The following is a 55,002-nucleotide window of genomic DNA, read 5'->3' on the forward strand; positions in this document are numbered from 1 at the left end:
TTCACCGACGGGCTGCTGCCGCCGTTGCCGCACCTGCCGGCGCTGCCGCCGATTCCCGGCCTGCCGCACATCGACTTCGGCTCCTCGCCCAGCAACACCGCTTTTGTGGTCGTCGACCGTCCACTCGCGACTGGATCGGCCGCCGACTCCGCCGCCGAGGAGGCGGCCAAGGGGCTGGCCGACCACATCTCCAGCACCTTCGCCGAGGCCGAGGGCACCGCCGTCGGCGACCCGCGCATCCAGGCCGGCGTCAAGGTGACCGTGGCCCACGTGCCCAAGCAGTTCGCCGGCAGCTGGACCGTGACCAACGCCAAGCACGTCTTCGATCCGGCGGAAAACGGCTACCACACGAGGTTCTACGTCAGCGGGCGGCAGGACCGGTCGCTGCTCAAGCTCGCTTCCGGTGGCGCGCAACAGCACCCCGGGTTGTCGGGCCTGGTCTGCGGCGTGGTCACCAACTCCAACGACCCGGACAGCAAGGGCAAGGTCAAGGTCGCGCTGCCGTGGCTGTCGCCGGACTACGAGTCGGACTGGGCCCGGGTCGTGCAGCTCGGCGCGGGTCGGCGCAGCGGCTTGGTGTTCCTGCCCGAGGTCGGCGACGAAGTGTTGCTGGGCTTCGAGTTCGGCGACCCGCGCCGGCCGTACGTGATCGGCGGGCTGGTCAACGACAACTCGTCCTACGAGCCGCTGAGCTCCGCGGTCAACGGCTCGGGCTCGGTGGTCAAGCGCGGCATCACTTCCCCGGCCGGCAACGGTTTGCTGCTGGAGGACGACCTGCCGCCCGGGCCGCCCGGGGCCGCGCCGCCGACCACGTCGTCGATCACGCTCGGCACCGGCGACGGCAACATGGGCCTGGCCATCGATCAGGTCGGCGGCACGATGGTGGTGAGCTGCAAGCCGGCCCCGCCGGCCAGCCGCACCCCGGCCGGCACCCTGACCATCGACTGCTCGGGCGCGGGAAAGATCGAGATCAAGGCCGGCGCCGGCGGGCTCAAGCTCACCAGCGACGGGCAGTTGGAGCTGTCCGGCCAGGCCGGCGTGAAGATCTCCAGCCCGGCCCTGGTCGAGGTGTCCGGCCAGATGATCAAGCTGAACTGAGAAGAGGCAGTGGTGTCACAGGACTTCGTCGGCGCCGGGTGGGCGTTCCCGCTGGGCGTGTCGCCGCGGGGCGGCATCGAGCTGGTCCGCCGCGAGGTGGAGCTGGAGCAGGCCATGCGGCTGATCCTGGCCACCTATCCGGGGGAGCGGCCCATGCGGCCGGCCTTCGGCAGCCGACTGCGGGACTTCGTGTTCCGGCCGGCCGACGCCGCCACCGCGGCCGAGCTGGCCGAGGAGGTCCGCAACGCGCTGCTGCGCTGGGAGGCCCGGGTCGACGTGGAACTGGTCGACGTGCGGCCCGATCCCGAGGACCGCAGCGTGCTCTACATCGACATCAGCTACCGGATCAAGCACACCAACGACCGCCGCAACCTGGTGTTCCCGTTCTACACCATCCCCGAGGACGGGAGTGACTACTGATGGCCCTGCCCGTGCCCAACCTCGACGACCGCCGGTTCCAGGACCTGGTGGACGACGCCAAGCGGATGGTGATGCGCCGCTGTCCGGAGTGGACGGACCACAACGTGTCCGATCCGGGCGTGACGCTCATCGAGACCTTCGCCTACATGACCGACCAACTGCTGTTCCGGCTCAACCAGGTCCCGGACCGCATGTACGTGAAGTTCCTCGACATGATCGGCTTACGGCTGATCCCCGCCACCCCGGCCGAGGCGCCGGTCACCTTCTGGCTGTCCGCGCCGGCGATCACCTCCGTCGGTGTCGCCGCCGGCACCAGCGTCGCCACGCCGCGCACCGACCTGGAGGAGTCGATCCTGTTCAGCACCAGGCGTGATCTCCAGATCGTGCCGTGCGCGCTGAGCCGGGTCGCGACCGTGGTGGACGACTTCGCCGTCGAGCGGACGGAGGAACTCAAGCTGGGACGCTCCTTCCCGGCTTTCAGCCCGGTCCCGCAGGTCGGGGATCTGCTCCTGGTCGGCCTGACCGACCCGGTGCCGAGTTGTGTCGTGCGCCTGGATTTCGACTGCCACGTCGAGGGTGTCGGCGTTCATCCCGAGCAGCCGCCGCTGGTGTGGGAGGCGTTTACCGGCTCGGGGTGGACCGAGTGCCTGGTCAGCCGGGACGACACCGGGGCCCTGAACAAGGCCGGCGGCGTCCTGGTGCACGTTCCCGACAACCATGAGGCGTCTGTCCTGGTTGGACAGCGGGCCGGCTGGTTACGCGCCCGTGTGGTCGAGGTTCCCGACGGCTTCCCGACCTACAGTGACTCCCCGGTCGTCATGGGCCTGTCGGCCTCGACGGTCGGCGGCACCGCACCCGCCATCCACGCCGAGATCGTCGACGTCGAGCTGCTGGGCATGTCCGAAGGTGTTGCCGGGCAACAGTTCCGCCTGGGTCGCGCGCCATTGCTCGGCGGCATCGCCTCGCCTGTCGTCGAGGTCAGCTCCGCCGATGGCTGGCAGGAATGGAGTCAGGTCAGCGGTTTCGCCTGGAGCGGGCCCGCCGATCGGCACTACCTGCTCGACGAGGTCGCCGGCACCATCACCTTCGGCCCGGTCGTCCGTGACGCCGATGGCGGCATTCGTCAGCACGGGGCCGTGCCCGAGGCCGGCGAGTCGATTCGGATTCGCCGCTACGCCACCGGTGGCGGCCGGCACGGCAACGTTGGCAAGGGCGCCATCCGCACCCTCAAGTCGTCCATTCCGTTTGTGGACCGGGTGGAGAACCTGGAGTTCGCCAAGGGTGGCGTCGACGCCGAGACCATCGAGGAGGCCAAGGCGCGCGGGCCCATCCTGCTGCGCACCCGTAGCCGGGCCGTCACCGCCGAGGACTACGAGGCGATCGTCTCGGAGATCGCCCCTGAGCTCGCCCGCGTCCGCTGCGTCACCGCCGGCGAGGACGACGTCCAGGCCGGTTCCGTTCGGGTGCTGGTCGTTCCCGCCGCCTCGGAGGCGTCCGGGATCAAGCTCGGCGAGCTCGTGCCCGACGAGGACATGTTGCGCCGCATCGCTTCTCACCTCGACCAGGTCCGCCTCATCGGCACGCGGGTGCTGGTCGAGCCGCCTCGCTACCGTGGCGTCACCGTGGTCGCCCGCTTGGTCGCTCGCCCGCGCGTCGACACCGCCCGCGTCCGGACCGACGCCCTCGCCGCCTTGTACGCGTACCTGAATCCCATCAGCGGCGGTCCCGACGGCACCGGCTGGCCCTTCGGCCGGCCCGTTCCCGCCGGCGAGATCTTCGGCCTCCTGCAACGTATTCGCGGCGTGGACATGGTTGAGGACGTCCGCCTGTTCGGAGCCAATCCCGTCACCGGCGTTCGCGAGTCCGAGAGCCCTCGCATCGAGCTCGATCCGTGCAGCCTCGTCTTCTCGTTCGAGCACCAGGTCAGAGTGGAGCAGCACTGATGCGCGGCGCCGTCACCGGGCTTCCCACCGCGGTCCCCCTGTCCGGGATGCTGCCCGGCATCTACCAGGAGGACCCGTTCACCGTCCGCTTCGTCTCCGGCTTCGACGACGTCCTCGCACCGATTCTGTCCACTTTGGACTGCCTGCCGTCCTATTTCGACCCGGCCCTGGCGCCGGAGGACTTCCTCGGCTGGCTGGCGGGGTGGGTCGGTCTGGAGCTGGACGAGTCGTGGCCCGTCTCCCGGCAGCGGGCGGCGATCGCCCATGCCGCGCAGATGTATCGCATGCGGGGCACCGTTTCCGGTCTCCGCGACAATCTCGAGGTCCTCACCGGGGGCAGGGTGCAGGTCGCCGACAGCGGCGGCGTCGCCTGGTCCGTCACCCCCGGCGCCGAGCTCCCCGGCCAGGATCACCCGCGCCTGGCCGTCCGTGTTTCCGTGGCCGACCCCTCGGCCGTGTCCGTCAGTGCCGTCGACGCCGTCGTGTCCGCCGCCAAGCCGGCCCACGTCGTGCACCGGGTGGAGGTGGTTGCCCCGTGATCGTCTGCCGCAGTTGCGGTTTCCACAACCGTGACGCGGATTCCTTCTGTGGCTCGTGCGGCGAGTTCCTGGAGTGGACCGGCGAGAAGATCGCCCCCAAGCCGCCGCCCGTCGCCGAGCCCGAGCCCGAGGAACCCGCCCCCGCCAAGCGCACCCTGCTGGAGCGCATCCAGTCCCTGGTCTACCTCGACGTCGGCGAGCGGGATCCGCTGCCGGCCCAGAGCGGCCCTCCCGGCTTCGGCCGCCCACCGGGCCCGCCGGGGGTCGGCGGCCCGCCTCGCCCACCCGGTCCTCCCGGCCCGCCCGGAGTCGGCGGCCCGCCCCGCCCACCGGGCCCTCCCGGCCCGCCCGGAGCCGGTGCTCCTCCGGGTCCGCCTGGAGCTGGTGCTCCTCCCGGTCCGCCTCGTCCCCCGGGGCCGCCCGGTCCTCCCAACGCCGGTGCCGCGCCGGGTCCCGCCGGGGTTTCCGGTCCTCCCGGTCCTCCTGGTGTCGGTGGCCCTCCTCGTCCTCCAGGCCCGCCCAGCACTGGCAGTCCTGTCGGCCCGGCCGCAGCCGGTGGTCCTCCTGGTCCGCCCGGAGTCGGTGGTCCTCCTCGGCCACCGGGTCCTCCCGGCCCACCCGGCGCTGCTGCCCCGCCCCGCCCGCCCGCCCCTCCCGTCACCGCGGCTCCCCCACGTCATGAAGGGCCCCTTCCTGACGTTCAACGTGAGGATCGGTCCCTTGATCTTCCGGTGGCTGCTCCGCAGCCGCCGGTGGAGGCCGCGCTTGTCGTGCCCCTCGGCGAATCCACCCCGACTCCACCCAAGCCCGACCCGCTTTCCGTGCTGCCCGAACGTGAGCAGAAGCGGCCCACCGCCGTCGTCAAGAAGCCGCCGACGCGCCGGTTGCGGCCGGGGGACCTGATCTGCGGCGACTGCGGCGAGGGTAACGCCGACACGCGGAAGTTCTGTAGTCGGTGCGGGGCCACGCTGCTCACCGCCGAGGTCGTGAAGACGCCGTGGTGGCGGAAGATCCTGCCCAAGCGGCGGGTGAAGGTGCGCAAGGCCCTGGAGCGCACGGCCAAGGACCGCAAGGCGAAGAGCTCGGCCACCGGCGCGGCCTTCCGGGCGGCGTTCAAGACCATCAGGGCGCTGGTGGCGATCGTGCTGGTGCTGGGCGGCATCGCCTACGGCTCGCTGCCGGCCGTCCGGACCTGGGTGAACGACAAGGTCGCGTCGTGGCAGCAGGACGCGCAGTCGGCGCTGGACCTGACGTACGCCCCGGTCCATCCGACCAAGGTCACCGCCACCTTCGAGGAGCCCACCCACCCCGCCGACCTGGTGGCCGACAGCGTCAGCAACACCTTCTGGGCCGCCCCCACCACCAAGGGCGAGGCCACCCTGGTCTTCACCTTCGACCGCGCCGTCAACATCGACAAGGCCATCATCCAGAACGGCGACAACGACAAGTTCGACCAGACCTTCCGGGTGGAGCGCCTGCACCTGGTCTACTCCACCGGCAAGACCGAGGACCTTCAGCTGAAGGACCAGCCCGACCCCCAGGAGCTCACCCTCCAGAACGGCCACAACGTGACCAGCATCGAGTTGCACGTGACCGCGACCTACCAGTCCCTGCACGGCACCGACCTGGCCATCAGCGAGATCGAGCTGTTCCAGCGCAGCTGATCCTCGCCTGTCAGCGGCTGACCCACCCGGTGCGGTGGATCAGCCGCTGACGCATGTCGCGGATCGGGCGCGTCCCCCCGCGACGCCACCCCACCGGCACCCCCGCGAGTCGTTGGTCGTGTGCGACACCCTCCCGCCCGGTCGTGCCCCGCCCGGCGCGGCTCCCTCCCCCACCAAGATCAAGGGACCTCTCCTCACGTTCAACGTCAGGAAGGGCCCCTTCATGACGTTCAACGTCAGTATGGGGCCCTTCATGACGTTCAAATGCAGAGAACCGCCGCGGTGACGCGGCGGTTCTCTGGGGAAAGCGGCAGTGCTCAGTGGCGGGTTTCGTAGCCGGGGGCGACGAGGCTGCCGGGGGAGACCAGCAGGTCGACGGTGGCGGCGACGGCGGGGGTGGCCCCGTTGACGGAGGCCTGGATGGTGCGGGGTCCGAGTTCGCTCAGGGGGAAGACGAGCAGCGGCGCGGAGAAGTTGCCGTTGGCGTCGGAGGTGGCGGTGGTGGACTCGGGGAAGCCGTTGCGGTAGGTGACGGAGATGGGGCTGGCGGCGGCGAAGCCGGTGCCGGTCACGGTGATCACGGAGCCGGGCGGGCCGACATCGGGGCTGATCTTGAGGGTGGGAATGGTGACGGCGCCGCTGAGGGCGACCAGGTGGGGCGAGCCGGCGGCGTTGTCGTCGAACTTGAGGACGGCGGTGCGCTGGTCAGGGGTGGTGGCGGCAGCGGCGCGGCCGGTAGGGCTGTATTTGACGGTGACCTGGCACGACTGTCCGGGTTGGACGGTGGTGCAGCCGTTGGCGCCGACGGAGAAGTCGCCGGCCTGCTGCCCGGCGGTGATGGAGACTCCGCTGACGACAAGCGGGGAGGCGCCGCCGTTGACCACCGTCACGGTCTTCTGGACGTTCTTGGCCAACGGGAGCTGCTGGCCGAAGTCGAGCGGATCGGGCGAGCCGGCGAACTGCGGCGGCTTCTGCACGGCCTGGGCCCCGATGCCGCGCAGCTCCACCGGGAAGGTCTTGCCGCTGACCTTGGCCCGCAGCGTGAGGACGCCGGTCTTCGCGACGGTGTCGGCAGGAGTGAACTTGACGGTCACGAGGCAGGTGTCGGTGCCGTTGATGGGAGCGTTGGTGCAGGTCTGGCCGCCGACCGTGAAACCAGTGCCGGCAACGGAAACCTGGTCGAAGCCGAGGGGGCCGAAGCCGGTGTGGTGGATGGTGGCGGTCCGCTCGGCGGTCTGCCCGACGGTCACGGCGCCGAAGTCGACCGGGTCGGCCAGCAGGCCAGGCTGGAAGGTCCGCACGAACGAGTCGGTGCTCTTGTTGGTGTCAGCGGCAATCAGGTCGTCGGCGGCGGAGTCGAAGGCCACGGAGCCGCCGTCGCCGGACAGCACGGGGAACAGGCTGTCATCGTCGCCGGGGGCGGACTTCGTGTTGCCGGAAGCGAGTTCGGGGTGCTGCGAGGTCAGCAGGTTGACGACGACGACCTGGCACGGCTGGTAGGTCGGGCCCGGCGCGGCCGACGAGGACTGGGCGGCGAAGGCGGACTTGGCGCGCAGTTCCAGCGGCTGCGGGTGGAAGCAGTTGTAAGGACCCTGAATCCCGTTGCCCTCGGTGATGTCCGGGCTGTCGGTGACAAACGCCAGGTAGTGCCCGTCGGCGGACAGCGCCGGGTACTTGCCGGTGTGCTCCTTGCCGGCGAAGTCCTTGGACACCACGGAAGTCTTCGCGACCGCGCCCGGACCGGAGGCCCGGTCGACGAGCCGGACCCTGGCGGTGTCGTCGGCGTCGGTGAGGCTGGTGAACGCGACGTGCTGGCCGTTGGCGCTGACGGTGGGCTCGAAGTACTGGGCCCGGGAGTCCAGCGGATCGCCGTCGGTGTCGACGTCCAGGCGCGTGACCTTGTTGCCGCGCAAGTCAACGCTGACGATGGCGTAGTAGTCGCCGTCGGTCTCGGTGGACATGTACCGGACGGAGGCGACGAGCTGGTTGCCGTCGGCCGACAGGGCCGGGTCGCAGAAGTCCTCGGTGCGGGAGTCCGGCAACGGCATGGTCTGGTTCACCGAGTCGGCGGCCGAAGGGGCGACCAGCGCGCCGGTCGGCGTCTTGTGCAGGGTGGTGGAGACCAGGGTTTCCTGTTGCACGGCCTGGCTGTAGCAGCCGAAGCCGTCGATCCAGGCCACCCGGCCGGCGTCGCCGGACAGTCGGGGGGCGTGCGCGGCGATGCCGCCGTCGCCGTGGGAAGCGGTCTCGGGCGGCAGCACGCTGACCGTGGTGAACGAGCACGGGCTCCGGAACTTGCCGGTGTTGTTGGCATCCCGGTCGCACACGACGATGGCGCTGCGGCCGCCGCCGACGCCGGCGGCGATGTTGTCGGCCTCGGTGCTGAAGGCGATGTAGCGGCCGTCGGCGGAGATGGACGGCTCATCACTGTCCCCTGTGGACGGTCGGATCGCGCCTTCCAGGTCGGTGCCGGTGCTGATCAGCGTGGTGGTGCCGGCGACGAGGTCCCGGACATACACGTCGCGGTGACGGTCGTTGGCGTCCAACGGATCCAGCTCGCGGCCGACGAACGCCACGTAGCGCCCGTCCGCCGAGATCGCCGACCGGGCCCCGCCGCCGGGGGCCTGGGATCCGTTGTTCAGCACCGAGGCGCGCACGGTCGTGCCCGCCGAGACGGCCGCGACGGCGGCCGGCCCCTGGCCGACCACCAGCAGCACGGTCGTGGCCACCAGGAGACCGACCGCCGCCAACAGGGCGAGCAGGGGCCCGCGCACATGCAAGCTCATGGGCCAGAAGCTAGGGCAGGGCCCGCACGGAGCACCGCCGGCCAACAGGCGGCCTTCGGGCCGCCCCGAATCGCCCCTAGGTGCGAACCGGGTCGCCCCCCGGCGCTCCCGAACGTCGCTGCCCCCGATGGTGCCAGCGCCCGACACTTTTCGCCATGGGTGCCATCACGTCGCTCGAACAGCCGAGCCTGGCCGTCACTCCCGGCGAGCAGGCCCACTGTGTCGTGCAGATCCGCAACACCGGCAGCATCGTGGACCAGTTCGCCGTGGACGTCATCGGCGACGCGCAGCAGTGGGCGACCGCCGAGCCTCGCGTCGTGAACCTGATGCCCGGCGATGTGGGCAGCGTGGCGCTGACCTTCGCCCCGCCGCGCGGCCCCGAGGCCCGCGCCGGACTGACGCCGTTCGGCGTGCGCGTCAAGTCCCGGGAGGACCCGGAGGGCTCGGTGGTGGAGGAGGGAGCCATCACCGTCGCCCCGTTCGTCGAGCTGCGGGGCGAGGTCACGCCGAAGACCTCGCACGGCCGGCTGCACGGCCGGCACGAACTGGTGATCGACAACCTGGGCAACTGCCCGGCCGAGGTCGAGCTGATCGCCACCGACACCGAGGAGCGGCTGTCGTTCCGGTTCCGGCAGCCGACCCTGACGGTCGAGCCGGGCACGGCGGCGTTCGTGCCGTTCACGGCCCGGCCGCACAAGCGGTACCTGCGCGGGGCCGAGCGCAAGCACCAGTTCCAGGCCACGGTCCTGACCACCGGCGGGGAGCCGGTGTCGGCCGACGGCGCGTTCATCCAGAACCAGCTGCTGCCCAAGTGGCTGCTGCCGGCGCTGGCCGCGCTGCTGGCGTTGATCATCCTGGCCATCGCGCTGTGGTTCACCGTCGTCAAGCCGGAGGTGCAGTCGACGGCCAAGCAGGCGGCGCAGGAACAGGTCACGCCGGTCATCTCCATCGCCGACCGGGCCCAGCAGGAGGCCTCCTCGGCGCAGCAGCAGGCCGCGCAGGCCCAGCAGGCGGCCAACGGCGGCGCGGGCGCGAAGCCGGGCACGGGGGCCGCCGGGGTCGGCGACATTCCCGGCACGGACACCGACTTCCGCATCGCGGCCAACGCCCCGGTGACCTCCAATGCCAACGACTTCAAGAAGTTCGGCATGGAGACGCTGCCGCCGGCCGACAAGACCCTTGTGGTGACCGACTTCCTGTTGCAGAACCCGTACGGCGACACTGGCATCATCCGCATCCAGCGGGACAATCAGGTGCTGGCCGAGTTCGGGCTGGGCAACTTCCGGGCCTTCGACTACCACGTCGGCCAGACCTGGCGGATCCTGCCCGGGCAGCACCTGGTGATCACTGTCAACTGCGCGTCGGCCACCACCGGGACCTGCCGCAGTTCCGCCTCGTTCTCCGGGAAGATCCAGTAGAATCGGGCCCATGACGGAGCGCCGACCGGCCGGCATGGGCTACGAGTCGTGGCTGGACAAGCAGATCCGCGAGGGCGAGCAGCGGGGGGAGTTCGACGACCTGCCGGGCAGGGGGAAACCGTTGCCCGACCGCGGTGAGCTGCGCGACGCCGACTGGTGGGCGCGCAGCTACCTGGCGCGTGAGGGTGGCGCGATGGACGCCCTGCTGCCGGAATCCCTCCAGCTGCGCAAGGAAGTCGAGCGGTTGTCGGACACCGTGCGGGACCTGCCGTCCGAGCGGCTGGTGCGGGAGCACGTCTCCGCGCTGAACCAGCGGATCGCCGCCTGGCTGCGGTCGCCGAGCGGTCCGCATGTCCGGGTCGGGCCGGTCGACGCCGATGAGGTCGTCGAGCAGTGGCGGGCCGCCCGGCACAAGCCTGTTCCGGTCCAGGAACCGGCGGCGAAGGCGGAGAAGCGCCGCTGGTGGCGCCGCCGCCCGGCCTGACCCCGGCATCGCGTCATGAAGGGCCCCATACTGACGTCTGACGTGCGGAAGAGTCCCTTCATCACGTCTATACGCCAGGACTAGGCCCGTTCACTGCACTCAGCGCCGGTATCGGGCCTGAGCCGATGTCCTGATCCGTGGGTATCGTGGCCTGATGGACACGGGTGCGGCCGGGGTGGACGGATCAGGATCGGTGGCATGACGACGATCCGGATTCCCGACACCAAGCTGGCCCGGGCGGCCACCGAGTTCGTCCGGGAGCAGACCAGCGACCTGGTGTACGACCACTCCCGCCGGGTCTACCACTGGGGCAGCCTCCAGGGCCGCAACCGGGACCTGAGCTTCGACCCGGAGCTGCTCTACATCGGCGCGATGTTCCACGACATCGGCCTGGGCGAAGGACATCGCGGCAGCGGCCGGCGGTTCGAGGTGGACGGGGCGGAGGCGGCGCGGGACTTCCTGCGCGGCCACGGGGTCCCGGAGGACAGCATCCGGCGCGTGTGGACGGCCATCGCCCTGCACACCACCCCGGGCATCCCGGAGTTCATGGAGCCGGAGGTGGCCCTGCTGACCGCGGGCGTCGAGTACGACGTGCTGGGCATCGGCTACCACGACATCGCCCCCGAGGTCCGGGCCGAGGTGGTCGAGCTGCACCCGCGGCCGGACTTCAAGCGCCGCATCCTGGCCGCGTTCACCGAAGGCATCGCGCCGAAGCCGGAGACGACCTTCGGCAACGTCAAGGCCGACGTCCTGGCCCACTACGTGCCGGGCTTCGAACGGGGCGACTTCGTGACCACGATCCTGAACTCGGACTGGCCGGAGTGAGCCCGCACCTGGTGGTCGTGCTGGCCTTCGACGGCGTGCAGCTGCTGGACGTCGCCGGGCCGGTCGACGTGCTGACGGCCGCCAACGAGCACGGCGCCGACTACCAGGTCCTGATCGCCTCGGTCACCGGCGCGCCGGTGCGCACCTCGGCGGGGGTGCGGATCGCGGCCGACGCCGCCTTCGCCGAGGTCCCCAAGAAGGTCGGCACGATGGTCGTGCCCGGCCGCCCCGACTGGCAGCGGGCGGTCGCCGACCGCCCGCTGATCGACGCCGTGCGGCAGCTGGCCAAGCGGTCCCAGCGGGTCGCCGGCGTGTGCGCGGGCGCGTTCCCGCTGGCCGAGGCCGGCCTGCTGAGCGGCCGTCGCGCGGCCACGCACTGGAAGCTCGCCGACGACCTGGCCCGCCGCTACCCCGACGTCACGGTGGAGCCGGACCCGCTGTTCGTGCGGGACGGCAAGATCGTCACCTCCGCCGGCATCACCGCCGGCATCGACCTGACGGTGTCGCTGGTCGAGCACGACCACGGCGCGGACGTGGCCCGGGCGGTGGCCCGCCAGCTGGTGGTGTTCATGGCCCGCCCCGGCGGCCAGTCCCAGTTCAGCGCCCGCCTCGGTCCGCGTAACCCGCGCAGCGACGCCGTCCGCCAGGTGATGGACGCGATCGTCGCCGACCCGGGCGGCGCGCACCAGCTCAAGGACCTGGCCGCCCGCGTCGGCCTGAGCGGCCGGCACCTGGCCCGCCTGTTCACCGCGGAGATCGGCCGCACGCCGGCCGAGTTCGTCGACACGGTCCGGGTGGAGGCGGCCCGCGCGCTGCTGGAGGGCGGCGCCGACTCGGTGGAGCTCATCGCCGGCCGGGTCGGCCTGGGCTCGGCGGAGACCCTGCGGCGGCTGTTCCTGCGCACGCTTTCGGTGACGCCGACCGCCTATCGGGCGCGTTTCCGCACGTCACAGCGGTGACGTTGTTCGCGGATCGTTTGTCCAGGGCCGATCGGCGACACCGAACATCGTCATCGGCCTCAACCTGACAGCGCGGCGCCGGAGGCCCGATCGGGGTGGCCTCCGGACGCCGCGCCAGGGGGTGCGACGATGGTGCAACTGGTGGCCGTGGCCGTGATCTTGCTGCTGGCCTACGGCATCACGCGGCTGTCAGTCCGCGACGAACTCCAGGTGCCCGTAGTTGACCGTGGCCTTCGACCACGAGGCGCCGAGCACGCCGATGAACTTCTGGATCGAGCCCAGCTCGGACTTGTCGGCGATCAGGGCCAGCCGGTCGCCGTCGGCCGTGACCGAGCCGCCGCCGAGCTCCTCGCGCAGCACCGGGTCTGCGGCCAGGCCGTCGAACAGCTGCTGCACGGTCACGCCGGGCACCTCGACCTCGATCGAGTCGGCGCCGGCCTGCGGCAGGTACTGGAACGTGAGCACCGATTCCTGGTTGTACTGCTTGCGAATCACGGACGCGATGTGGTGCAGCCCGTCGGCGCTGACGTGGTCCACATCGAACTCGCGGGACCGCTCGTAGGTGGCGGTCTTGAGGTCGTCGGACCAGAACACGCCGTTGAGCAGCGTGCTGCAGCCCGGGAACGCCCCGTTGGCGGCGATGGTGGCCTCGACCTGGGCGCCGAACCTGACCAGACGGTCCTTCAGGCGCGGGTCGTTCGGGTCGGTGATGGTGGCGGTGTTGTTGGTGGCGAAGATCTCCGCGGTCGGCTGGTGGTGGCCGGCGAAACTGGGGCTCGCGGCGGCTTCCGGCGCGAGGCCGGCGGCGAGCGCGAGTGCCGCCAGCGCGACGAGAACGGGCCGTCGTGACATGGTGCTTCCCTCCCGGTTGATGATCGGGATCGTAGCGAGCGGGCCGTCACCGCCGCATCACGAGATACTGCCGGCATGCACAGCGCGGGAATTCTGGTGTACCGGCGGGTCGATGGCCGGACGGAGGTGTTGATCGCGCACATGGGCGGCCCGTTCTGGGCCCGCAAGGACGACGGCGCGTGGTCGGTGCCCAAGGGCCAGATCGAGCCGGGGGAGCAGCCGCTGGACGCGGCCCGCCGCGAGTTCCGCGAGGAGTTGGGGCTGCCCGCGCCCGAGGGCGAGCCGCTGCCGCTGGGCGACGTGAAGCAGTCGGGCAAGACCGTGACCCTGTGGGCGGTCGAAGGCGATCTTGATCCGGCCGATGTCGTGCCGGGCGTCTTCGAGATGGAGTGGCCGCCCCGCTCCGGGCAGACCAGGCAGTTTCCCGAAGTGGACCGGGTGGCCTGGTTCTGCGTGGACGACGCCCGCGTCAAGTTGGTGAAGGGGCAGCGCCCGTTCCTGGACCGGCTGCCTATCTGAACAAGCGTTGACGGCTCAGCTTTGGATGCCGTACAACGATGTCCATCCGCCGCCGCAACATGGTCGAAGAGCCATCTTGCGGAGGAATCGCATGGCGAAGTTGAAGTTCGCGCTGGCCGCCCTGCTCGCGGCCGCCGCGGTGCTGGTCCCTGTTCAACTGACCGCCCAGGCCGCGCCGCACGCGCCGGCCGCCGCCAGCCAGGCGGCGGCGTCCCCGAACGCGGACGGCGGCAGCCCCACGGCCGCCCAGCTGTTGGCCAAGACCGCCAACTGCAAGGTCGTCAGCAAGGGCACGTACACCAACACCCAGGCCAACAAGAAGGTCAACATCTGCGGCGCCACCGGCGCCTTCTTCTGGACGTCCGGCATGAACATCGACTGCGACGGCCAGCGCACCACCCAGTGCAACGAGAACACCGACTGCTGCTACCAGGGCGACACCTCGTTCCACCTGGCCAACGGCAAGCCGCTCAGCGCCGCCGTGACGCCGTACGTGGTGATCCCCCTGCCCAGCAGCCGCTTCAACTACGGCAGCAACGGCATCAAGGGCGGCGACATCCTGGCCGTGATCTACAAGAACCAGGTGGAATACGCGGTCTTCGGCGACGAGGGCCCGAACAACATCATCGGCGAGGCCTCCTACGCGACCGCCAAGGCGCTGGGGATCAACCCCGATCCCAGCAACGGCGGCACCGCCGACCCGGTGACCTACATCGTGTTCCCCGGCTCGAAGTCCGGCGCCATCGACGACCACAACGCGACCGTGACCAAGGGCCGCCAGGTGGCGTCGACGTTCATCAGCAAAAACTGAGTATTTCCAATAATTGAGCAATCCCAGCGGCGGGGCCTTCGCGAAGGCCCCGCCGCTGCCCGGATATCAGGCCTGCGCCTTGCGGGCCTTGGCGTAGCGGCCGTTGGCCGGCAGCCACCACAGCACGATCGCGACCAGCGTGCTGGCGATGATCAGCAGCCCGAACAGCTTCATCGAGCTGGTGGCCACGTCGGTCACCACGCGCAGCTGCAGGCCGATGGCCACCACGCCGACCACCGTGACCAGGATGCGGGCCCAGCGGGCGGCGTTGAGCGCGAACACCCCGCCGACCAGCAGCAGCACGGCCACCACCAGCGCGAAGGTCGCCCGGATGGACAGCGTGCCGTACACCTCGTCCAGGGCCTGCTGGAGCAGGTCCCCGCCCAGTTCCTTGGCCGCGTTCAGCAGGTCGTCGGACAGGCCCAGCCGGGACTGCACGTCCGGGTCGGACAGCAGCGACTTCACCATGTCGGTGCCGCCGGCGTACACGGACAGCGCGGTGGCGACGCCCGCCACCACCGAGACGAGGGTGGCGATCAGCGCGGCCAGCACGGTGGCCGGGCGCCGGACGGCCGGCAGCATAGGCGTACTCAAGGTTCTTTCTCCTCTATGAATTCGAGACAATTCCGTGACGCGGTCACTGGGCGCGCATGACCGCGACAGCGACACGACAACCCTGTCGATCCGGCGTTTCCGCTAACATCCGGCATTTCCCTACACATGTCGGACTGGGGAGCGGTGCCGTGGCGATCAGGGGCAGTGGCGTCGTGGGACGGGAGGCGCAGCTCGGCGAGCTGACGGCGGCCCTGGACGCCGGCGTCTTCCAGGTCGTGGAGCTGCTGGGCGAGCCCGGCATGGGCAAGACCGCCCTGCTCACGGAGCTGCGCATCGCCGCGTCGGCTCGGCGTTCGCGGGTGGCCGCCGGCAAGGCGACCGAGTTCGAGCGGCTGCCGTTCGCGATGTTCTCCGACGCCTTCGGCGACGCCTGGACCGACCTGTTGACCAGTGTCGACACGCCCGACGGCCGCGCCGCGCTGTATCGCTCGGCGAGATCCCTGTTACCCGGCGCGGTGCTCGTTCTGGACGACGTGCACTGGGCCGATGAGGCGAGCATCGAGCTGATCGCCCACGTGCTGCGGCACCCGCCCGACGGGCCGGCGGTGCTGGCCATGGCCTACCGGCCACGGCAGTTGCCGGACCGGCTGGCCACCGCGTTCTCGGCGCTGGCCGGGGAGGACTGGTGGCGGCGCATCGAGGTCGGCCCGCTGACGCCGGTGGAGGCGGCGGCGTTCTGCGGCGACACCGTGCCGGCGGCCCGCCGCGACGACCTGTACGTGGCCAGCGGCGGCAACCCGTTCTACCTGGATGCCTTGCTACGCCTGGATCCCGGCGAGCGCGAGGAGCTGCCGGACTCGGTCCGCGCGGTGCTGATCGGCGAGCTCGCCGGCCTGGCCCAGCCGGTGCGGCTGGTGGCGCAGGCGGCGGCGGTGCTGGGCGAGGAGTTCGAGGCCGGGCTGATCGGGGCGGTCGCGCAGACCGGCGACACCGAGACCCTGGCCGCGCTGGACGAGCTGATCGCCCGCGACCTGATCCGGCAATCCCTTGTCGGGCAACGGTTCCGGTTCCGCCACCCGCTGCTGCGCTCGGTCGTCTACGGCAGCGCCGGCGCCGGCTGGCGCATCGGCGCCCACGGCCGGGCCGCCCGGCTGCTGGCCGACCGGGGCGCTTCCCTTGCCGTGCAAGCGGTTCACCTCGAACGGTCGGCCACCATCGGCGACGCCGACGCGGTGCGGGTGCTGGTGCGGGCGGCCGACCAGGCCTCGTCGCTGGCCCCGGCCCGTGCCGCGCACTGGCTGCGGGAAGCGTTGCGGCTGCTGGGAGATCGGGCCGCCGACCAGCCGGAGCTGTCCATGCGGCTGGCCCACACGCTGGCCGTGGCCGGGCAGCTGGGGGAGAGCCGGGAGATCCTGCACGAGGTGCTCGGCCGGCTGCCGGCCGGGCCCAGCGACCAGCGGCTGGAGGCCGTCACCACGCTGGCCATGGTGGAGCGGCTACTGGGCAGCCCGACCGGCGTGAAACGCTTGCTGCTCAGCGAACTCGGCACCGGCAAGGGCAAGGCCGCGCTGGAGCTGGAGGTCGCCGCCGGGGCGATGCGGGGCAGCCAGTTCGCCACCGCGGTGAGCTGGGGCGAGCGGGCCCTGGAGTCGGCCATCGCCGAGGGCGAGCAGGAGCTGATCTCCACCATCACCGCGCTGCTGGCGCTGGCGCACACCTTCTACGGCTCCACGGCCGAGGCGGTGGCCCATCTGGACGAGGCCGTGCGCATGATCGACCGGGCCCAGGACAAGATGCTGACCGGTCAGCTGGAGTCGATCCTGCGGGCCGGCTGGACCGAAGTTTTCCTTGAGCGGCATGACGATGCCGTGCAGCACCTGACCCGCGGCCTTGAGCTGGCCCGGGCCGGCGGCCGCAGCTACCTGCTGGCCGACATCCTGGTCGGGCTGGCCTACGCCTGCCTGTGGACCGGGCGGCTGGACGAGGCCGCCCGGCACGCCGACGAGGCGTTCGAGGCGGCGGTGCTGGTCGGCAGCGACGAGCTGCGCACCATGGCCGCCGGGGTCGGCGTTGCCGTGCAGATGTGGACCGGCGAGCCGGCGAACGCCTTGCGGGCGGCGGAAAAGGCAGTGTCCGAAATGGGCAGTGCCGCCGGCCGGGGGCCGACCATCGCCGCCGGCATGCTGGCCCAGGCCAAGCTGCTGACCGGCGACCCGGCCGGGGCCCGCAGCACGCTGCTGGACGTCGGCGGCGGGGAAACCCTGCCCCAGCTGGAATTCCCGACCCGGGCGGCCTGGCTGCGCACGCTGGCCCACGCCGAGCTGGCGATGGGCGACGCCGCCGCGGCCGAGCTTTCCGTGCAGCGGGCGGAAATGACCGCCTCGGTCAGCGGCCTGCACGGCCACCGCGGCCACGCTTCGCTGGCCCGAGCCATGATCCAGCTCGCCACCGGCGACCCGGCCGGGGCCGTGACGGCGGCCGGCGAGTCCGCCGCCGCGTTCGAGGCCGTCGGCATGCGGCTGTACCAGGCCCAGGCGCACATGTTCGCCGGCTCGGTGCTGGAGGACCGCACCACGGCCATGGCGGAGTTCGGCCGGGCCAAGGCGTTGTTCGGGGCCTGCGGGGCGGAACCGCTGTTCCGGCAGGCCGAGATCCACCAGCGCCGGGTCGGCGGCCGCACCCGCAAGCCCGCCCAGGACGGCCCGCCGCCGCTGAGCGACCGGGAGCGCCAGATCGCCGAGCTGGTCGCCGCCGGCCACACCAACCGGCAGATCGCCGAGCAGCTGTTCATGAGCCCCAAGACCGTCGAGGCGCACCTGTCCCGCATCTTCCAGAAGCTGGGCGTCAAAACCCGGGCCGCCGTAGCCGCCGCCTGGACCCAGGGCTTCTGAGAGTTCTGTCATGAAGGGCCCCTTACTGACGTTGAACGTCAGTAAGGGGCCCTTCATGACGTTGGTTTGCTGAGAGTGCTGTCAGGCGTGGGGCTGCACCCTGCAAGCGTGATCGAAGTCAACGGAGTGACCAAACGCTACGGCGAGCGGGTCGCGGTGGACAACCTGACGTTCACTGTCCGACCGGGCGCGGTGACCGGCTTTCTCGGCCCGAACGGGGCCGGCAAGTCGACCACCATGCGCATGATTCTCGGCCTCGACCGGCCGACCTCCGGCGATGTGCTGGTCAACGGCAAGCACTACGCCGAGCACACCGCACCGCTGCGCGAGGTCGGGGCGCTGCTGGAGGCCAAGGCCGTCCACACCGGACGGTCCGCGTACCACCATCTGCTGGCCATGGCGCTGACCCATGGCATTCCCCGCAAACGCGTGGACGAGGTGATCGACCTGGTGGGGCTGCGCGAGGTGGCCCGCAAGCGGGTCGGCGGCTTCTCGCTGGGCATGGGGCAGCGGCTCGGGGTGGCTGCCGCGCTGCTCGGCGACCCGGCGACGCTGCTGCTGGACGAGCCGGTCAACGGCCTCGATCCGGAGGGCGTGCGCTGGATCCGCAACCTGCTGCGCTCGCTGGCGGCCGAGGGCCGCACGGTGTTCGTCTCGTCACACCTGATGAGCGAGATGGCGCTGACCGCCGACCACCTGATCGTCGTGGGCAAGGGCAAGCTGATCGCCAACGCCTCCATGGACGAGTTCACCAACGTCGGCAGCAGCGTCCGGGTCCGCACCCAGGAGGCGCCCCGGCTGCGGGACCTGCTCGTCGGCCCGGACGTCACTGTCGACGTCGTGGAGCCGGGCGTGTTGCAGGTGCAGGGCCTGGACGGGTCCGCGATCGGGCGGGTGGCCCGTGATCACTACATCGCCCTCGACGAGCTCATGCCCGTCACTGTGTCGTTGGAGGAGGCGTTCATGGACATGACCAAGGACGCGGTCGAATACCGGGAGGCGTCATGACCGCCGTCGCTGTCGACAAGCCCGTTCTCGAGCGGGCCGAGCTGCCCGGGGACATCCGGGTCACGCTGCCGAGGCTGCTGCGCTCGGAATGGTCCAAGTTCTGGTCGCTGAGATCGTCCTACTTCGCGCTCGGCGGCCTGGTGCTGGCCATGATCGGCTTCGGGGCGCTGTTCTCGGCCGTGACCGCCAACCAGTACCCGGACATGTCGCGCGTGCAGCAGGCGGCGGTGGATCCGGCGCAGGTCAGCCTGCGCGGCTACGTCATCGCCCAGCTGGTCATCGGCGTGCTCGGCGTGCTGGTGGTGACCGGCGAGTACGGCACCGGCATGATCCGCTCCAGCATCGCCGCCGCCCCCCGCCGCTGGCCGGTGCTGGTGGCCAAGGCCGCCGTGTTCGCCGGCATCACGCTGGTCGTCACCGAGATCGCGGCGTTCGGCGCGTTCTTCGTGGGGCAGGCGTTCCTGGACGGCCAGGGCATCGGCACCACGCTGGCCGCCGACGGAGTGCTGCGGGCCGTCGTCGGCACCGGGCTGTACCTGACTGTGGTCGGCCTGGTCGGCACCGGCATCGGTTTTGTGCTGCGCAGCACCGCCGGCTCCGTGGCCACCGTGTTCGGGCTGCTGCTGGTGCTGCCGGTGCTGGGCCAGGCCCTGCCGGCCAGTTGGGGCGACAACATCAACCCGTACCTGCCCAGCAACGCCGGGCAGCAGCTGCTGGTCGTGCACCCCGACGCCGCCGCGACCCTGAGTCCATGGGCCGGATTCGCCGTGTTCTGCGGGTACGCCCTCGCGGCCCTGCTGGCCGGCGGCTACCTGCTCCGGCGTCGGGACGCGTGAGCCCTACGAAGGTCGTCGGTTGGCCCAGGAGTCGCCGAGCAGGATCAGCCCGGCCAGCGCCACCGGCACCAGCGCGAACACCGCCAGGTCGCTGATGACCAGCACGACCGCCACGATCACCAGCGGCACGACCGCCAGGAAGCAGAACGGGTCGAGGGGCCCGAACCGGTTACCGGCCATGGTCCGCTCCGGCGGCGTTGAGGGTGACGATCACACCGTGACAGTAGCGACACCTTCCTGAGGCCGCGCAGCCGCATTGGGTTCCCACACTCGGCGCACTGTCGGTCACTGTTGGTAGTGCTGCACCTCCTGCGGGGAGCGGACCCCGGCCTCGTCGGGGTTCTGCCCGAACTCCTCGCGGGCCCGCCGCTGCCGCAGCAGGTCCCAGCACTGGTCGAGCTCGGCCTCGACCTGCGCCAACCGCGTGTGGTCAGGCTCGTGGTGGCCGCGGAGCTTGTGCTCCTCGTCGACCAGCGCCTTGACCCGTCCCAGCACATCGCCGTCGTCCATGAGCACATTCTTACCCGAGCCTTGACAGGCTGCGCTCAGGCTCTCCTCAGGAAAGCGAGGTGTAGTGGAGGGGCAAGCTCGTGGACGGTGTCGAGGAGAAGGCTGATGACCCAGCCCTACGGTTACCCGCAGATGCCGGAACAGGGCGGTTACTACGGCTACCAGTACCAGCCGCCGCCTCCCCCGCCGCCGCCCCGGCGGACCGGGCGCACCGTGCTGACGGTGGCGCTGGCGGTCGCGGCCGGCGTGGCGCTGGGCGCGGCCGCGGGCGACTACCTCCCGACCTTGTTGAACGGCCAGGCGTCCCAGCAGCCCTCGGTGCAGACGTACGTGCCGCCGAACCAGCCGGGCAACACCGCGCCGCAGTCGCCGGCCGACACCTCCGGGGTGGCGGCCAAGATCGACCCGGCGTTGGTGGACATCAACACCACCCTCGGCTTCCAGCAGGCCCAGGCGGCCGGCACCGGCATCGTGCTGAGCGCCGACGGGCTGGTGCTGACCAACAACCACGTCATCAACGGCGCCACCGAGATCAGCGCGGTCGACATCGGCAACGGCAAGACCTACAGCGCGACCGTGGTCGGCTACGACCGCTCGCACGACGTCGCCGTGATCCAGTTGCAGAACGCCTCCGGCCTGACCACGGCCCCGATCGGCAGCTCCGCCGGCGTGGCCGTCGGCGACTCGATCGTCGGCATCGGCAACGCCGGCGGCGTCGGCGGCGCGCCCAGCGTGGCCGGCGGCACCGTGACGGCGCTGAACCAGTCGATCACCGCCTCCAGCGAGGACGGCACGTCCGAGCAGCTCACCGGCCTGATCCAGGTCGCCGCCGACATCCAGCCCGGCGATTCCGGCGGCCCCCTCGTCAACGCGGCCGGGCAGGTCATCGGCATGGACACGGCGGCGTCGCAGGGCTTCCAGATGGATCGCGGCGGGCAGGCCACCGGCAGCGGCCAGGGCTTCGCCATCCCCATCGACCAGGCGATCTCCATCCAGAAGCAGATCAGCGCCCACCAGGCCAGCGCGACCGTGCACATCGGCGACTCGGCGCTGCTGGGCGTGCAGGTCCAGCAGTCGGCGAGCACCCGGGGCCGCCGCACCCAGGCCACCAACGGCGCGATCGTGTCCGGCACGCTGTCCGGGTCGCCGGCCGAGGCCGCCGGCATCGTCGCCGGCGACGTCGTGACCTCGATCAACGGGCAGGCCGTGGACTCGCCGAACACCCTGACCAACCTGCTCACCACCTTCCACCCCGGCGACCGGGTCACCGTCGGCGTGCTGACCGCCAGCGGACAGCAGAGCGTCGCCGTGACCCTGGTGAAGGGGCCGGCGCAGTAGCGATGCCGTTCACCCTGGACGCGACGACCGTGCTCGACGGCGGCCTGTCCAACCAGCTGGCCGCCGCCGGCCACGACCTGTCCGACGGGTTGTGGTCGGCACGGCTGCTCCGCGACGACCCCGACGCGATCCTGGCCGCGCACCGGGCGTACTACGAGGCCGGCGCCGACATCGCCACCACCGCCAGCTACCAGGCCTCCGAGCTCGGCTTCGGCGACGAGGCCCCGGAACTGCTGCGGCTCAGCGTCCGGCTGGCCCGGCAGGCCTCCTTCCAGGCCGACGTCGACGACCGCCGGTTGTGGGTCGCCGCTTCCGTCGGCCCCTATGGCGCCGTGCTGGCCGACGGCTCCGAATACCGGGGCCGCTACGGGCTTTCCGTGCGGGAGCTCGTCGACTTCCACTGGCCCCGCCTGGACGCCCTGGCCTCGGCCGCGCCCGATGTGCTGGCCCTGGAGACCATTCCCGACATCGACGAGGCCGAGGCCCTGCTCACGATCATCGCCGGCAGCGGCGTTCCGGCCTGGTTGTCGTACAGCATCTCCGGCTCCACCACCCGCGCCGGGCAGCCGCTGACCGAGGCCTTCGCCCTGGTGCGGGACGTGCCTGAGATCCTCGCCGTCGGCATCAACTGCTGCGACCCCCTCGACGCCGCTGCCGCCGTGCCGCTGGCCGCAGCCGTCACCGGCAAACCCGTTGTCGTGTATCCCAACAGCGGCGAAGGCTGGGACCCTGTCGCCCACTCCTGGGACGGCCGCCCCACCTTCTCCGCCTCGGCCGTCCCCGGCTGGATCGCCGACGGCGCAAGGCTTGTCGGCGGCTGCTGCCAACTCGGCCCCGCCGACATCGCCGCCATCTCCCGTGAGACGCTCGCCTCTCCGGCGTGACTGCGACGATCGGGGCATGTCGGCGGTTCATGCCGGACCATCCTTTCCACGAAGCCTGGCGGAACCGGTTTTCGTCGCTACGCTGGCCGCGACCTGTCGCGCGAGGCGAAATGAGGCGGCACCATGGTCGAGCGGGACACCGGCGTTCTCGATGACGCCGCGCGGACGCGGCTCGGCCGGTTCGGCGTGCTGCTGCTGGCCGTCAACCTGGGCTGGGCGCTGCCGTCGGCGGCGGCCACCACGCTGCTCCAGGCGCTGCTCGCGCGGCAACACGGGCCGGACAAGGCGACCTGGCTGGCGGTGATCACCACCGTCGGCGCCGTGGTCGCGGTCGTCGCCATGATCGTGGCCGGCGCGTGGTCGGACCGCACCAGGGGCCGTTTCGGCCGTCGCTATCCCTGGATGGTCGGCGGCACGCTGACCGCCGCGGTCGGGCTCGCGCTCACCGGGGTCGCGCCGCCGGGGCCGTTGCAGATCCTGACTTTCGTGCTGTTCCAAGGCGGATTGAACGCCATGCTGGCCGCCGCGGGCGCGCTGGTGCCCGACCGTGTCGCCCGGACATCGCTGGGGAAGGCGTCGGCCTACACCGGATTTGGCTATCTGCTCGGCAACATGGCGGGCGGGTTCGTGGCCGCCGCCTTCATCGGCGATCCGGCCGTCGGCCTGGCGGTCGTACCCTGGACCATGGTCATCGCCGTGCTGGCGATGGTCTTTCTGGTCGCGCCGCAACGGATCGAGCGCGACCCGAGGAGCTCGGCGTCGGCCGTGCTGCGAACGCTCCACCCGCCGCGTGACCGGGACTTCGCGCTGGTCTTCTTCGGACGGTTCGCGGTGGTCCTGGGCCTCATGGTGATCGTCTTCTACCAGCTCTACATCTACACCGACTTCCTGCACGTCGACGCGGCGCAGGCGGCCGCCGACATCGCGGCCGGCGGCCTGCTGCTCGGCGTGGTGGCGCTGCTCGCGACGGTCGGCGGCGGCCTGCTGTCGGACCGGCTGGGCCGGCGGCGGCCGCTCGTCGTGATCGCCTCGCTGCTCGTGGCCGCCAGCGCCGTGCCGACGGTAGTCGCGCCCGGGGTCCCCAGCCTCATGGTCCTCTACGTGCTTGCCGGCGCCGGTTTCGGCATGTACCTGTCGGTGGACCAGGCCCTGATGGTGGAGGTGCTGCCGACCGTTGGTGGCGAGGCGAAGGAACTCGGGATGCTCAGCATCGCCAACAGCGCGCCGTCCGTGGTCGCCCCGGTGCTGGCCACCCTGACGGTCGGGCTGTTCGGCTTCCGCGCCCTGTTTCTGCTCACGGTCATCCTCGCCGGTGTCGGCGGACTGTGCGTCGCCGCCGTCCGTCGGGTGCGATAAAAGCGAGCCTTGGTCGAGTTCTCCTTGGCGTCACGGCGAAGCGGTGACGAATCCCGGCGTCGCGTGTACGGTGCGGGCCAGGAACGATCTCCAAGCATTCCGGGGGGAAGCATGATCGTCGTTGCTGGCGCGACCGGGAACGTCGGCCGCGAAGTCGTCCGCCAGTTGGCCCAGACCGGCCAGCCGGTGCGGGCTTTGACCAGGGATCCGGCCAAGGCCGCGGTGCCGGCCGGCGTCACGGCCGTGGCCGGCGACCTGGGCGATCCGGCGTCGCTGCGGCCCGCCTTGGCCGGGGCCACCGCGGTCTTTCTGCTCAGCGGCTACTCGCCGGACATCTTCACCGAGGCGTCGCGGGCCGGCGTGCGACGCGTGGTGCTGATGTCCGGCGGCTCGGCCGAGACCGGCGACCGGTCCAACGCCGTCGCCGGCTACATGATCGAGACCGAGGCCGCGCTGCGGGCCTCCGGCCTGGGCTGGACCATGGTGCGGCCGCGGATGTTCATGACCAACGCCCTCCAGTGGGCCGACCAGGTTCGGGCCGGCGTGGTGCGCGCCCCGTGGGCGGACGTGCCCTCGGCGGTCGTCGACCCGGCCGACATCGCCGCCGTGGCCGTGCAGGCGTTGGTGTCGGCCGACCACGAGGGCCGCGAGTACCCGGTCACCGGGCCGGAGGCCCTGCGCCCCGGCGACCGGGTGCGGATCCTGGCCGAGGCCCTCGGCCGCGAGATCCGCTACGAGCCCCAGCCCGACGACGAGGCCAGGGCCGAGATGCTCACCCAGATGCCGCAGCCCTACGTCGACGCCTTCTTCAGCTTCTACTCCGACGGAAAGCTCGACGAGGCAACGCTTTTCCCCACGGTCATCGACGTGACCGGCCGCCCGCCCCGGACCTTCGCCGACTGGGCCCGGGCCAACGCCGACCGCTTCCGCTAGCGGGCCAGCACGTCCTCCAGCCGCACGAACGCGAATCCGGTCGTCGGCAGGTTGTCGCCGGCGGCCGGGCGGCGTTCGCCGTCGTGCACGACCAGCAGGCCGTGCGGGAAGTCGCGGCCGAGGTAGGCGGTGCTGATCGCGGAGCCGTCGGAGTGCTCGACGGAGTCGGTGCCGCGGCCGGCGACGATCCGCAGGTCGCGGACGTCGTGGCCGTAGACGACGAACCGGGAGTCGCCCTGGCTGGAGGCGAACAGGGTCGAGCCGGCCATGGCCAGGCCTTCGGCGTCGGCCTCCAGCCACGTGCCGCCGAAGCCGGGGTCGGCGCCGGCCGGCACGCACTGCTCCGTGGCGGCATCCCACCGCATGGGCACGCCGTAGGAGCGGACCCGGTCGACCAGTTCGGGGCGGCCGAAGCCCTTGGGGGACACGGGAATGCGCCAGATGCCGACGTCCTCTTGCGCGGCGTAGAGCGCCCGGCCGTCGAACACCGAGCCCTCCGACTGCGGCCCCTCGCCCGGCTTCTCGCACGGCGACCAGGTCGCGCCGTTGGGCAGCCGGAATGACGCCGGCAGGTCCACGGTCGAGATCGGGGCGGTGCCGACCGTGCCGTCCGGCTTGTCGACGAGCCGCAGCAACGCGACCCGGGTCTCGTGCCGCTGGGTCACGGCCACCCAGCGAACGCCGGAGAACGGGTCCCGGCCGGCGGCGAGGCCGTAGGCCGTCCGCTGATCGTCCACATCGGACTCCGACGCCGAGAACACCGGCGCGGCCAGCGGATCCGTCACCTCCCGCAGCACGTGCGAGCCGGCCGCCGAACCCGCCGGGTCGATCCGGTACACCCGGATCCGGTCCCGGCCGCGGTCGCTCACCACCGCCAGATCGCCGACCACATCGACGTTGTTGAACCTCCCCGGCGCCGAGTCCGGCCCCGGCGCCGGCGGGGCCGCCACGATCTGCGACGTCCGGGCGTGCAGGTCGAACGCCGCCAGGCCGCCCTCCTTGAGCGTGCCGAGCACCACGCTGCGCTCCGGGTTGCGCGGATGCACCCAGATCGCCGGGTCGTCCGCGTCGGCGTTGGCCGGGGTCGCGCCCGGGTCGTCGACGAACGACTGGGTCTGGGCCACTGGCGACGGGGACCGCGGCGCGGCGGCAGCGGCGGGCACGGCCGTCAGCAGGGCGAAGGCGGCCACGGCCGCCGGCAGGAGTCTGCGCACGCCCGGAACCTAGCCAGCGCGGGTAGCCGGAAAGTGAACAGCGATCAGGTGTGCTCGGCGCGGATGGCGGCCGCGCCCGACTCGGCCAGCCAGTCGGCGAGCGTGCGCAAACCGGGGTGGATCACCCGCAACGCCTCGATGTCGGCGTGCCAGCGTTGGCCGGCCAGCCAGCGCTCCCGGGTGCGGGCGATGTCGGGGCTGATCGCGGCGGCCTCCTCGGCGGTGAGCTGCTCGTAGCGGACCGGCAGGCCGGTGGCCGCGCTGATCGCCGCCGCGGCGGCGACCGGGGTCGGCTCGTCGCCGGCCAGTTCCAGGGTGCGGCCGGCGAACCGGGCCGGATCGGCGAAGGCCAGCGCGGCGAACTCGGCGATGTCCTCCAGGGCGATGACCTGCATGGGTTCGTGCGGCGGGAACAGGTGGCGGTGCACCCCGCCGACGATGCCGTCGATGCTGAACACGCCGGCGCGCAGATAGTTGGTCATGAACCGGACCGGGCGCAGCACGGTGGCCAGCTCGATGTGATCACGCAGGTACTGCTCGATCTGCGCCTTGCCGCTGTTGGCCGGGGCGGGCGGCGAGGTCGAGGCGACGGTGCTGAACACGACCTGGTCGACGCCCGCCTTGGCCGCGGCGTCGATCAGCGCACGGCCGCGGGCGGCTTCGAGGTCGGTCTGAGGCCCGGTCGGCCGGAAGGTCACGGGCGGCACGGCGAACACGGCGGCGACGCCGTCGAGCGCGGGCGGCAGGCTCGCCGGATCGTCGAAGTCGCCGCGCACCAGCTGCGCGCCTTCGGCGGCCAACGCGGCCGCGGCGGCGGCGGTCGTGTCGCGGACCAGGGCCCGCACCGGCTTTCCCGCGGCCAGCAGTCGCCGGGCGGTGGCGCCGCCCTGCTTGCCGGTCGCGCCGGTGACGAGGATCGGGTCGGTGCGGCTTGTCGTTGTCATGGCGTCCGTTCCGGAGGAGGTGGATACTTCAACCGGAATGATCGGCCCGTTTTTTCGCCGTCGACAAGGATTTCGTGACATGACCGTGCCCCGCGCCGACGCCCGCCGCAACCGCGAAGCGGTGCTGCGCACGGCCGCCGCCATGTTCGCCGAGGACGGCCTCGACGTGTCGCTCGGCCGGATCGCCCAGCGCGCGGGCGTGGGCGCGGGCACCGTCTACCGGCACTTTCCCAGCAAGGACGCGCTGGTCGAGGCGGTGCTGGTGCAGCACCTGGACGGCTTGGTCGCCGCCGCCGACCGGTGGGCCGTCCGCGCCGCGCCGGCCGACGCGCTGATCGGGTTCCTGCTGGAGGTGATCGAGAAGTCGATGGGCAGCCAACCCGTGTGCGACGCGGCCACCGCCGACCACAGCTGGCCGCACGCCGCGCTCGCCGCCGCACAGCAACGGTTCCGGGCCGCCCTGGGACGCCTGCTCGCGAACGCCAAGCGAGCCGGCGTCGTGCGGGGCGACGTGCAGGTCGACGACTTGTCCGCGCTTGCCGTCGGCGGGGCCTCGATCCGTGGGGTGCATCGGAACAAGGCCCGCGGCGTCCGCCTGGTGCGGGTGCTGCTGGACGGCCTGATCGTCACGCAACAGGCCGCCTTTCGTGACGGGCCGCGTCACGAAACCGGCCGCCACTGCGCCGAGTGCGGCTCCCCGCTCCAGCTCCACGGAACCGGACGCCCCGCCCGCTTCTGCGGCCCCACCTGCCGCCAACGCGCCCGCCGCCGCCGTGTCGCCAGCTAACCGAGGACGGCTTCGGCGGCCAGGATGTTCACGTAGTCCCGGAAGCGGGTGATCTGCCCGGCGCGAACCGTCAGCACGACGATGTTGGGCAGCGCGAAGTCGGCCCCGACGGCCTCCTGCTCGACGACGATCGTGTCGGGATCGCCGGTGTCGTGGATCGCGAGCGTGCGGTAGCGCCGGTAGGTGACGGCGGGCCACATGGCCGTGGTCCACCGCATGATCTCGTCGCGGCCGCTCAGCCGGGAGGGCAGGCCGGGGCGGGTGAACGGGAACTCGTGGACGGCGTCGGCCGCGTAGAGGCTCGCGAGGGTCTCCGCGGACTGGTCGATGACGGCCTGTCGGAACTGCTCCAGCACATCGCGAGGCCCGGCCCCGCCCAGCGGCGCCCGGCGGGCGGTGATCTTGCGGTGGCTGATCCGCCAGCCGCCCGGCCCCCGGGTGACCACGTCGTCGTAGACGGCGCTGCCGACGGTTCCGCCGGCCAGGATGCCGATGCCCTTGGACCGGACCCGGGCCGTGACCTCGTCGACCGCGGTGATCACGATGTTGGTGACGTGATGCCCGACCGGATTGGCCGGCCCCAGGGCCAACGCGGCCTCCCGGATGGCGGCGACGCCGTGCAGCGGGGCGCCGCCGTAGTCGCTGGCGTCGTAGACGACGTCGGGGGTGAACAGCTCGTCCAGCCGGTCCAGCTCGCCGGCGTCGACCAGGTGGCCGTGCCGGTTGACCAGGTCGTCGATGTCGATCCGGTCCTGCGCGGTCAGCGTCATGGGGCCGCCCTCCGGCGAGTAAGGTGGGACACAGTCCGGTTAGCTGGGCACGGTAACGGACTGTGTCCCCGGTTAGCAACGTCATAGGTGGCGCCGATGCGGGCCGATGCCCGTCGCAACTACGAGCGGCTGCTGGAGCAGGCCCGGATCGCCTTCGCCGAGTCGGGCGTGGAGGCCTCGCTGGACGAGATCGCCCGGCGGGCCGGGGTGGCCAGCGGCACCCTGTACCGGCATTTCCCCACCCGCCTCGACCTGGTGCGGGCGGTCCTGGCCGGGCAGCTGGCCGAGCTGACCGACCTCGGCCGCGGCCTGCTGACCGCCGGGGACGAGTTCGAGGCCCTGGCCACCTGGTTGCGAGCCACCGTCAGCCACGGCCTCACCTACCGTGGCCTGGCCGCCGCGGTGATGAGCGCGTCGGTCGACGCCGACGAGGTCGCCAACTGGCACGCCGACCTGTTCGAGGTGGGGGCCTCGCTGCTGGATCGGGCCTGGCAGGCCGGGGCCATCGTGGCCGTGGACGAGGCCGACGTGCTGAAGATGGTGGGCGCGATCGCCTGGGCCACCCAGGACGCCCCCGACCGAGAGGCCCAGGCCGGTCGCATGCTCACGGTGATCCTGAACGGCCTGCGACCGCGACACTGAGGGCGGCAACTTGTTCCGTGACTCGGCTGATTCGGTGACGCGAGGACGAATTGCTGCGGCGGCGCGGCGGGCCCGCCATGCTGCTGGCGTGTCGCACGCATTCGGGTCGGTGGCCGAGGCATACCACCGGTGGCGGACGGCGGTCCCGTACGCCGCGCTGGACTGGCTGGTGCCGCAGCCGTGCCGCCGGGCGGTGGAACTGGGCGCGGGCACGGGGATCCAGACGCCCCGGCTGGCGCGGTTGGCCGACGAGGTGCTGGCGGTGGAGCCGGACCCGCAGATGCGCGCGGCCTTTCGGGTCGACGGTGTGAAGCTGCTGGCCGGCTCGGCCGAGGACATCCCGGTCGAGGACGGCGGGGCCGACCTGGTGATCGCCCTCGAGTCGTGGCACTGGTTCACGCAGCCACAGGCCTCGCGCGAGGTGGCCCGGGTGCTCAGGCCGGGCGGAACCCTTGCCGTGGCGTGGAATCTGCCCGAGCTGGCCGACGACTGGACCGCCGAGTTCTGGCGTCCGGTGACCTCCGCGCACGACGAGAGCCGCCGCCCGGGCCGGCTGATCCTGGCCGCCGACGCCCCGTTCACCACGCCCCGGTACCGGGTGGTCCGCTGGACCTCACGCCGCCCGGCCGACGACTTCGTCGCCCTGCTCGGCACGTACAGCCAGGTCATCGCCATGGATCCGGTGCAGCGCAAGGAATTCCTCGACCGCCAGCGGTCGCTGCCGCCGGCCGGCCCGGATGGCGTGGTCGAGGCCCGGTTCTCCACGATCTGCTGGCGCACCGTCCACAAGGGAGAGTGAGTCATGCGCCGACTGCCGCTGCTGGCCCTGGCGCTTCTGGTCCTCGCCGGCTGCGGCCTGCTCAACGGCGGCGCGGCCGAGCCGCCGCGCGGCGCCGGCGAGACGGTCGTCCGCGTCGGCGTGATGCAGGTGATCGACACCGCCCCGTTCTACCTGGCCATGAACAAGGGCTACTTCCGGGACGAGCACCTCTCGGTGCAGATCACGCCGACCAAGAGCGGCACCGACAGCCTGCCGCTGCTGGCCGGCAACCACATCGACATCGGCTTCGGCAACTGGGCCACCCTGTTCCAGGCGCAGGCCAACGGCACCGGCGACTACCGCGTCCTGGCCGACGGCTCGCAGGGCGGCCCGCACGTGCAGATCGTCGCCACCCGGCCCGACTCCGGCATCCACACCGCCAAGGACCTCGCCGGCCGCACCGTCAGCAGCAACGCCCCCAACGACATTCCGCTGCTGGCGCTGAAAGCCATCCTCCAGGCCGATGGCGTCGACCCGACCACCGTGAAGACGCCGATCGTGCACCACGCCGACACCCCGGCCGCCTTGGCCGGCAAGGAAGTCGACGCCGCGCTGCAACTGGAGCCGTTCATCACCATCGCCCGCCACCAGGTCGGCGCGGTGCCGGTCGTCGACCTCTTCGGCCCCGGCCCCGCCCACGATCTGCCCATCGCCGGCTACTTCGCCCTGTCCACGTTCACCCAGGAGCACCCCGACACCGCCGCCGCGTTCCGCCGGGCGCTCGAACGCGGCGCCGCCGACGCGCAGAACACTGTTGCCGTGCAACAGATCCTGCCGACCTTCGTGTCCGGCGTCACCGCCGACATCGCCAAGGAGGTCGCGATCCCCGTGTTCCCGCGGTCGGTGTCCCGCGACCGTTTGCAGCGGGTCGCCGACCTGATGCTGACCTACGGCCAGCTCAAGGCTGCGCTGGACGTGGGGCGGCTAGTCCAGTGACCAGCAGCTGGGCCAGCCGCCGGGCGTCGTAGCGGTCGTCGTCCTCGGCCCCTACGCAGAGGTTGCCGACGCCGCGCATCAGCTCGTACGCCGTGATGTCGGCCTGGATCTCGTCGGCCGCCGCGTCCAGCAGCGCGGTGCACACGGGCAGCAGCCGGTCGAGGAAATATGTGTGCAGCGGCTGGAAGTCCTCCGTGTGCAGGACGCCAGCCAGGCCGTGCTTGGTGACGAGGAAGTCGACGAACAGGTCGATCCACCGGCCCAGCGCGGCGTGCGGGGAGTCGGCCGCCGCGAGCAGGGCCGGGCCGGCCTCGGCGCAGGCCTCCACCTGGTGCCGGTAGACCGCGATGATCAGGTCGGCGCGGGTGGGGAAGTGCCGGTAGATGGTGCCCATGCCGACGCCGGCCGCCGCCGCGATGTCCCGCACCGGCGCGTCCACGCCGGACCGCACGAACACCTCGGCGGCCGCGTCGAGCAGCGTCTGCTGGTTGCGCTGGGCGTCCGCCCGCTTGGACCGAGTCACCGCGTTCCTCTCTTGCTAAACGGAACGTCGCTCCGCTACGTTTGTGGAGCAACGTTCCGTTTAACCAGTGTGCCACCGGGAGGCCCCTGATGCCTCGGTTCGGAATCATGACCGCCCCGCAGCAGGTCGACTACGCCGACCTGGCCCGCGTCTGGCGGGAGGCCGACGACGTGCCCGTGATCGAGCACGCCTGGCTGTTCGACCACCTCATGCCCATCGCCGGCGACCCCGCCGGCCCCATCTTCGAGGGCTGGACCCTGCTGTCCGCGCTGGCCGCCCAGACCCGCCGGCTGCGCCTGGGCCTCATGGTCACCAGCAACCGCTTCCGCCCGCCAGCCGTGCTGGCCAAGATCGCCACCACCGTCGACGTCGTCTCCGGCGGCCGCCTCGACTTCGGCATCGGCGTCGGCTCGCGGCCCGACCACCCCCTGGCCCGGCGCGAGTACGACGGCCACGGCCTGCCCTACCTCGGCTCCGCCGACGCCGTCGCCCTGCTCGGCGAGTCCCTCACCGTCATCCGCCGCCTGTGGACCGAGGCCGAGCCGTTCGACTTCGCCGGCGACCATGTCCGCCTCACCGGCGCCTACGGCAACCCCAAGCCGGTCCAGCGCCCCCATCCGCCCATCCTCGTCGGCGGCCGCTCCTCGGCCACGCTGCGACTGGTCGCCGAGCACGCCGACCTCTGGAACATCCCCGGCGGCGACATCGAGGACGTCACCAAGCGCAGCCGCCTGCTCGACCGCTACTGCACGGAAATCGGCCGCGACCCCGCCGCCGTCACCCGCTCGATCTTCCTGCCCGTCGCCTACGACCGCCCCGCCGACACCCGTGGCGCGATCAAACAGGCCGTCGACGCCGGCTTCGAGCACCTCGTCCTCGGTCTGCCCACCCCCTACCCCGACCGCGTCGCCCACTGGGTCGCTGAGGAACTCATCGCCTAGGGTTGCCGGCCGTGGACGAACCGGTGATCGGCCCCGAGACGGGGATAGCGCTCGACGAGCTGCTGGCGCTCTACGCGGCGGTGGGCTGGACGGCCTACACCGACCATCCCGAGGTGCTGCGGGCCGGCATCGCCGGATCGTCCTATGTGGTCACCGCCCGGCTCGGCGGCCGCCTGGTCGGCCTGGCCCGGGCCATGTCCGACGACGCCACCATCTGCTATCTCCAGGACGTCCTCGTGCATCCGGACGCCCAGCGCCGGGGCCTCGGCCGGTCCCTGGTGCTGGCCGTGCTCGACCGCTACCGGTCGACACGGCAGAAGGTGCTGCTCACCGACGACGAACCGGCCCAGCGCGCCTTCTACGAAAGCCTCGGCTACGCCGAGATCCGCGACTTCGGCCCCGGCACGCTCCGCGCGTTCGTGAGGTTCGACTAGAGGGTCACGCCGCGGCGGATGACGTAGGTGTAGCTCTCCCACTCGGAGCCGGCCATGTCGTCGGGCGCGGCCGCGACGACGTCGGAGCCGCAGTGCGCGAACAGGAGGCGGACCAGGGCGGGGTCGACGCCGAACATCTCCATGCCGCCGTCGTCGCGGCCCTGGGCGGGCTCGGTCGGGGCCGGAGTCTCCACCGGCGCGGCCACCGGGGCTGGCGCCGGGGCGGACGCGACGACCTCGACGGGCAGCCGGACGGAGGCGCCGCCGGCCTCGGCGAACCAGGAAACGGCCTCCTGCACCAGATCCAGCTCCAGGACGTAGTGGCCGGGCTCGTCGGGAGCGGCCACCGGCACCTGCATCTCGACCGACGAGCCGGGCGCGAGGTCGTGCGGGATGTCGGTGCGGCCGTCGTTCCACCGCACCGGCTCGCCGTCGCGGAGCCAGTGGTTGCCCAAGCGGATGAGCTGCCCGGCCGGCCACAGCGTGGAACTGGTGTTGGTGACCTTGGCGTGCACGGCGATCGACTGCCCGGCGCCGACGGACCGCGGCGCGCCCAGGGGTTCGATGTGGGCGCGCATCGCGTCGTGGGTGAGCTCGGACGGCTTGTTGGGCCGCGCCGGCATCTGGAGCACGAGCACGCCGCCGGGCTTGGTCACCCGGTGCAGCTCGACCAGGCAGGCCAGCTGCACGGCCGGCGGCGAGTGCTGGATGGAGATCAGGCTGACCACGGAGTCGAACGACTCGTCGTCGAACGGCAGCCGCTGGCCGTCGTAGGCCGTGAAGGAGACCCGGTCGGGGAAGCGGTTGATGCGCACCGCCTCGTCGACCATGGACTGGGCGATGTCCACGCCGACCACGGTGTCGACGTGGGCGGCCAGGCCGTTGCTCAGCCGCCCCGCGCCGCAGCCGAAGTCGAGGGCCCGGTCGCCGAGCGAGAGCCCGGCCGCCTCGGCCAGGTCGCGCACCCGCTGGATCGGGCCGGCCGCGGTGGCCAGGAACTCGTCGGTGTCCCAGCCGCCGTGCCGGCGCTCGGGGTCGGTGAGCACCGCCCACCGCGGGTCGACGCGCCCGAGGTTCTCCCAGGTCGACTTCAGCCTGTCCAGTGCCATGCCGCTGATGGTATTTCGCGCCGTCGGCGGCATGGCGTCCGGGCTGTCAGCCGGCCAGGCAGTCGTGCGCGTCCACCGACTGCACGGCCATGCCGACCACGTGCCCGTCCCGCACCCCGAACACGTACTGGTTGGCCGGGTTCTCCTTGGTCGGCACGGTGTACTGGATGACGGAGTTGTGCGGCCCGGACACCGCGTCCGGGTATGCCGCGCGGACCTCGTCCTCGGTGGAGCCGACCTTGACGCCCTCGGGGGTGTGCGCGCCCGGGGCGGTGCCCGGCACCGAGTAGACGCCGTACCTGGTGGACATGATCAGGACCGGGCCGGCGGAGTAGGCCCAGTTGTAGCCGCGGCACAGGTCGGTGCCGCCGACCGGGGAGCCGACCTTGCCGGTCGCCTTGGCCTGGGCCACGCTCATGCCCACCTTGATCGGGCCGTAGCCGTCGGGCCCCAGCACCGAGCTGTCCACCGCCGCGGCCGGCACGGCGTTCACGAGCGCGAACGTCGCGACCCCCAGTGCCGCCGCGACGCCGGACGCCGCGCCGGCCCGAACCGGAGTGAAACGCATGGGTGTGTCCTTTCCGAACTGATCATGTGCTCTTGCCCCGACTCGACGCCGGGCGGGCGGGACTGGTTGCACCACCGGTCACAGCGGTCACGTTTCCCGTCGGCCATCACATACAGTTCGCCGACAACGGTGCCGCCGGCATCGTCCTGCGGCCGCCGCGGCAGGGAGGGCATGTGCAGATCGGTCTGCTCGGCGACGTCCACGTGCGGGTGGACGGCCGTGACGTGCCGCTGGGCCCGCGCCAGCGTCGGCTGATGTTCGCGGTGCTGGCCTGGGAGGTGAACCGGGTGGTGCCGCTGGACCGCCTGGTCGAGCTGGTGTGGCCCGTGTCACCGCCCGGCCGCGCGGCCCACGCCGTCCAGGTCGGGGTGTCCGACCTGCGGACCCGGCTGGCCGGGCTCGGGCTGGAGCTGGAGACGCACGGGGCCGGCTACCTGCTGCGGGTGGACCCGCCGCTGATCGACGTGCACCGGTTCACGTCCTTGGTCACGCGTGCGAGCCGGCTCGACTCCGATGCCGAGCGGGTGTCGCTTCTGGACGAGGCGTTGGGGCTGTGGCGTGGGCCGGCGCTGGCCGATGTCGCCGAGGACGTGACCCGCCAACGGTTGTGCGCCGGCGTCGAGGAGACGCGGCTGGCGGCGATCGAGGACCGGGCGGCGGCCCGCTCGCGGCTCGGCCGGCACGAGGAAGTCGTCGACGAGCTGACGGAGCTGGTGCGGGAGTACCCTGCGCGGGAACGACTGGTGTGTCAGCTCGCCCGCGCGCTGGCCGGCCTCGGCCGGGTCGAGGAGGCGCTGGATGTGGTGCAGCGCACCAGAACCTGGCTGGCCGACGAGTTGGGGCTCGACCCCAGCGTGGACTTGCGGCAACTGGAGGCGGAGCTGCGGCCGCCGCTGATGTTGCCGCCCGCGACCGGATTCACCGGCCGGGCCGAGCACATCGCCGCGCTGGACGCCGCGACCACGGTCGGCGAGGGCAGTTTCGCCGTGCGGATCGCCGCTGTCGTCGGCACTGCCGGCGTCGGCAAGACCGCCCTGGTGTCGCACTGGGCGCACCTGCGGCGGGACCGGTTCCCGGACGGGCAGCTCTACCTGGACATGCGCGGCTATTCCTCGGATCCGCCGCTGACCGCCGAGCAGGCGCTGATGCGCTTCCTGCGGACGCTGGGCGTGCCGCCGACGGAGATGCCCGCCGATCTCGCCGACGCCGCCGGCGTGTTCCGGACCCGCTTGAACGGCCGGCGAATGCTTGTCGTGCTGGACAACGTGGCCGGCGTGGACCAGGTGCGACCGCTGATCCCCGGCGATCCCGGCTGCGCGGTCGTGGTCACCAGCCGGGACCGGATGGACGGGCTCGTCGCGCTCAACAGCGCCATCCGCGTCTCGCTGGACGTGCTCACCCCGGACGAATCCGCCGAGTTGCTGGGGGAATGGGCCGATCCCGACCTGGCACAGGCCTGCGCGCACCTTCCGTTGGCACTTCGGATGGCCGCCGCCCACCTGCGCGACAATCCCGACAGGACAGTCGAGGAGTACGTGCGGGAGCTGCGTGGCCTCGACGACGCCGTGCGGTCCGCGTTCGAACTGTCCTACAGCTCCCTGAAACCCGAGAACCAGCGGATGTTCCGGCTGCTGGGCCTGTTGCCCGGCCCGGACGTCACGGTCGAGTCCGCCGCCGCGCTGGCCGAGTGCCCGCCCAAGGAGGCGGGGCGGCTGCTCGATCGGCTCGCCGGCGCCCACCTCGCCACCCAGCACGTGCACCGGCGGTACTTCCTGCACGACCTGCTCTCGCGGTACGCCCGGGAGCAGTGCGAGGCCGAGGAAAGCGCCGCCGAGCGCGCCGCCGCGGTTGATCGGCTCACCCGGTTGCACCTGGCCTCGGCCGCGGACGCCGTGGAGCTGCTCTATCCGTACATGCTGCGCCTGCCAAGGGATTCCGGTCAACCGAACCGGTTCGCCGACTCGGCCACCGCCCTGGCCTGGCTGGACGCCGAACGCGCCAACCTGGTGGCGACCGCCCTGCACGGCCCGCGGCCGGCCAGTTGGCTGCTGGCCGACGCTCTCCGTGGCTACTTCTACCAATATCGAGAGTTCACCGACTGGTTCGCCGTCGCCAGGGCCGGTTCGGCCGCGGCCGAAGAGTCCGGCGATCGGCAGGGCCAGGCCGCGATGCGCTTCAGCCTTGCCCTGGCCCATCAGGCGTGCAACGAGTACGAGGCGGCGATCGAGCACTATCTGGCTTCGCTGCGCCTGTCCGAGGCCGTCGGCTGGGGCGCGGGCGAGGCGTCCGCGTTCATCAACCTCGGTCTGATCGACGAGGTCCGTGGCGACCTCCGGCAGGCCGCCGAGCGCTACGCCGAGGGGTACCGCCGCAGCCCCACCCGTCAGCTCCAGGCCGCCACGCTGGTCAATCTCGGCTCCGTGCAAGCACAACTGGGCCGGCTCGCCGAGGCCGGCCGGCACCTCGCCGCCGCCCTGGAGATCAACCTCGACCTCGGCTCCCGGCACGGCGAGGCCGACACCCGGTTCTACCTCGGCGCCGTCGCCCACCTTCGTGGCGACCACGACATCGGCCTGGCCCAGGTCACCTCCGCGCTGGCGTACTACCGGGAGATGGGCCGCATCAACGACGAGGCCGAGACCCTCACCCTGCGCGCCCGTGTCTACTGTGGACTCTCCCGTGGCTCCGACGCCCTCGCCGACGCCCGCGCCGGTCTCGACCTCGCCCGCCGGGCCGGCGACCGCCACACCGAGTGCGAGGGCGTCACCGCCGTCGCCCAGGCTCTCTACCTCCTCGGCCGCCTCGACGAGGCCGCCGCCGCGTTCGACCAGGCCCTGGCCATCGCCGACGCCGTCGACGCCGGCTACCTCAAGTGCCTGGCCCTGATCGGCAGCTCCGAGACCCTCCACCGCCTCGGCCGGCCCAACGCTGCCACCCATGCCCGGCAGGCCCGGGAGATGGCCGCCACCGCCGGCTACCGCCTGTTCGAGGGCCTCGCCCTCGCCGCCCTCGCCACCGCCACCGCGGACCCCGCCCTCCAGGCCCAAGCCGCCGCCATCCTCGCGGAGACCGGCCTCGTGCACGGCTGGGAATCCGGCTCTGCTCAGTGACCGCGGTAGGCGTCGCGCCGATGCAGGATGCTTCGCACTGTGACCACCCTGCGATTGTCATCGATCACGTACAACACGCGATATTCGCGCATCACGCGGGCGGAGAAGACTCCGCTCAGCGGGGCATCCAATTCCTTTCCGACCCTGTGGGGATTCGTGGCAAGAGGGCCGGCGAGGAAGTCGGTCACCCCCATGACCACGTCCAACGGGAGGTGTTCGGTCAGCGCGCGACGGGCCGAGCGAGTCAGGTCAACGGAGAAGGGCTGATCGGTCACTGACCCTCACGAGCCGCGCGTTCCGCCACCAACGCCCGTATGGCGTCGATGCCGTGCACAACGGGTTCCCGATCGGCGAGGTCGCGTATCGCGTCGGAATCCGACAGCACCTCGATCGTTTCCCGCAAGCGGTCCAGTTCGCCGGAGGGCACGACATCGGCCACGTGCTCGCCATGGGCGATCACAGCCACTGTCTCGCCACGTTCGGCGCGTCGGACGGCTTGCTCCCACAGAGATGCCTGTCTTGTGGCAGCGTGCAGCTCATCCACAGACAGGCTGACAGGCTCGCTCATACCTTCGAGGTTACCGGACGACGTAGTGCGGAGTACAGGAACCTTGCCGCGCCCGCGTGCGGCTGCCCCCGGTTCCGACCTGCGCAAACCGTGGTGACTCGCGGGGTGGACGTCAGCGGGCGACCGTGCAACGAGTACGAGGCGGCGATCGAGCACTATCTGGCTTCGCTGAGCCTGTCCGAGGCCGTCGGCTGGGGCGCGGGCGAGGCGTCCGCTTTCATCAACCTCGGCCGCCTCGACGAGGCCGCCGCCGCGTTCGACCAGGCCCTGGCCATCGCCGACGCCGTCGACGCCGGCTACCTCAAGTGCCTGGCCCTGATCGGCAGCTCCGAGACCCTCCACCGCCTCGGCCGGCCCAACGCTGCCACCCATGCCCGGCAGGCCCGGGAGATGGCCGCCACCGCCGGCTACCGCCTGTTCGAGGGCCTCGCCCTCGCCGCCCTCGCCACCGCCACCGCCGACCCCGACCTCCAGGCCCAAGCCGCCGCCATCCTCGCCGAATCCGGCTATGCGCCTAGCTAGGTAACCGGCTTGTTCGGGGGCAGACAGCGAGGGCGTGTCAACCGGTCGGGTGATCGTGCCCATCGAAAGGGGTGAATAAAGGAAGCCCCAGGCGCATGCGAGGCAGAGGCGACACTGGGGCGTTCGTTTTGGACGATACCATCGCGAAGTGTCACGTGTCGAGGTCGATCTCTCGAAGGTGTGGAGCATGCTGTCCGAGCCCAGGATGGCTCCGTATCTGGGCGCCGCGAACGGCGACAAGAACGCGGCGCTCGAACTGTATACGAGTGGAGTGCCCTGACATCGGCGGCGGCCTTTGCGGTTGTCGGGCATCTTGAGGTTCTGCTTCGCAACGCTCTCGACCGCTGTCTGCGTGAGCATTTTCGGGAAGAACACACCGGCATCCCGTGGTTCCTGCTTCCCACGCCCGGTGGGGAGCATGTCGCCGAAGCCGTCGCGGCGGTTCGCGGTCGGTTGCGGGAGCAGCGCAAGGAGTCGCGCCACCAGATCGTCGCCGGGCTGAGCTTCGGATTCTGGTCAGGGCTTCTCGGGCCGAAGTACGAAGAGCTCTGGCGTGACTGCCTCCATCGGGCGTTTCCCCATTCGTCGGGGAGGCGGAAGCAGGTCGCGGTGGCCGTCGAGCGAGTGCGGGTGTTCAGAAACCGGCTTGCCCATCACGACTCGACTATCAATGTGGACATTCCGTTCGAGATTCGTCAAATTATCGAGCTCGCGCGTTATATCGATGCTGATGCGGCCATGTGGCTGGAGCGGTGCGGCAATGTGATGGAGGTGTACGCAGAGCGGCCGGTGACCGTTGCCGACACGGTCGTCGTGCCCGCGAAGAACGCGTGGACGCTCTACGAATCCGCTCGCGCATACGTTTGCCAGGCCGGCCGGGCGTTCCGGCCGGTCGAGCGCATCGCCTTCTATGCCGACCGTGAGATCAAGCCAGACGTTCCCGCCGTGCTGCACCGACGGGACAATGTCGCGTGGACTCCCGAAGAGGTCGAACGCCTGCGTGCTTCGGATGATCGGTTCGACCGGAAGGTCGCCGGCGTCATCGAGGCGTCGCGGGAGGTGTGGGTGGAGGGTCGCTATCAGGTCTTTCTTCTGACGCGGCCAGGTGATCCGGCGCATCGCAGGCTGGGCGCGGCGTTGCCGCACGAGGGAAGCGGCCGTGGCTCGGCGTTCGTGCGACGGCAGCGATACGTCTCGCTCCACGTGCTGGAGGTCGCGACGACCACCGCGGACCTCTGCGGGCGTTGACCGACAGTCCAGGCAAAACCTGCGTGAACGTGTCGCCGCGCACGTTCTCCCGGGGGCCGGGCGACGGTAGGATTGGTCTGAACCATTGGACCGAGCAGTCGGGGGCCCGTGATGGAGATCGTGATCGTGCCGGACGCGGCGGCGCAGGGGGAGCTGGCGGCGGGGGCGATTGCCGCGCTGGTGGGCGGCAAGCCGGAGGCGCTGATCGGGGTGGCCACGGGCTCGACGCCGCTGCCGGTGTACGAGGCGTTGCAGCGGCGGCGGGAGGCCGGCCTGGATCTGTCGCGGGCGAGGATCTGCCAGCTGGACGAGTACGTGGGCCTGCCGGCGGGCCACCCGGAGTCCTACCGGGAGGTGGTCCGGCGCGAGGTGCTGGACCGGCTGGGCATCTCCGACGACCGGTTCATGGGACCGGACGGCTCTGCGCAGGACGTGGTGGCGGCCTGCGCGGCCTACGAGCGGACGCTGAAGGAGGCGGGCGGCGTCGACCTCCAGCTGCTGGGCATCGGCACGGACGGCCACATCGGCTTCAACGAGCCGATCTCCTCCTTCGCCTCCCGAACCCGGGTGAAGACCCTGACCGAGCAGACCCGGGTGGACAACGCCCGCTTCTTCGACAGCCTGGACGACGTCCCGCAGCACGTGCTGACGCAGGGCATCGGCACGATTCTCGAGGCCCGGCACCTGATCCTGCTGGCCACCGGCGAGTCCAAGGCGGAGGCGGTGGCGCTGGCGGTGGAGGGCCCGCTGGCGGCGATCGTCCCGGCTTCGGTGCTGCAACTGCACCCGCACGCCACGGTCATCCTCGACGAGGCGGCGGCGGGCCGGCTGAAGCTGGCCGACTACTACCGCTCGACCTACGCCACGAAGCCGGCCTGGCAAGGCATCTGAGAACTGTCAGACCCTCTGGCTAGCGTCGGGGGCATGGACATCTACGTCACCGACGCGCCGGATCCACGGCACGTCGGCGTGATCGAGTCCGGGTTGGACGAGTTCAACCTGGGGGAGGCGGGCCGCAACGACCGGCGGGCGCTGGCGGTGCTGGCCCGCGAGCCGGACAGCGGCGAGGTGGTGGGCGGGCTGACCGGCCGAACCTCGCTGGGCCTGCTGTTCGTGGACCTGTTCTACCTGCCGCCGCAGCGCCGTGGCGCCGGCCTCGGCCGGAAGATCCTGGCCGAGGCCGAGCGCGAGGCGGTGCGCCGGGGATGCCGGGCGGGCGTCCTCTACACGATCAACTTCCAGGCGCCGGAGTTCTACGTCCGCAACGGGTGGCAGGTGTTCGGCGAGGTGCCCGGCGACGACGGGGTGAGCCGAGTGTTCCTCTCGAAGACGTTATCCCCCTAGGGAATCACCACGGCCGTGCCGGTGACGGTGATCCGGGGATCGGACGGGTCGATGTCGACGGTGAGCACGCTGGGGCGGCCCATGTCCTCGCCCTGGTGGATGGTCAGCCGGCTCGGACTCTCGACGCGGCCGGTGGCCAGCAGGTAGCCGCCGAAGGCCGCGGCGGCCGAACCGGTGGCGGGGTCCTCGACGACACCGCCGACGGGGAACGGGTTGCGCGAGTGCCAGACGGTGTCGCTCTCGGGCCACAGCAGCTGCACGGTGGTCCAGCCGAACCGGGTCATGAGCGTGGCCAGCCGGTCGAAGTCGTAGTGCAGCGAGGCCAGCCGGGCCCGCGAGGAGAGCACGAGAACGAGGTGGTGGTTGCCGGAGAAGGCGACATGGGGCACGTGCTGGCTGTCCAGGTCGGCGGTGGACCAGCCCAGCGCGACCAGGGTGTCGGCGGTCTCCTCGGGAGTGGCCTCCCGGGACGAGGTGGGCACGCTGGTCAGGCTGGCTCGGGTGAGGCCGTCGGCGCCGCGCGTGGTGGTGACGGGGATCTCGCCGGCCGCGGTGTGGAACAGCAACTCTCCGTGACCGTCCCGTTCGGCCAGAGCGACGGCGGTGGCGATGGTGGCGTGGCCGCAGAAGGCGACCTCGGCCAGCGGGCTGAAGTAGCGCACCCGATATCCGCTGTCGGCGCGCGTGACGAAGGCCGTCTCCGAGTAGCCCACCTCGGCGGCGAGCTTCTGCTGGTCGGCGTCGTCCAGCCCGGTGGCGTCCAGCACGACGCCGGCGGGATTGCCGCCCTCGGGCGTGGTGGTGAACGCCGCGTAGCGCAGCACGTCAGTGGTCATGCCGGTCATTGTCCCTTATCTAGACCAATCGGGTCCGTTAATACGCCGTCACCCTCCGCCAACCAGGTGAGGGCAACCACACCGAGGGGCAGACATCGGCGGCCCGCTCACCGATTCGGGTAGCGCCGGCCGGCGGCACGATCGATAGTCGACATGGGTGCGACCGGGGAAGGGGTGATCGCCGATGGCCGGGGTGATCACCCGGGCCGCGCTGGTGCCACGTGCGCCCGTTCGGCTCTGGCGCTTCCTGCGCAAGTTCGGGCAATCCACGCCCGGACGGCTCATCGGCATGGCCGCCGGCATGGTGGTGCTGGCGATCATCATGGGCGTGGTCACGGCCAACGGCGTGCAGGGCAAGGGCGACCAGGTCCGGGACCTGGCCACCACGGCCGAGCCGCTGAGCGTGGCCGCGCAGGACATCTACCGCGCTTTACAGGACGCGGACGCGACGGCGTCCAGCGCCTTCCTGGCCGGCGGCATCGAGCCGGCGGCGACCCGCCAGCAGTACCTGGCCGACATCGCCCAGGCGACCTCGGCGCTGACCCTGGAGGCCGGCACCGTCGTCGCCCCGGACGCGTTGCAGACGCTGTCCAGCCAGCTGCCGATCTACGCCGGACTGGTGGAGACGGCCCGGGCCAACAACCGCCAGGGCTTCCCGGTCGGCGCGGCCTACCTGCGTGAGGCCTCCGGCCTGATGCGCGGCAAGCTGCTGCCGGCGGCCGAGCAGCTCTACAAGGCCGAGAACGCCCGGCTCACGGCCGAGCAGGACGCGGCCACGGCCTTCCCGATCGGCGAGGTGGTGCTGCTGCTGATCACGGTCGCGCTGCTGTTCGCCGCCCAGTGGTACCTGCTCGGCACGACCAATCGCCTGGTCAACACCGGCCTGGTGGTGGCCACCGGGGCGGCGGTGGTGGCGCTGCTGTGGACCTCGGCGGCGATGACGGCGGTGACCGTCCACCTGGACGGTGCCCAAAGGGACGGTTCGGACCAGGTCGCGGTGCTGGTGCAGGCCCGGTTCGCGGCGGTGCAGGCGCGGGCCGACGAGACGCTGACGCTGGTGGTGCGGGGCACCGGCCAGAGCTACCAGGCCGACTACCTGGCGGCGGCCAACCGGCTCGGCGGCCGGGACGGCTCGGAAGGCCTGCTCGGCCAGGCCCGCGCGATGGCCACCGACCCGTCCGTGCGGACCGCGCTCGACAACGCCATCCGCGCGCAGCAGGCGTGGACCACGGTGCACCGGCGGATCCGCTCGGCCGACGACGCCGGCCAGTACAGCCAGGCCGTGGAGGACAGCATCGGCACGAGCGCGGGCAGCAGCGGCTCGCTGTTCGCCGACCTGGACAAGAACCTGCTGTCCGCATTGGACACCGCGCGCACGGCGTTCAACCGGCAGGCCTCGGCCGCCGACGCCGCCCTGACCCTGCTGCGGCCCGGACTGATCGTCATCGCGGTCGTGATCGGCGTAGCCTCGGGGTGGGGGATCTGGCAGCGGTTGAGGGAGTACTGGTGAGGCGGGCGGTCGCGGCCACCGCGCTGGCGTTGACGCTGGCGGGGTGTGGCTCGAGCCTGCCGCCGCAGCCGGTGGACAGCTCGTCCTCGGTCACGGTGCCGCAGCCGCCGGGCGTCGCCGGCGCGCCGGCCCCGACCCCCACCACCAGCGCCCCGGACACCAACTGCGACGCCACGGCCAGCCTGCGTCCCAGCGGCCCGCTGCCGCCGCCCGGGCAGATGCCCGACGGCTCCACCATGGCCCGCATCGTGCAGCGCGGCCGGCTGATCGCCGGCGTTGACCAGAACACCTTCCCGATGGGCTTCCGGGACCCGATCACCGGCCAGGTCGAGGGCTTCGACGTGGACATGCTGCACGCCGTGTCCGAGGCCCTGTTCGGCGACCCGGACCGCATCCAGTTCAAGGCGATCACCTCCGCCGACCGGATTCCCGTGCTGCAGCAGGGACTTGTCGACATCGTGGCCCGCACGTTCACCATCGACTGCGCCCGGGCCGAGCAGGTCGGCTTCTCCTCGGTGTACTTCTCGGCCGGGCAGCGGGTGCTGGTCGACAGCGACTCTCCGGTCAGGGACGTTGGCGACCTGGCCGGCCGGAAAGTGTGCGCCACCAAGGGTTCCACCTCGCTGGAGGCGCTGACCGAGGTGGCCTCCAAGCCGGAGCTGGTGTCGGTGGACAACTGGACCGACTGCCTGGTGCTGATGCAGCAGGGCCAGGTGGCCGCCACCTCCACCGACGACACCATCCTGGCCGGGCTGGCCGCGCAGGACCCGTACACCAAGGTGGTCGGGCCGCGCTTCGCCGACGAGCCCTACGGGCTGGCCGTGCCCAAGACCGACACCGACTTCGTCCGGTTCATCAACGCCGTGCTGGAGAAGATCCGCGCGGACGGCACCTGGACCGCCGACTACAAGCACTGGCTCGGCGACCGGCTGGGCCCGGCGCCGGCCCCGCCGACGCCCCGATACGTGGACTGACCATGCCGACCGAACAGTGGGAACCCGCCGCCACCGGCCTCGCCCCGACCGGGCACACCGACGAGGCGTGGCGGCCGTCGAGCCAGGGCTCCAGACCGCTGACCGGGCCGTCGCTGGGCCGGGGCGGCCTGGGCGCCGGCCTGGTCGAGGTGCCGAGGGTGCCCTACCGGGATCCGTCGACGGCGGTGCTGGACAACCCGGTGGTGGCCGAGAACAAGCGGTTCTGCTCGCACTGCGCCTCCCGGGTGGGTCGCAGCGTCGACGGCGTGCCGGGCCTGACCGCGGGGGTGTGCCCGCGCTGCGGGACGCCGTTCTCGTTCGTGCCCAAACTGGAGCCGGGCGAGGTGCTGGGCGGCCAGTACGAGGTGCTGGGCTGCCTGGCCTACGGCGGCCTGGGCTGGATCTACCTGGCCCGCGACCACAACGTGAACGACCGCTGGGTGGTGCTCAAGGGCCTGATCGACACCGGCGACCCGGCGGCGATGGCGGCCGCGGTGGCCGAGCGGCGGTTCCTGGCCGAGGTCGAGCACCCGAACATCGTCAAGATCTACAACTTCGTGCAGCACCCGGATCCCGACACCGGCACGATGGTCGGCTACATCGTGATGGAGTACGTGGGCGGAAACTCGTTGCGGGAGCTGGCCTTGCAGCGCCGGCGGCCGGACCGGCGGATCGAGCCGATGCCGCTGCCGCAGGTGATCGCCTACGGCCTGGAGATCCTGCCGGCGCTGGGTTATCTGCACGGGGTCGGCCTGCTGTACTGCGATCTCAAGCCGGACAACGTGATCCAGACCGACGAGCAGCTCAAGCTGCTGGACCTGGGCGCGGTGCGGCGGCTGGACGACTTCGAGAGCCCGCTGTTCTTCACCGCCGGCTACAGCGCGCCCGAGCTGGGCCGGCGCGGGCCGTCGGTGGCGTCGGACCTGTACACGGTGGGCCGGATGATGGCCGTGCTCAGCTTCGAGTTCCCGGAGTACCGCGGCCGCCACAAGCACTCGCTGCCGGGCCCGGACGAGGTGCCGCTGTTCGAGATCTTCGAGTCCTACCACCGGTTTCTGCTGCGGGCCACGCACGACAAGCCCGAGCGGCGCTTCCACTCGGCCGAGGACATGGCCGAGCAGCTCGTGGGCGTGCTGCGGGAGGTGGTGGCGATCGGCGGCGAGCAGCCGCCGCCCCGGCTGTCGCACATGTTCAGCACCGAGCGCCGGCCGTTCGGGCCGCGGGACGAGCTGCTGGCCCCCGAGCCGCACGAGGTCGCCGTCGGGCTGCCGGTGCCGCAGGTCGACGCGGGCGACCCGGCCGCCGGTTTCCTCGCCACCGTGACCGGCGTGAATCCCAAGGCGATGCTGCAAAGTCTCGACAACGCGCCGATGATCACGCCCGAGGTCCTGATGCGGCGGGCCCGCGCGTACATCGATCTGGAGGACCTGCCGGCGGCGGCCGATGCGCTCGATGAGGCGGCCGACGACGTGCCCGGCGACTGGCGGGTTCGGTGGTACCAGGGACTTGTCGCCATCGCGCAGGGCAGGCCCAAGGAGGCCAAGGTCGCCTTCAACGCCGTGTTCGACACGCTGCCCGGCGAGCCCGCGGTCAAGCTGGCGCTGGCCGTCAGCGCCGAGCTGTGCGGCGATCATGCCGCTGCCGCACGGTATTACGAGCTGGTGTGGCGCACCGACCACGGCTACGTGAGTGCCGCGTTCGGCCTGGCCCGGACCCGGCTGGCCCAGGGGCACCGGTCGTGGGCGGTGGAGATCCTCGACTCCGTGCCGGACAGCTCCAGCCAGCACCTGTCGGCCCAGATCGGCGCGCTGAAAGTGCGGATCCGGGACCGGCGGCCGGCCGAGTTGACGGTGGCCGACCTGGTCGAGGCCGGCAGCCGCCTCGATCGGCTGGCCGTGGACGTGCAGAAGCGCACCAGGCTCACCGCCGACGTGCTGGGCGCCGCGTTCGACTGGGTGCTGGCCGGCAAGCCCGGCGGCGACAACGGCGTGACCACGGTGTTGGGGGCGGAGCTGACCGAGCGCGGGCTGCGGTTCGGGCTGGAGGACTGCTACCGCACGCTGGCCCGCCTGGCCAGCAGCGTCACCGAGCGGGTGGCGCTGGTGGACCGGGCCAACGCCGTCCGGCCGCGGACCGTCCGATGAATACCTCCAGGGTATAGATCCATGGCGAACTGTTCATAGCTCCGGGCGTTGCGGCCTGCTGGAATGAGTTCATGACCGACTATCAGCTCGTCAACGAAGTCCTCGCCCGCTATCTCCGGGCTGCCGACCATCGTGACCCGAAATCCATGGCCGCCGTCTTCTGGCCGGACGCCACCGTGCACGTCTACTATTCCGGCGCCGGTAGCGATGAGCTCCTCGGCGCGATGGAAGGCGCGGACGCCATTGGCGCGGCGGTGGAGAACGGCATGGTGCCGCATCCGGATTTGGGCTGGAGCCATCACACCACGGTGAATCCCATTGTCACCATCGACGGCGACGCCGCCGAATACGACGCCCAGTTCCTGGTGTACTCGGCGCTGGGCATCGCCCGCCCGGCCGACGGCTGGCCGGAGGGCACTTCGGGATCTCAGGGCAGCATCACCCCGATCGAGTCCGGCTATGTCACGACCTCGCTGCGGCGTCGGGACGGGGAGTGGCGGATCCAGCGGCACGTGATCAAGCATGATCTCCTCTACGTTTTCCCGGGGGCGTGAGACCATGCTGGGAATTCGCCTGACCACATCGGGAGTCACGGTGGGAGAGGGGCCTGAAACGACGGCGCCCGACGGCTGGGTTCGGGTCAGAATGAAGGCGGCGTCGGTCAACGCCAGCGATTTCGCCATGGCCGCCGGTTATCGCGCCGATCCGAGCCGACAGTCGACCGTGCTCGGCTCCGACGGCGCCGGAATCACCGATGACGGCACTGAAGTGCTGATCTACCCGATTCTCGCCGCCCCGGAATTCGCGGCGGACCCGATGCTCGACCCGAACGTGCGGATGCTGTCGCAGGGCGTGGACGGCACGTTCGCCGAGACCGCGTGGCTGCCGCGGGCCAACGTGGTGCCCAAGCCCGCCGGCCTGAGCTGGGAGGCCGCCGCCGGCCTGGGCACGGCCTGGCTCACCGCGTACCGAATGCTGTTCACCCGGGCCCGGGCGGTTCCCGGCGAGACCGTCCTGGTGCAGGGGGCCGGCGGCGGCATCGCCACGGCCCTGGTGCAGCTGGGCAAGGCCGCCGGCCTGCGGGTGTGGGTGGTGTCCCGCGATCCCGAGCGGGGCGACCGCGCCGTGCGGGAATTGGGCGCGGACGCGGCGTTTCCCAGTGGCGGCGCGCTTCCCGAGCCGGTCGACGTCGTGTTGGACGCCGTCGGCGGGGCGACGTTCGGGCATTCGCTGTCGGCGCTGCGGCCCGGCGGCCGCCTGGTGACCGCCGGGGCCTCCGGTGGCACGCTGGCCCAGGTGGACCTGACGGCGCTGTTCCTCCGGTCGCTGTCCGTGCTGGGAAGCTCGATGGGCAGCCGCGATGAACTGGCCCGGATGGCCGATTTCTGCGTCACCGCCGGGATTTCGCCGCGGATCGACTCCGTGTGGCCGCTCGCCGACGGTCAGCGGGCGCTGGACCGCGGCGCCGGCGGCAGCGCTTTCGGCAAGGTCGTCATCCGGTGTGGGTAGGTCGATATCCTGGGCACATGGACCGCTTCGAGACGCGCGAGCTGGAGTACGTCGTCGCGCTCGCCGACGAGCTGAGCTTCACTCGGGCCGCCGAGCGGCTGGGGATCGCCCAGCCGCCGCTGTCCCGGGCCATCGCCCGGCTCGAACGCCGCCTCGGGGCCGTCCTGTTCGACCGCACCAGCCGTCGGGTGACCCTCACGCCGGCCGGCGAGCTGCTGGCCGCCGAGGCCCGGGCGCTGCTGTCCAGAATGGACGGTGTCGCGGACCGGATTCGCCTGTCCGACCGGGAACGCCCGCTCGTGGTCGCCGTGCGCCCCGCCACCGGCTCGGGCCTGTTGGCCGAGGTCCTGGCCGGCTGGTCCGGGGCCGAGGTCCGGTTGCGGCTGGGGCGCCAGCCCGCCGACGCCGTCCGGGCCGGGGCCGCCGACCTGGCCCTGACCTGTCAGACCGACGACCGTGCCGGCCTCGAATCGGTCGAACTGGTCGAGCAGCCCACCGTCGCCCTGGTCGCCGCCGGCCATCCGCTCGCCGCTCATTCGCGGCTCACCACCGCCCAGGTCCGGGCCGCCGACGGCTTTCTGGCCAACTGCCCCGACCAGCCGCTCGACGGCATCGCCGACCTGGTCCTGTTGCAGCAGGCCGTCGTCCTCGTCAGCCGCGACGCCGCCGCCCGCGCCGGCGTCGCCGACCTGCGGGCGATCCCCGTCGTCGATGCCGCCAGCACCGTGCTCTGCTTCTCGTGGGCGGCGGATCCCGCCCGCCACCCCGACCTCCCGGCCTTCGTCGCCCGGGCCGTGCGGCTCGGGTCGCGCGCCGCCGACCTGGCCGCCCAGCTCGACTGACGCGCGACCCCGACGTCGGTTCAGCCGTGGGTGGGCGGTTCGCTCAGGAGGTCCTCCCACATGTCGCCGCCGAAACGGATGTCGAGATCGAAGTCATCGGCCATGACGCAACTCCTTCTGGTCAGCGCAGCCTGGAGGTGGGTACGCCCTGAGTGGGACGGATGGTGGTGAGCCGGGAAACGGTGTCGAGGGCGCTCGGCTCACCCGTCTCCGGCCCGGCGGGCGCTCCGGCCAGGACGTAGGAGCCGATGGAGGTCGGGTCGATGACCGGCCAGGGGGTGCTCGGGGTTTCCCGCCCGGCGAAGGAGGTCAGCGGCTCGCCCAAGCGGACATCGAGTTCGAAGTCGTCGAGAGGCATGGCGCGCTCCTGGGTCAGAACATCCTGGACGGGGGCTCCTGGTTCGTGGTGGTGGGCATGGTCGGGATGGGCCATGGGTCGGCCAGGGCGCTGGGCATGCCGGTCTTCCCGTCGACGGCGGCGAGGGACGTGGTTGGGTTGGTGGGAAGCAGATTCCAGACCGTCGCGGCGTGGCTGGTGCCGCCGGCGGTGGCCTGCGGGGCGGCGAACCTGGTCCGACTGGTGGGCTCGACGCCGACGGAGGCCAGGGGCGGGCCGAGACGGATGTCCAGCTCGAAGTCGTCACGGAACATGGCGGGCTCCTCAGCCGAAGACGGTGATGCTGAGCCGCGCGGCGCAGCGATCGCTGGTCTGGGTGATGGTGATGGCCGCCTGGGCCTCGGTGCCGGGGCTGGGATCGCCGGGCCAGGTGGCCAGGGGCGGGCCGAGGCGGACGTCCAGGGCGAACTCGTCATCGGACACGTGTGACTCCTCCCGTCGGAAAGTCCAGCGTGCGACGGGTGCGCCCCCGGGCAGAAGGGGAACGGTTCCCGGGGAGAGGGGGAGGAATTCCCGGTCACCCGGGAATGAGGGCGGCCAGCCGGCGCATCTCGGCCAGGGCGGCGTGCGGCGACTCGGCCATGGCGGTGCCGGTGACGTTCAGGACGATCTCGTCGACGCCGGCGTCGACGAATTCGGCGACGCCGTCGAGCAGGGATTCCGGCTCGCCGTAAAGGAAAGCGCGGCCGTCGACGAGGGACTGCGGGGTGGGGGAGACGCCGGCCCTGGCGAGCATGTCGCGGTAGTGGGGCAGGGCGAGGTGCCCGAAGTTGCCGGCGGCGGCCAGGACGGCGGGGTCGCGGTCGGGGGAGGCCAGCGCGACGGGGACGATGGCGACGATGCGTGGGGCCTTGCGGCCGGCGTCGGAGGCGGCGGCGTGCGCGGCGGGCACGATGACGTCCCGCAGGTAGGAGGCGGGGGTGAGCCAGGTGATGGCGGACTCTGCGACGGTCCCGGCCAGGCGCGCGGCGGACGGCCGCAGCACGCCGACGCCGATCTCGACCGGAGGCGTCTGCACGGCGGGAAGCTGGGCGTGGCAACGGAAGTAGCGGCCGTCGACGTCGACCCGCCGCCCGGCCACCAGATCACCGACGAGGGTGAGGTACTCGGTCATGGCGGTGATGGGGCTGGCGTAGCGATCACCCAGCGCCTGCTGGAAGGAGACGGCCGCGGCGCCGTAGCCGGCGACGACGGACTCGCCGGTGGTCAGGGCCAGGGACCGGGCCTGGAGGGCGGCCTCCAGCGGATGCCGTAACGGGGCGAGCGTTACGCCGAATCCGGTGGGCACGCGAACGCCGGCGCCGGCGGCGTAGGCGAAGGCCTGGTGCGGCTCCACGACCAGCGACTGCCCCTGCCACAACCGGTGCAGTCCGGTGTCCCGCACCAACTCCGCGAACGGCAGCACGTTCTCCGGCCGCACCGGCATGAACGGCAGGAACACCGAAAAGGTAGTCACACGAGGTCATTGTCCGGCAATCGCGGCCGCGAGACCGCAGGTCTGCCCGTTGGGGCGGTCAGCGGCCGACGACCCGCAGCGCGTTGAGGGCGGTGACGATCTCGGCCAGGTCGTGCGGGTGGCGCAGCGACCGCTCGGTGAGGGTCTCGATCCGCTTGAGCCGGTAGCGGATCGTGTTGGTGTGGCAGTGCAACTGGGCCGCGGTCCGTTCCGGCGAGCCGTCGTTGGCGCACCACACCCGCAGGGTCCGCACCAGCATCGCCGACTCGTGGTGCTTGAGCGCCAGCACCCCGCCGAGCACGGAGTCGGCCACCCGCTCGGCCTCGGCCGGGGCGGCGCTGACCAGCATGGCCAGCGGGGCGGTGTCGCGTTGCACGACCTTGTGGTCGAGGTGGCTGAGGGTGGTCAGGGCGATGCGGGCGTCGTGCACGCTGCCGGGCGCGTCCCGGAGGTGGCCGAACAGGCCGCTGACGCCCATGTCGGCGGTGGCGATCGCCTCGAGATCGGCCAGCACGGCGGTTTCCGCGACGTCGGGGCCGAGGTGGAGCAGGCCGGTGAGCGCGTCCGGCTGCCAGCGCCAGACCGCGCGGACGCCGCGCCGCAGCAGCCGGGCGTCGACCTCGTCGGTGGTGTGCGCGGACACGGTGGTCACGATCAGGAACCGCCCGGTCAGCGGCACGCCCAGCGCCTCGGCGGCCTCCCACAGCGTGGTCGGGTCGCTGACGGTGCCCTGGAAGAGGGCGTCGAGCATGGACAGCCGGCGGTGTTCCTGGTGGACCGCGAGCCGCGTGGACGCCGCCCGGTAGGCGATGGCGATCGCGTCGGTGCACTCGCCGGCCAGCCGCCAGACCGTGGTGGACAGCTCGACCAGGGTCGTGTCGCTGGCGGTGCCGGTGGTGCGGGCCGTGCGCACGAGTTCCTGCCACAGGCATTCGAACCCGATGCGGAACGCCCGCAGCACCTCGGGCAACGGGGCGTCCTGCTCGGCCCGCCGCGTGCCGGTCGCGGTCGCGATGGTCACGTCCAGCGGCGTCGTGCCGGCCAGGCTGTGCAGGACCGGCACGAGGTTGTCGTGGGCGGAGCGGCGCACGACCTCCGGGGGCACGCCGCCGGCCGAGTAGTACGGCAGCTCCAGCTGGACACGGCGGAGCATCACCTCGACGATGTCGTCCAGCTGCTCGGTCAGCTGACGCCCGAGGGTGTCGCCCGCATGCATCCACGCAGCGTAAGGCGCACGGCTTGGCCGGGCAAACAAGGACAGGGCCGCCGGGAGCGGTACCGGCCACGTCCAGGGCCACGGCCAACCGATCGGGTGACGCGCGCCGGCGATCGCATAAGGCCAGGTCAGGCCGGGTGTATTGGCATCGGCGACAAGATTCGGGAGCCGAACACCGTCCGGGTGAACATTGTCGTTGATCATGCCGCCCGCCAGTCTTCGTTCAGACGCATCGGCGCGCGGACAACGAGGTGCTCATGAGGGTCAAGGTGATCATGGCGGCGGCCGTGCTGTCGCTCGCCACGGCTGCGCCGGCCCACGCCGCCCCCACCTGCGCCGACGTGGACACCCCGGTCACGGCCGGGGTCATCCACGGCCGCTACTGCGCGAGCGCCGACCCGGGCGACCGGCCGTTGCAGATCCTCATTCCCGGGATCACCTACACCAACGCCTACTTCGACTTCCCCGGCTTCGGCGGCCTCTACTCGTACGCGAGCTACATGAACGCGCGTGGCTACGACACGCTGGCCATCGACCGGCTGGGCATCGGCCGCTCGACCCGGCCGGCCCTCGGGGTGGCCGTCAACGCCTTCTCCAACGCCGAGGCCGTGCACCAGGTCGTCGAAGCCGTCCGGGCCGGCGGGGTGGGCGGGGTGGGCGGGCGGCACTACGCCAAGATCGTCCTGACCGGACACTCCTACGGCACCTTCGTCGCCGACCTGACCTCCGCCACCTACCACGACGTGGACGGGGTGATAGGCACCGGCTGGTTCCAGCAGCCCAGCGTGCTGGGCCTGGCCGGCGTGACGGCGGTGCTGTGGCCGGCCGCGGCCGACCCGAGGTTCCTGGGCAAGATCCTCGACCCGACCTACGTCACCACCCGGGTCGGGGCGCGCAACTTCTTCTACCACCCCGAGAACGCCGACCCGGCGGTCATCGCCGCCGATGAGTCCACAAAGGACACGGCGTCGCTGTCGGAGACCACCTATCTGATCCCCGAGGCCACCGGCCTGACCACCCGCATCGGCGTGCCGACCCTGCGGGTGCTCGGCCAGTACGACAACGTGATCTGCAATCCCACGCCGTGCACGGAAAGCGGCCTGGAACAACAGGTTCCGGCGCTGTTCCCGGCCGGCGCCCAGGTGCATGTCCAGCCGAACGCGGGGCACGACATCGCCTTGGAGCGCAACAACACCGACGGTTTCGAGGCGCAGCTGTCCTGGCTGCGCGAGGAGTTCCAGTGAAGTTCGACTACAAGGACACGCTGACCGGCCGGGCGGCCGTGGTGACCGGCAGCAGCCGGGGCATCGGGCGGGCCCTGGTGCTGGCGCTGGCGGCGGCCGGGGCCGACGTGGTGGTGGCGGGCAAGTCCGTGACCGAGGACCCGCGGCTGCCGGGCACGATCGACGCGGTCGCCGAGGAGGCCCGCGCCATCGGCGGACGAGCCATCGCGGTGCGCACCGACGTGCGCCGCGAGGAGGACATGGCCAACCTGGTCGACCGGACCGTCACCGAGTTCGGCCGGGTGGACATCATGGTCAGCAACGCCGGCGCGCTGTGGTGGGAACGGGTCATCGACACGCCGCCCAAGCGCTACGACCTGATGTGGCAGGTCAACGCCCGCGCGGCGTTCCTCGCCGCACACTACGCGCTGCCGCACATGGTGCGCCAGCAGTGGGGCCACCTGCTGACCAACAGCCCGTCCATCACGACCATGCCCTCGCCCGGGATGGCCGCCTACATGACCACCAAGATGGGCATGAGCCGGCTGGAGATCGGCATCGCCGAGGAGCACCGGCAGGACAACGTCGCCGCCAACGCCCTGTGGCCGGCCGCCCCGATCGAGTCGGCGGCCACCCGCAACTGGGGCCGGGACAAGATGGGCGCGCCGAGCCAGTGGCGGCGGCCGGACATCTACGTGGACGCCGCGATGCAGATCCTGACCAGCGAGCCCCGCGACTGCACCGGCCGGATGGTCACCGACGAGGAGATCCTCACCGAGCGCGGCTGGAGCGCCGAGGACCTGGATTCCTATTGGCTGGAGGGAAAAGCGCCCAAGGAGCCGATGTGGATCGACGGGCGCGTCCGGTGACCTCGCACTGGTCCGAGCCGGCCGGGGGGCCGCTGGGCGAGCACACCGTCGGTTCGGCGCTGCGGGCCGCGGCCGAAGCCGCCCCCGACACGGTGGCGCTGGTCGACGGCGTGGCCGATCCGGCGCTGCGAAGGCGTTGGCGCTACAGCGACCTCCTCGTCGAGGCCGAGGAGGTCGCCCGGGCGCTGCTTGGCCGGTTCGTGCCGGGCGAGCGGATCGCCGTGTGGGCCGGCAACTCGCCGGAGTGGGTGATCCTGGAGCTGGCGGCCGGGCTGGCCGGCCTCACCCTCGTCACGGTCAATCCGGCGCTGCGGGCCGGCGAACTCCGCCACGTCCTCGGGCAGTCCCGGGTGTCGGGCATCTTCCTGCAACGGGTGTATCGCGGCCGGCTGCTGCCGGACACGCTGATGGAACTCGGCCACGAGCTGCCGGCCCTGCGGGAAGTCGTGCTGCTCGACGGCTGGGTGGCGTTGCGGAGTTCCGGCTCGCCGACCGAGCGGCTGCCGGTGGTGCGGCCCGACGACCCCGCGCAGATCCAGTACACCTCCGGCACGACCGGCCGCCCCAAGGGCGCGATGTTGCGGCACGGGGCGATCGTCGACAACGCGCGACTGTCCTATGTGCACACGTTCGACATGCGGCCGGGCGAGGTCTTCGTCAACCCGATGCCGTTGTTCCACACCGCCGGCTGCGTGCAGGGCACGTTGGCCCCGCTGATCAGCCTCGGCACGCACGTGCTGATGCCCGGCTTCGAACCGGGGCTGTACCTGAACCTGGTCGAGACCGAGCGGGCCGCGCAGTTCTGCGGGGTGCCGACGATGCTGCTCGGCGCGCTCGGCCATCCCGGCTTCGCCACCGCCGACCTGTCCTGCGTGCGGTACGCGATCTCCGGCGGCGCAACGGTTCCGGCCGACCTG

At 71.7% G+C, this 55,002-nt stretch carries 57 protein-coding genes (2 of these 57 running past the window's edge); 38 read left to right on the forward strand and 19 right to left on the reverse strand.

All coding sequences use genetic code 11. The features are described 5' to 3' along the window. The 5 genes from ACIG5F_RS09190 to ACIG5F_RS09210 all read left to right on the forward strand — a co-directional run. Positions 1–1,098, forward strand: the 3' portion of a protein-coding gene (locus ACIG5F_RS09190; RefSeq protein WP_396516949.1) for a phage baseplate assembly protein V. 837 nt of this gene lie to the left of the window's left edge; the window shows 1,098 of its 1,935 coding nt (coding positions 838–1,935); the start codon falls outside the window, past its left edge; the stop codon is at positions 1,096–1,098. Between the two features lie 12 nt (positions 1,099–1,110). Beyond that, entirely contained in the window at positions 1,111–1,518 is a 408-nt protein-coding gene (locus tag ACIG5F_RS09195) for a GPW/gp25 family protein (RefSeq protein WP_396516950.1), read from the forward strand. Further along, positions 1,518–3,461, forward strand: coding sequence for a putative baseplate assembly protein (locus tag ACIG5F_RS09200; protein ID WP_396516951.1), 1,944 nt, complete (start codon positions 1,518–1,520; stop codon positions 3,459–3,461). Before ACIG5F_RS09195 ends, ACIG5F_RS09200 begins: the two co-directional genes overlap by 1 nt. Further along, entirely contained in the window at positions 3,461–4,000 is a 540-nt protein-coding gene (locus ACIG5F_RS09205) for a phage tail protein I (protein WP_396516952.1), read from the forward strand. The genes ACIG5F_RS09200 and ACIG5F_RS09205 overlap by 1 nt, the downstream gene beginning before the upstream one ends. 731 nt (positions 4,001–4,731) lie before the next feature. Then, a complete protein-coding gene (locus ACIG5F_RS09210; protein ID WP_396516953.1) occupies positions 4,732–5,664 on the forward strand; it encodes an NADase-type glycan-binding domain-containing protein in 933 nt (310 codons plus the stop codon). A gap of 317 nt (positions 5,665–5,981) precedes the next feature. Here the strand turns inward: ACIG5F_RS09210 and ACIG5F_RS09215 are convergent, their stop codons facing one another. Then, positions 5,982–8,450: a choice-of-anchor D domain-containing protein gene (locus tag ACIG5F_RS09215; RefSeq protein ID WP_396516954.1), complete on the reverse strand. Its 2,469-nt coding sequence runs from the start codon at positions 8,448–8,450 to the stop codon at positions 5,982–5,984. A 155-nt stretch (positions 8,451–8,605) separates the two neighbouring features. Between ACIG5F_RS09215 and ACIG5F_RS09220 the strand changes: the two genes are divergently transcribed. The 4 genes from ACIG5F_RS09220 to ACIG5F_RS09235 all read left to right on the forward strand — a co-directional run bounded on the left by ACIG5F_RS09220 (position 8,606) and on the right by ACIG5F_RS09235 (position 12,136). Then, positions 8,606–9,868 (forward strand): hypothetical protein, encoded by a 1,263-nt coding sequence (locus ACIG5F_RS09220; protein WP_396516955.1) that lies wholly within the window; start codon positions 8,606–8,608, stop codon positions 9,866–9,868. A 10-nt stretch (positions 9,869–9,878) separates the two neighbouring features. Further along, positions 9,879–10,352 (forward strand): DUF1992 domain-containing protein, encoded by a 474-nt coding sequence (locus tag ACIG5F_RS09225; protein ID WP_396516956.1) that lies wholly within the window; start codon positions 9,879–9,881, stop codon positions 10,350–10,352. 198 nt (positions 10,353–10,550) lie between these two features. Beyond that, positions 10,551–11,177, forward strand: coding sequence for an HD domain-containing protein (locus ACIG5F_RS09230; RefSeq protein ID WP_396516957.1), 627 nt, complete (start codon positions 10,551–10,553; stop codon positions 11,175–11,177). Further along, positions 11,174–12,136: a GlxA family transcriptional regulator gene (locus tag ACIG5F_RS09235; protein WP_396516958.1), complete on the forward strand. Its 963-nt coding sequence runs from the start codon at positions 11,174–11,176 to the stop codon at positions 12,134–12,136. The genes ACIG5F_RS09230 and ACIG5F_RS09235 overlap by 4 nt, the downstream gene beginning before the upstream one ends. A 189-nt stretch (positions 12,137–12,325) precedes the next feature. On the opposite strand, the gene ACIG5F_RS09240 is transcribed toward ACIG5F_RS09235, so the two are convergent. Then, entirely contained in the window at positions 12,326–12,988 is a 663-nt protein-coding gene (locus ACIG5F_RS09240; RefSeq protein ID WP_396516959.1) for a hypothetical protein, read from the reverse strand. A 75-nt stretch (positions 12,989–13,063) separates the two neighbouring features. Between ACIG5F_RS09240 and ACIG5F_RS09245 the strand changes: the two genes are divergently transcribed. Together ACIG5F_RS09245 and ACIG5F_RS09250 are read left to right on the forward strand one after the other, a co-directional pair. Continuing rightward, a complete protein-coding gene (locus ACIG5F_RS09245; protein WP_396516960.1) occupies positions 13,064–13,507 on the forward strand; it encodes an NUDIX domain-containing protein in 444 nt (147 codons plus the stop codon). Between the two features lie 91 nt (positions 13,508–13,598). Further along, positions 13,599–14,318, forward strand: coding sequence for a glycoside hydrolase family 75 protein (locus ACIG5F_RS09250; RefSeq protein ID WP_396516961.1), 720 nt, complete (start codon positions 13,599–13,601; stop codon positions 14,316–14,318). Positions 14,319–14,384: 66 nt separating this feature from the next. Here ACIG5F_RS09250 and ACIG5F_RS09255 read toward each other — a convergent pair whose 3' ends face one another. Continuing rightward, entirely contained in the window at positions 14,385–14,912 is a 528-nt protein-coding gene (locus tag ACIG5F_RS09255; protein ID WP_396516962.1) for a hypothetical protein, read from the reverse strand. 149 nt (positions 14,913–15,061) lie between these two features. On the opposite strand from ACIG5F_RS09255, the gene ACIG5F_RS09260 reads away from it, so the two are divergent. From ACIG5F_RS09260 to ACIG5F_RS09270, 3 genes are all read left to right on the forward strand, one after another. Then, positions 15,062–17,764 carry an ATP-binding protein gene (locus ACIG5F_RS09260; protein ID WP_396516963.1) on the forward strand — a complete coding sequence of 901 codons (2,703 nt, stop codon included), beginning with the start codon at positions 15,062–15,064 and terminating at the stop codon, positions 17,762–17,764. A gap of 108 nt (positions 17,765–17,872) precedes the next feature. Then, positions 17,873–18,772, forward strand: coding sequence for an ABC transporter ATP-binding protein (locus tag ACIG5F_RS09265; RefSeq protein WP_396516964.1), 900 nt, complete (start codon positions 17,873–17,875; stop codon positions 18,770–18,772). After that, positions 18,769–19,608, forward strand: a complete 840-nt coding sequence (locus tag ACIG5F_RS09270) for an ABC transporter permease subunit (RefSeq protein WP_396516966.1) — start codon at positions 18,769–18,771, stop codon at positions 19,606–19,608. The genes ACIG5F_RS09265 and ACIG5F_RS09270 overlap by 4 nt, the downstream gene beginning before the upstream one ends. A 3-nt stretch (positions 19,609–19,611) precedes the next feature. Here the strand turns inward: ACIG5F_RS09270 and ACIG5F_RS09275 are convergent, their stop codons facing one another. Then, the gene (locus ACIG5F_RS09275; protein WP_396516967.1) at positions 19,612–19,788 is read right to left on the reverse strand and encodes a hypothetical protein; all 177 of its coding nucleotides are present in this window, start codon (positions 19,786–19,788) and stop codon (positions 19,612–19,614) included. A 105-nt stretch (positions 19,789–19,893) separates the two neighbouring features. Beyond that, positions 19,894–20,118, reverse strand: coding sequence for a DUF2630 family protein (locus tag ACIG5F_RS09280; protein ID WP_396516968.1), 225 nt, complete (start codon positions 20,116–20,118; stop codon positions 19,894–19,896). Positions 20,119–20,223: 105 nt separating this feature from the next. On the opposite strand from ACIG5F_RS09280, the gene ACIG5F_RS09285 reads away from it, so the two are divergent. The 4 genes from ACIG5F_RS09285 to ACIG5F_RS09300 all read left to right on the forward strand — a co-directional run bounded on the left by ACIG5F_RS09285 (position 20,224) and on the right by ACIG5F_RS09300 (position 24,629). After that, a complete protein-coding gene (locus ACIG5F_RS09285; RefSeq protein ID WP_396516969.1) occupies positions 20,224–21,456 on the forward strand; it encodes a S1C family serine protease in 1,233 nt (410 codons plus the stop codon). 2 nt (positions 21,457–21,458) lie between these two features. Continuing rightward, a complete protein-coding gene (gene mmuM / locus ACIG5F_RS09290) occupies positions 21,459–22,340 on the forward strand; it encodes a homocysteine S-methyltransferase (RefSeq protein ID WP_396516970.1) in 882 nt (293 codons plus the stop codon). Positions 22,341–22,463: 123 nt separating this feature from the next. Beyond that, positions 22,464–23,696, forward strand: a complete 1,233-nt coding sequence (locus tag ACIG5F_RS09295; protein ID WP_396516971.1) for an MFS transporter — start codon at positions 22,464–22,466, stop codon at positions 23,694–23,696. Between the two features lie 111 nt (positions 23,697–23,807). After that, the gene (locus tag ACIG5F_RS09300; protein ID WP_396516972.1) at positions 23,808–24,629 is read left to right on the forward strand and encodes an NAD(P)H-binding protein; all 822 of its coding nucleotides are present in this window, start codon (positions 23,808–23,810) and stop codon (positions 24,627–24,629) included. Here the strand turns inward: ACIG5F_RS09300 and ACIG5F_RS09305 are convergent. After that, positions 24,626–25,843 carry a phytase gene (locus ACIG5F_RS09305; RefSeq protein ID WP_396516973.1) on the reverse strand — a complete coding sequence of 406 codons (1,218 nt, stop codon included), beginning with the start codon at positions 25,841–25,843 and terminating at the stop codon, positions 24,626–24,628. The two genes, ACIG5F_RS09300 and ACIG5F_RS09305, sit on opposite strands and share 4 nt — an antisense overlap. 44 nt (positions 25,844–25,887) lie before the next feature. Beyond that, on the reverse strand, positions 25,888–26,787 hold the full coding sequence (locus ACIG5F_RS09310; RefSeq protein WP_396516974.1) for an NmrA family NAD(P)-binding protein: 900 nt from the start codon (positions 26,785–26,787) through the stop codon (positions 25,888–25,890). A 79-nt stretch (positions 26,788–26,866) separates the two neighbouring features. Here ACIG5F_RS09310 and ACIG5F_RS09315 point away from each other — a divergent pair, with 79 nt between their 5' ends. Continuing rightward, positions 26,867–27,574 carry a TetR/AcrR family transcriptional regulator gene (locus ACIG5F_RS09315; RefSeq protein ID WP_396516975.1) on the forward strand — a complete coding sequence of 236 codons (708 nt, stop codon included), beginning with the start codon at positions 26,867–26,869 and terminating at the stop codon, positions 27,572–27,574. Here ACIG5F_RS09315 and ACIG5F_RS09320 read toward each other — a convergent pair. Beyond that, positions 27,571–28,344: a nuclear transport factor 2 family protein gene (locus ACIG5F_RS09320; RefSeq protein WP_396516976.1), complete on the reverse strand. Its 774-nt coding sequence runs from the start codon at positions 28,342–28,344 to the stop codon at positions 27,571–27,573. The two genes, ACIG5F_RS09315 and ACIG5F_RS09320, sit on opposite strands and share 4 nt — an antisense overlap. 96 nt (positions 28,345–28,440) lie before the next feature. Here ACIG5F_RS09320 and ACIG5F_RS09325 point away from each other — a divergent pair, with 96 nt between their 5' ends. The 3 genes from ACIG5F_RS09325 to ACIG5F_RS09335 all read left to right on the forward strand — a co-directional run bounded on the left by ACIG5F_RS09325 (position 28,441) and on the right by ACIG5F_RS09335 (position 30,742). Beyond that, positions 28,441–28,986, forward strand: a complete 546-nt coding sequence (locus tag ACIG5F_RS09325; protein ID WP_396516977.1) for a TetR/AcrR family transcriptional regulator — start codon at positions 28,441–28,443, stop codon at positions 28,984–28,986. Positions 28,987–29,074: 88 nt separating this feature from the next. Next, entirely contained in the window at positions 29,075–29,785 is a 711-nt protein-coding gene (locus ACIG5F_RS09330; protein ID WP_396516978.1) for a class I SAM-dependent methyltransferase, read from the forward strand. A gap of 3 nt (positions 29,786–29,788) precedes the next feature. Further along, positions 29,789–30,742 carry an ABC transporter substrate-binding protein gene (locus tag ACIG5F_RS09335; RefSeq protein ID WP_396516979.1) on the forward strand — a complete coding sequence of 318 codons (954 nt, stop codon included), beginning with the start codon at positions 29,789–29,791 and terminating at the stop codon, positions 30,740–30,742. Here ACIG5F_RS09335 and ACIG5F_RS09340 read toward each other — a convergent pair. Continuing rightward, positions 30,705–31,265: a TetR/AcrR family transcriptional regulator gene (locus tag ACIG5F_RS09340; protein ID WP_396516980.1), complete on the reverse strand. Its 561-nt coding sequence runs from the start codon at positions 31,263–31,265 to the stop codon at positions 30,705–30,707. The two genes, ACIG5F_RS09335 and ACIG5F_RS09340, sit on opposite strands and share 38 nt — an antisense overlap. Before the next feature lie 89 nt (positions 31,266–31,354). Between ACIG5F_RS09340 and ACIG5F_RS09345 the strand changes: the two genes are divergently transcribed. Continuing rightward, positions 31,355–32,206, forward strand: coding sequence for an LLM class flavin-dependent oxidoreductase (locus ACIG5F_RS09345; protein WP_396516981.1), 852 nt, complete (start codon positions 31,355–31,357; stop codon positions 32,204–32,206). A gap of 11 nt (positions 32,207–32,217) precedes the next feature. Further along, entirely contained in the window at positions 32,218–32,640 is a 423-nt protein-coding gene (locus ACIG5F_RS09350) for a GNAT family N-acetyltransferase (RefSeq protein ID WP_396516982.1), read from the forward strand. Here ACIG5F_RS09350 and ACIG5F_RS09355 read toward each other — a convergent pair. Together ACIG5F_RS09355 and ACIG5F_RS09360 are read right to left on the reverse strand one after the other, a co-directional pair. Beyond that, positions 32,637–33,749 (reverse strand): methyltransferase domain-containing protein, encoded by a 1,113-nt coding sequence (locus tag ACIG5F_RS09355; protein WP_396516983.1) that lies wholly within the window; start codon positions 33,747–33,749, stop codon positions 32,637–32,639. The genes ACIG5F_RS09350 and ACIG5F_RS09355 overlap by 4 nt on opposite strands. Before the next feature lie 46 nt (positions 33,750–33,795). Next, a complete protein-coding gene (locus ACIG5F_RS09360; RefSeq protein ID WP_396516984.1) occupies positions 33,796–34,317 on the reverse strand; it encodes a hypothetical protein in 522 nt (173 codons plus the stop codon). Positions 34,318–34,490: 173 nt separating this feature from the next. On the opposite strand from ACIG5F_RS09360, the gene ACIG5F_RS09365 reads away from it, so the two are divergent. Next, entirely contained in the window at positions 34,491–37,427 is a 2,937-nt protein-coding gene (locus tag ACIG5F_RS09365) for a BTAD domain-containing putative transcriptional regulator (RefSeq protein WP_396516985.1), read from the forward strand. Here ACIG5F_RS09365 and ACIG5F_RS09370 read toward each other — a convergent pair. Further along, positions 37,421–37,702 (reverse strand): type II toxin-antitoxin system RelE/ParE family toxin, encoded by a 282-nt coding sequence (locus ACIG5F_RS09370; protein ID WP_396516986.1) that lies wholly within the window; start codon positions 37,700–37,702, stop codon positions 37,421–37,423. The genes ACIG5F_RS09365 and ACIG5F_RS09370 overlap by 7 nt on opposite strands. Continuing rightward, positions 37,699–37,995 (reverse strand): hypothetical protein, encoded by a 297-nt coding sequence (locus ACIG5F_RS09375; RefSeq protein ID WP_396516987.1) that lies wholly within the window; start codon positions 37,993–37,995, stop codon positions 37,699–37,701. The genes ACIG5F_RS09370 and ACIG5F_RS09375 overlap by 4 nt, the downstream gene beginning before the upstream one ends. A 105-nt stretch (positions 37,996–38,100) precedes the next feature. Here ACIG5F_RS09375 and ACIG5F_RS09380 point away from each other — a divergent pair, with 105 nt between their 5' ends. The 4 genes from ACIG5F_RS09380 to ACIG5F_RS09395 all read left to right on the forward strand — a co-directional run bounded on the left by ACIG5F_RS09380 (position 38,101) and on the right by ACIG5F_RS09395 (position 41,109). Next, entirely contained in the window at positions 38,101–38,517 is a 417-nt protein-coding gene (locus ACIG5F_RS09380) for a hypothetical protein (protein WP_396516988.1), read from the forward strand. A 180-nt stretch (positions 38,518–38,697) separates the two neighbouring features. Next, positions 38,698–39,765: a hypothetical protein gene (locus tag ACIG5F_RS09385; RefSeq protein WP_396516989.1), complete on the forward strand. Its 1,068-nt coding sequence runs from the start codon at positions 38,698–38,700 to the stop codon at positions 39,763–39,765. Between the two features lie 111 nt (positions 39,766–39,876). Then, positions 39,877–40,656 (forward strand): glucosamine-6-phosphate deaminase, encoded by a 780-nt coding sequence (nagB, locus tag ACIG5F_RS09390; RefSeq protein WP_396516990.1) that lies wholly within the window; start codon positions 39,877–39,879, stop codon positions 40,654–40,656. 33 nt (positions 40,657–40,689) lie between these two features. Beyond that, the gene (locus tag ACIG5F_RS09395) at positions 40,690–41,109 is read left to right on the forward strand and encodes a GNAT family N-acetyltransferase (protein ID WP_396516991.1); all 420 of its coding nucleotides are present in this window, start codon (positions 40,690–40,692) and stop codon (positions 41,107–41,109) included. Here ACIG5F_RS09395 and ACIG5F_RS09400 read toward each other — a convergent pair. Further along, a complete protein-coding gene (locus ACIG5F_RS09400; RefSeq protein ID WP_396516992.1) occupies positions 41,106–41,954 on the reverse strand; it encodes a PhzF family phenazine biosynthesis protein in 849 nt (282 codons plus the stop codon). The two genes, ACIG5F_RS09395 and ACIG5F_RS09400, sit on opposite strands and share 4 nt — an antisense overlap. Before the next feature lie 175 nt (positions 41,955–42,129). Here ACIG5F_RS09400 and ACIG5F_RS09405 point away from each other — a divergent pair, with 175 nt between their 5' ends. From ACIG5F_RS09405 to ACIG5F_RS09430, 6 genes are all read left to right on the forward strand, one after another. Then, on the forward strand, positions 42,130–43,455 hold the full coding sequence (locus ACIG5F_RS09405) for a hypothetical protein (RefSeq protein WP_396516993.1): 1,326 nt from the start codon (positions 42,130–42,132) through the stop codon (positions 43,453–43,455). Then, complete coding sequence (locus tag ACIG5F_RS09410; RefSeq protein WP_396516994.1) at positions 43,452–44,429, forward strand: transporter substrate-binding domain-containing protein; 978 nt, start codon at positions 43,452–43,454, stop codon at positions 44,427–44,429. The genes ACIG5F_RS09405 and ACIG5F_RS09410 overlap by 4 nt, the downstream gene beginning before the upstream one ends. 2 nt (positions 44,430–44,431) lie before the next feature. Next, positions 44,432–46,573: a tetratricopeptide repeat protein gene (locus tag ACIG5F_RS09415; RefSeq protein WP_396516995.1), complete on the forward strand. Its 2,142-nt coding sequence runs from the start codon at positions 44,432–44,434 to the stop codon at positions 46,571–46,573. A 71-nt stretch (positions 46,574–46,644) separates the two neighbouring features. Next, on the forward strand, positions 46,645–47,127 hold the full coding sequence (locus ACIG5F_RS09420; RefSeq protein ID WP_396516996.1) for a nuclear transport factor 2 family protein: 483 nt from the start codon (positions 46,645–46,647) through the stop codon (positions 47,125–47,127). Between the two features lie 4 nt (positions 47,128–47,131). Further along, positions 47,132–48,082: a zinc-binding dehydrogenase gene (locus tag ACIG5F_RS09425; protein ID WP_396516997.1), complete on the forward strand. Its 951-nt coding sequence runs from the start codon at positions 47,132–47,134 to the stop codon at positions 48,080–48,082. A gap of 17 nt (positions 48,083–48,099) precedes the next feature. Next, positions 48,100–48,924 carry a LysR family transcriptional regulator gene (locus ACIG5F_RS09430; RefSeq protein WP_396516999.1) on the forward strand — a complete coding sequence of 275 codons (825 nt, stop codon included), beginning with the start codon at positions 48,100–48,102 and terminating at the stop codon, positions 48,922–48,924. A gap of 121 nt (positions 48,925–49,045) precedes the next feature. Here ACIG5F_RS09430 and ACIG5F_RS09435 read toward each other — a convergent pair whose 3' ends face one another. From ACIG5F_RS09435 to ACIG5F_RS09455, 5 genes are all read right to left on the reverse strand, one after another. Continuing rightward, positions 49,046–49,282: a hypothetical protein gene (locus ACIG5F_RS09435; RefSeq protein WP_396517000.1), complete on the reverse strand. Its 237-nt coding sequence runs from the start codon at positions 49,280–49,282 to the stop codon at positions 49,046–49,048. Positions 49,283–49,296: 14 nt separating this feature from the next. Continuing rightward, the gene (locus tag ACIG5F_RS09440; RefSeq protein WP_396517002.1) at positions 49,297–49,575 is read right to left on the reverse strand and encodes a hypothetical protein; all 279 of its coding nucleotides are present in this window, start codon (positions 49,573–49,575) and stop codon (positions 49,297–49,299) included. Positions 49,576–49,585: 10 nt separating this feature from the next. Then, positions 49,586–49,744 (reverse strand): hypothetical protein, encoded by a 159-nt coding sequence (locus tag ACIG5F_RS09445; RefSeq protein WP_396517003.1) that lies wholly within the window; start codon positions 49,742–49,744, stop codon positions 49,586–49,588. Positions 49,745–49,838: 94 nt separating this feature from the next. Next, positions 49,839–50,777 carry an LLM class flavin-dependent oxidoreductase gene (locus ACIG5F_RS09450; protein WP_396517004.1) on the reverse strand — a complete coding sequence of 313 codons (939 nt, stop codon included), beginning with the start codon at positions 50,775–50,777 and terminating at the stop codon, positions 49,839–49,841. 58 nt (positions 50,778–50,835) lie between these two features. Then, on the reverse strand, positions 50,836–51,993 hold the full coding sequence (locus ACIG5F_RS09455; protein ID WP_396517005.1) for a PucR family transcriptional regulator: 1,158 nt from the start codon (positions 51,991–51,993) through the stop codon (positions 50,836–50,838). Between the two features lie 257 nt (positions 51,994–52,250). Here ACIG5F_RS09455 and ACIG5F_RS09460 point away from each other — a divergent pair, with 257 nt between their 5' ends. The 3 genes in view from ACIG5F_RS09460 to ACIG5F_RS09470 are tightly spaced (each overlapping or abutting the next) and all read left to right on the forward strand, a layout consistent with a single transcriptional unit that may run on beyond the window. Beyond that, positions 52,251–53,237: an alpha/beta hydrolase gene (locus ACIG5F_RS09460; protein WP_396517006.1), complete on the forward strand. Its 987-nt coding sequence runs from the start codon at positions 52,251–52,253 to the stop codon at positions 53,235–53,237. Further along, on the forward strand, positions 53,234–54,085 hold the full coding sequence (locus tag ACIG5F_RS09465) for an SDR family oxidoreductase (protein ID WP_396517007.1): 852 nt from the start codon (positions 53,234–53,236) through the stop codon (positions 54,083–54,085). Before ACIG5F_RS09460 ends, ACIG5F_RS09465 begins: the two co-directional genes overlap by 4 nt. Continuing rightward, positions 54,061–55,002, forward strand: partial view of an AMP-binding protein gene (locus ACIG5F_RS09470; protein ID WP_396517008.1) — the 5' portion only. Its footprint extends 678 nt past the window's final position; the window shows 942 of its 1,620 coding nt (coding positions 1–942); its start codon is at positions 54,061–54,063; its stop codon lies off the right edge, out of view. The genes ACIG5F_RS09465 and ACIG5F_RS09470 overlap by 25 nt, the downstream gene beginning before the upstream one ends.

This window comes from Kutzneria sp. NPDC052558, assembly GCF_044547355.1.
GTDB lineage: Bacteria > Actinomycetota > Actinomycetes > Mycobacteriales > Pseudonocardiaceae > Kutzneria.

Excerpts from the sequence above, each read along its gene's own strand:
- ACIG5F_RS09440 (WP_396517002.1), bottom strand. The coding sequence starts at position 49,575 with ATGTTCCGTGACGACTTCGAGCTGGACATCCGTCTCGGCCCGCCCCTG.
- ACIG5F_RS09320 (WP_396516976.1), bottom strand. The coding sequence starts at position 28,344 with ATGACGCTGACCGCGCAGGACCGGATCGACATCGACGACCTGGTCAAC.
- ACIG5F_RS09455 (WP_396517005.1), bottom strand. The coding sequence starts at position 51,993 with ATGCATGCGGGCGACACCCTCGGGCGTCAGCTGACCGAGCAGCTGGAC.
- ACIG5F_RS09425 (WP_396516997.1), top strand. The coding sequence starts at position 47,132 with ATGCTGGGAATTCGCCTGACCACATCGGGAGTCACGGTGGGAGAGGGG.
- ACIG5F_RS09240 (WP_396516959.1), bottom strand. The coding sequence starts at position 12,988 with ATGTCACGACGGCCCGTTCTCGTCGCGCTGGCGGCACTCGCGCTCGCC.
- ACIG5F_RS09285 (WP_396516969.1), top strand. The coding sequence starts at position 20,224 with ATGACCCAGCCCTACGGTTACCCGCAGATGCCGGAACAGGGCGGTTAC.
- ACIG5F_RS09295 (WP_396516971.1), top strand. The coding sequence starts at position 22,464 with ATGGTCGAGCGGGACACCGGCGTTCTCGATGACGCCGCGCGGACGCGG.
- ACIG5F_RS09300 (WP_396516972.1), top strand. The coding sequence starts at position 23,808 with ATGATCGTCGTTGCTGGCGCGACCGGGAACGTCGGCCGCGAAGTCGTC.
- ACIG5F_RS09405 (WP_396516993.1), top strand. The coding sequence starts at position 42,130 with ATGGCCGGGGTGATCACCCGGGCCGCGCTGGTGCCACGTGCGCCCGTT.
- ACIG5F_RS09215 (WP_396516954.1), bottom strand. The coding sequence starts at position 8,450 with ATGAGCTTGCATGTGCGCGGGCCCCTGCTCGCCCTGTTGGCGGCGGTC.
- ACIG5F_RS09360 (WP_396516984.1), bottom strand. The coding sequence starts at position 34,317 with ATGCGTTTCACTCCGGTTCGGGCCGGCGCGGCGTCCGGCGTCGCGGCG.
- ACIG5F_RS09355 (WP_396516983.1), bottom strand. The coding sequence starts at position 33,749 with ATGGCACTGGACAGGCTGAAGTCGACCTGGGAGAACCTCGGGCGCGTC.
- ACIG5F_RS09430 (WP_396516999.1), top strand. The coding sequence starts at position 48,100 with ATGGACCGCTTCGAGACGCGCGAGCTGGAGTACGTCGTCGCGCTCGCC.
- ACIG5F_RS09315 (WP_396516975.1), top strand. The coding sequence starts at position 26,867 with ATGACCGTGCCCCGCGCCGACGCCCGCCGCAACCGCGAAGCGGTGCTG.
- ACIG5F_RS09200 (WP_396516951.1), top strand. The coding sequence starts at position 1,518 with ATGGCCCTGCCCGTGCCCAACCTCGACGACCGCCGGTTCCAGGACCTG.
- mmuM (WP_396516970.1), top strand. The coding sequence starts at position 21,459 with ATGCCGTTCACCCTGGACGCGACGACCGTGCTCGACGGCGGCCTGTCC.
- ACIG5F_RS09250 (WP_396516961.1), top strand. The coding sequence starts at position 13,599 with ATGGCGAAGTTGAAGTTCGCGCTGGCCGCCCTGCTCGCGGCCGCCGCG.
- ACIG5F_RS09280 (WP_396516968.1), bottom strand. The coding sequence starts at position 20,118 with ATGGACGACGGCGATGTGCTGGGACGGGTCAAGGCGCTGGTCGACGAG.
- ACIG5F_RS09245 (WP_396516960.1), top strand. The coding sequence starts at position 13,064 with ATGCACAGCGCGGGAATTCTGGTGTACCGGCGGGTCGATGGCCGGACG.
- ACIG5F_RS09345 (WP_396516981.1), top strand. The coding sequence starts at position 31,355 with ATGCCTCGGTTCGGAATCATGACCGCCCCGCAGCAGGTCGACTACGCC.
- ACIG5F_RS09225 (WP_396516956.1), top strand. The coding sequence starts at position 9,879 with ATGACGGAGCGCCGACCGGCCGGCATGGGCTACGAGTCGTGGCTGGAC.
- ACIG5F_RS09395 (WP_396516991.1), top strand. The coding sequence starts at position 40,690 with ATGGACATCTACGTCACCGACGCGCCGGATCCACGGCACGTCGGCGTG.
- ACIG5F_RS09415 (WP_396516995.1), top strand. The coding sequence starts at position 44,432 with ATGCCGACCGAACAGTGGGAACCCGCCGCCACCGGCCTCGCCCCGACC.
- ACIG5F_RS09325 (WP_396516977.1), top strand. The coding sequence starts at position 28,441 with ATGCGGGCCGATGCCCGTCGCAACTACGAGCGGCTGCTGGAGCAGGCC.
- ACIG5F_RS09435 (WP_396517000.1), bottom strand. The coding sequence starts at position 49,282 with ATGCCTCTCGACGACTTCGAACTCGATGTCCGCTTGGGCGAGCCGCTG.
- ACIG5F_RS09400 (WP_396516992.1), bottom strand. The coding sequence starts at position 41,954 with ATGACCGGCATGACCACTGACGTGCTGCGCTACGCGGCGTTCACCACC.
- ACIG5F_RS09205 (WP_396516952.1), top strand. The coding sequence starts at position 3,461 with ATGCGCGGCGCCGTCACCGGGCTTCCCACCGCGGTCCCCCTGTCCGGG.
- ACIG5F_RS09270 (WP_396516966.1), top strand. The coding sequence starts at position 18,769 with ATGACCGCCGTCGCTGTCGACAAGCCCGTTCTCGAGCGGGCCGAGCTG.
- ACIG5F_RS09220 (WP_396516955.1), top strand. The coding sequence starts at position 8,606 with ATGGGTGCCATCACGTCGCTCGAACAGCCGAGCCTGGCCGTCACTCCC.
- ACIG5F_RS09275 (WP_396516967.1), bottom strand. The coding sequence starts at position 19,788 with ATGGCCGGTAACCGGTTCGGGCCCCTCGACCCGTTCTGCTTCCTGGCG.
- ACIG5F_RS09230 (WP_396516957.1), top strand. The coding sequence starts at position 10,551 with ATGACGACGATCCGGATTCCCGACACCAAGCTGGCCCGGGCGGCCACC.
- ACIG5F_RS09310 (WP_396516974.1), bottom strand. The coding sequence starts at position 26,787 with ATGACAACGACAAGCCGCACCGACCCGATCCTCGTCACCGGCGCGACC.
- ACIG5F_RS09420 (WP_396516996.1), top strand. The coding sequence starts at position 46,645 with ATGACCGACTATCAGCTCGTCAACGAAGTCCTCGCCCGCTATCTCCGG.
- ACIG5F_RS09375 (WP_396516987.1), bottom strand. The coding sequence starts at position 37,995 with ATGAGCGAGCCTGTCAGCCTGTCTGTGGATGAGCTGCACGCTGCCACA.
- ACIG5F_RS09460 (WP_396517006.1), top strand. The coding sequence starts at position 52,251 with ATGAGGGTCAAGGTGATCATGGCGGCGGCCGTGCTGTCGCTCGCCACG.
- ACIG5F_RS09335 (WP_396516979.1), top strand. The coding sequence starts at position 29,789 with ATGCGCCGACTGCCGCTGCTGGCCCTGGCGCTTCTGGTCCTCGCCGGC.
- nagB (WP_396516990.1), top strand. The coding sequence starts at position 39,877 with ATGGAGATCGTGATCGTGCCGGACGCGGCGGCGCAGGGGGAGCTGGCG.